The organism is Treponema berlinense, from assembly GCF_052273165.1.
GTDB lineage: Bacteria > Spirochaetota > Spirochaetia > Treponematales > Treponemataceae > Treponema_D > Treponema_D berlinense_A.
In genome coordinates this window covers 115343-173013 of record NZ_DAVZIU010000002.1, presented here as the reverse complement: position 1 = coordinate 173013, position 57671 = coordinate 115343, and the positions used below count along the sequence as shown (strand labels likewise).

Sequence of the window (57671 nt, the reverse complement as noted above, 5' to 3'; positions counted from 1 at the left end):
GATAACGAATCTTCAAACGATAAGGCTGTTTCTGCCGCTTCTGAGCTTATTTCTAAAGGGGTTTCTGTGGTTTTGGGATCTTATGGTTCTGGCGTTTCTATTGCTGCTTCTGACACTTTTGCTTCGGCTGGTGTTCCTGCAATCGGTGTAACCTGTACAAATCCTCAGGTTACCGCTGGAAATGACCATTATTTTCGTATCTGCTTTCTCGACCCGTTCCAGGGCTCTGTTCACGCTTATCTTGCAAAGTCTGTTTTTAATGCTAAAAAAGCCTATGCTCTTGCAAAACTTGGCGATGACTATTCTGTAGGATTGTGCAACTACTTTATCGAAGCTGCAAAAAAACTCGGAATTGAAGTTGTTTACGAAACTTTCCCTGACGGCACAAGCGACTTTGCAGCCTATGTTGCAAATGCAAAAAACTGTGGCGCAGATGTAGTATTTGCTCCAACTTCTATCGAAGCTGCGGCTCTTATTATTGAACAGGCAAATACACAGGGACTTTCAATTCCGCTTCTTGCAAGCGATACCTGGGATTCTAACGTTATTTTGGCTTCTGCAAAAGGAACTAATATCGGCATTTATGTAACGACTTTCTTTGTTGAAGGCTCTGACGATCCTCAGGTTGTTGATTTTGTAAACGGATTCCGTAACTATATCAACACAAATGCTACTGCAAAAACAAATAACGGTGGTGATGATGAAATTGCCGCTGTTTCTGCAATGGGTTTTGACGCTTATTACACAGCTCTTGAAGCAATTAAAAATGCTGGTTCTGTAAAATCAGACGCTGTAAAAGTTGCTTTGCCAAAAACTTCATATAAGGGAGTTTCTGGAAGCATTGCTTTTGATGCAACTGGAGATGCAGTGCGCGATGTTGCCTATATTAAAAAGGTAAACACACAGACTGGAAAATGGGATTTTGTTGCTCAACAGAGCGTAAAATAATTTAATAAAACAAAAAAAACATCTGCAAGAGTTTGTCATAAATTGATAAAACCGCAGATGTTTTTTTTATGATAAAATATTGGTATGGCTGAAAAATGCTTTTGTAAGTTCAGCCTGGCTGAGGGATGGTAAGGGCGCGGAGCGTTCTAAAAAAATCAATTCGCCTGCGGATTGATTTTTTTAGAATGAAACCCTGGACAGCCCGTTTTCTGTGCTTGCACAGAAACAGCTCCAAAAATTTAAAAACAATGGAAAAATAAATGGATTTTTTACAGAGTAATTTGCCGTATCTTCTTGCAGGAGTTTCGACTGGCGGTCAATATGCGCTTATTGCCATTGGCTACACGATGGTTTATGGAATTTTAAGGCTGATCAACTTTGCGCACGGAGATGTCTTTATGGCTGCTGGGCTCATAATGGTTTACAGTTATACGATCTTGCCGTTGTGGCTTGCTATCATTTTTACTGTTGTGCTTACCGTTTTTCTTGGTTTTTCAGTTGAAAGAATTGCATACAAACCTTTGAGAAATGCGCCTCGTATGTCGATTATGATTTCGGCAATCGGAATGTCCTATCTTTTGCAGAATATTGCCCTTTATATTACTGGTGGTCTTTTAAAAAAGTATCCGACTATTCCGTGGATTTCTGATTCAATTACGATTGCTGGTGCAATTACAAAGCGTGTTACTGTTATTACTCCCTTTTTGACGATTTTTCTTGTTCTTGCCCTTGTCCTTTTGATTAAAAAAACAAAAATTGGAATGGCAATGCGTGCTGTTTCGAGAGATTTTGAAACTGCCCAGCTTATGGGAATTAAAATCGACTCTGTTATAAGTACGACTTTTGTAATCGGTTCTTTTTTGGCAGCCGTTGGTTCAATCCTGTTTTTTTCTAATTATCCTGGAGTTACGCCTACTGTTGGAGGTATGCCTGGTTTAAAGGCCTTTGTCGCGGCTGTTTTTGGAGGAATTGGTTCTGTTCCTGGAGCTGTAATTGGTGCATTTATAATTGGTATTTGTGAAAATATTATAAAGGGAATTGGCTGGACGACTTTTAGCGACGCTTTTACTTTTGTCCTTTTAATTATTGTCCTTATGTTTATGCCGACCGGCATTTTTGGCGAAAAGAAAACTGATAAAGTTTAGTGCGGGAATGAAAATGCAAAATAAATTGTTAAAATTAAATGATTTAAAAAATAAAAAGGATTTGATTGCCGGTTTTTGTCTGCTTGGCATTCTTTTTGTTGCGCTTGCTGTTCTTGAAGCTGTTTTGCCTCGAACTTCAATTTTATTTACTGTGCTTAAAAAAGGCGCAATTTATTCTCTTGTTGCCGTAAGCATGAATCTTCTTAACGGTTTTACAGGACTTTTTAGTCTTGGTCAGGCCGGATTTATGCTTCTTGGAGCGTATACTTATGGAATTTTTACAATTCCTGTTGCTGCAAGGGCTCAGGTTTATCAGTATTTTGACGGCGGTTTGATTCAGTTTTCTTTGCCGGTTTTTGTTGCTTTGATTCTGGCTGGAATTGTCGCCGCTCTTTTTGCCTTTTTAATTGGTCTTCCTGTTCTTCACTTAAAATCCGATTATCTTGCTATTGCAACACTTGGTTTTGCCGAAATCGTGAGGGCGCTTTTCCAGTGGGACAAAATTGGCGCGGTTACTAACGGTTCTAATCTTTTGAGAAAATATCCGGTTTTTCAGAGCTGCTTGTTTTATTTTTTTGTCTCCGGAATATGTATTGCAATCATAATGCTTTTAATCAATTCAACTTATGGACGCGCTTTTAAGGCTGTTCGAGACGACGAAATTGCGGCCGAAGCGATGGGAATAAATCTTGCCCAGACAAAACAGTTGAGTTTCGTTGTAAGTTCATTTTTTGCAGGAATTTCAGGCGCGCTTTTGGCAATGTTTCAGACGACGATTCAGGCAAGTCAGTTTAAATCTGCCATGACTTACGAGATTTTGCTGATTGTAGTTATCGGCGGAATGGGGTCGATTACAGGAAGTTGCATTTCTTCATTTCTGTTTATTGCCTGCTCTGAATGGTGGCTTCGCTTTTTGGACAGAACTGTTACGATTGGTTCGTTTACTGTTCCTCTTTTGAGGCCTGGATTTAGAAAAGTAGTATTCTCAATTGCGATTATGGCGATTGTTCTTTTTTATCAAAAAGGAATTATGGGCGAGAATGAATTTAGCATAAGTGGAATCCTGAAATTCCTTAAAAAATTAAAATCGAAGTTTTTTAACAAAAAAATTGACGAACAAAAAGAAACTGAGGAGGCGAAGTAATGGCTCAGAACGTTTTAAAACTTGAAAACATTACGATGCAGTTTGGCGGTGTTGTTGCCGTAAAATCTCTCAGTCTTGAAGTAAATAAAGGCGAAATCGTTTCTTTGATTGGACCGAATGGTGCTGGAAAAACAACGGCATTCAATGTTATTACGGGTGTTTATTCTCCTACAAACGGAGCGGTTTATTTTAACGAAAAAAAAATCGTTGAAAATCATCCGCGCGGGAAAATGAAAAAACTTTACGCAGGAAGCGAAAAAGACCAGTATCACGGTCATCTCGAACCGACCCCGGACAAAATTACAAAACTCGGAATTGCGCGCACTTTTCAGAACATTCGCCTTTGGAAAAGCCAGAGCGTTTTTAACAATGTCTTGATTGCAATGCATTTGCGCCGTACAAGCAATATTTTTACGGCGACTTTCCGTCTGAACTTAAAAGAAGAGAAAAAACAGAGGTCAGAAGTTGAAAGGCTTTTAAAAATTCTCGGTTTGTATGGAGTTAAAGACGAAATGTGTACATCTCTTCCTTACGGTTTACAACGCCGTCTTGAAATTGCGCGTGCTCTTGCAACAAAACCTCAGTTGCTCTTGCTTGATGAGCCTGCCGCCGGAATGAATCCTCAGGAAACGGCCGAACTTACAGAATTTATCCGCAGAATTCGCGACGAATTTAATTTGACTGTTTTTATGATTGAACATCATATGGATCTTGTAATGGATATTTCTGACAGAATCTACGTTTTGAATTTTGGTGCGCTGATTGCCAGCGGAATTCCTGAAGAAATTCAAAATAACCCGGAAGTTATAAGCGCATATCTTGGAGAATCGGAGGACTCAAATGCTTAGCATAAAGGATTTACATGTTTCTTACGGTGGAATAAAAGCCCTTCGCGGTGTTGATGTTCAGGTTCCTGACGGAAAAATTGTTACACTGATTGGTGCAAACGGTGCCGGAAAGTCAACTTTATTGCGTACAATCAGCGGTCTTGTTAAGGCAGAAAGCGGTTCAGTTGAGTTTTGTGGAACTGAACTTACTGGAATGAAAATCGATAAAATCTGTTCGCAGGGAATTGCCCTTAGTCCAGAAGGAAGACATGTTTTTGCAGATTTGACCGTAAAGGAAAATTTAAGTATAGGAGCTTATTTGCGAAAAGATAAGACCGAAATCGAAAAAGACTTGCAATGGGTTTATTCTCTTTTTCCGCGCCTAAAAGAAAGAAACTGGCAGTATGCAGGCACACTTTCTGGCGGAGAACAGCAGATGCTTGCTGTTGGACGCGCTCTTATGAGCCGGCCTAAACTTTTGATGATGGATGAGCCTTCTTTGGGGCTGGCCCCTCTTATCGTTCAGCAAATTTTTGATATAATAAAAGAAATCAACAAGGCCGGAGTGACGATTCTTCTGATTGAGCAGAACGCGAATATGGCTCTAAAAATTGCAGACAAGGCTTATGTTCTTGAAACTGGTTCAATTGTTTTAGAGGGCAGCGGTGAAGAACTTTTACAGAATGAATCTGTACGGGAGGCCTATCTCGGAAAAAAGAAATAAATGAAACTTTCAGATTTTGAACTTAACGCTTATTTAAAAAATTCTGCTGGAAATTCCGGTTCTGAAAAATCAGTTGCGGATATGGTGCTTTCCGACCGCTTAAAAGATGAAAAAAAAACGGTAAAGCCTTTTAATCCAAAACGAATATATTCAAATCCTGTAGTTCAAAAATCTGAAACCGATAAAGCCAGAAAAACTTTTGATGGTGAAAATTTTTCGACGGCTGGATTTCAAAAATCTTTTGAACCAGCTTCCGGAAAAAACTCAGTTTCGGACTTTGCTTCGGAAAATGCGATAAAAAACGGCGGACTTTTAAAAGTTCCTGTACAACAGCCTTCTCCAGACGGAAAAGACAATGTTTACAGGCGGGTTGCAAAGTTTTTAATGCTTATTGGAATTGACGAGGCGGCAAAAATCCTTCCGCACCTTTCGTCAGCCCAAATTGAAAAAATAATTCCTGAACTTGCGACAATTCGTTCAGTCGAAAAAGACGAAGCTATTTTAATCCTTAAAGAGTTTAAATCTTTAACGGAACGTGCCCGCGAAGACGGCGGAGTGAACACTGCCAGAAATATTCTTGAAAAAGCATTTGGCACTAAAAAAGCAGGCGAAGTTTTAGAAAAAGCAGTTCCTTTTAAAAACGGAAAGCCGTTCAATTATCTGAGCGAAGCGGACAGCGAAAAAATTGCCGCGCTTTTAAAAGATGAAAGTGCAAATGTTCGCGCCCTTGTCTGTTCTAACCTTCCGCCAAAAAAAGCTGCCCAGTTTATAAATTCACTTCCTGAAAAGGAAAAAACGGAATTGATTTTACATCTGGCAAAACTAAAGAAAATGAATCCGGATATTGTTGCAAGAATCGACGAGGCGTTGCTCAAAAAAATGAATTCGCTTGTAACCGAAAAATCTGATTCAATTGACGGAAAGAACGTGCTTGCCCAGATTTTAAAACAGATGGACAGCGCAAACGAAGAAAAACTTCTCGATAAAATTTCTTCTTCAGATCCTCTCTTGAGCGAAGAACTGAGGGAAAGGCTTTTTACAATTGATGATATTGTTAATGCTGACGATAAATTTATTCAAAAAAAGTTACAGCAGATGCAGAATGAAGAAATTGCATTTGTAATTCATTGCAAAAAAGAAGATTTTAGAAATAAAATTTTATTCAACGTGTCAGAAAACCGTCGAAAAATGATTCTTGACGAAGAAGAAAGGCGCAGCCCAATGCGAAAAACAGATGTTGAAAAAGCAACTTCTTTGTTTTTTGCTTATATGAGACGCGCCTGGGAAGAGGGAAAATTGATTATAAAAGGAAGGGATGACGAAATTTATGTCTGATATAAAGATTTTTGAAAAGGGAAGCGAGTATAACGGTTTTTGTGTTTTAAATGTTTTTGAACTAAACGATTATCATTCAACGGCAATATATCTACGGCACAAAAAAACAGGGCTTGAAGTTTTGCACCTTGTGAACGATGAAACCGAAAATCTTTTTTCTTTTACTTTTCGAACTCCAAATCCTGAGGGAAACGGCGCTGCCCATATAATGGAACATTCCGTTTTGTGCGGGTCTGAGCGTTATCCTCTAAAAGATCCTTTTACACAGCTTTCAAATCAGAGTGTAAAAACTTATTTGAATGCCGCAACTTATGCAGATAAAACGGTTTATCCTGCGAGTTCGACTGTAGAGACCGATTATTTTAATTTGATGAGCGTTTACGCCGACGCAGTTTTTTTTCCACGGCTTTCGCCTGAAATTTTTGCACAGGAAGCCCATCGTCTGGAAATTGACGGAGACGGAAAACCTTCTATTCAAGGAGTTGTCTACAACGAGATGAAAGGCGTTTATTCGTCTTTTGAATCGGTTGCAATGGACGTGCCTGTAAGAAATCTTTTAAAAAATTCAATTTATGGAGAAGATTCTGGTGGCGATCCTTTAAAAATTCCTTTTTTAACTTACGAAGAATACAGAAATTTTCATAAAAAATGGTATAGACCAGAAAACTGTTTTGTTTTTTTATACGGAAATATTCCGACAGAAAAACAACTGGATTTTTTGCAAACAAATTTTTTGACCAGGCTTGAAGAAAAAAATCCTGACTTTGAATGGACAGATAATGTAAAAAATTCAATTTTAAAAACTCATCTTGAATATGTAACTCCAAAAAAACTTGAAACTGAGCTTTTTGTAAAGACAACCGGACCTTCTGGCGAAGAAAACGAAAAGAAAAGCACGGTTTACGTTACCTGGAATTTGGGAGAATCAAAAGATGCCGAACAAAATATGGAAAAAATATTTTTGACCGGCGTTCTCCTAAATCATGACGGTTCTCCGCTTCAAAAGGCTCTTGTCGAAAGTGAACTTGGCGAAGATACCGCTCCTGGAATGGGACTTGACGGACTTTTTCATACTCTTTTTACAGTCGGATTGCGTGGTGTTAAGAAAAACAGCGCCGAAAAAGTAAAGGAACTCGTTTTTGCAACCTTGAATAAAATCGTAGAAAACGGAATTAATAAAGACGATATTGATTCAACTTTGATGGGGCTTGAGATTTCTCATCGCGAAATTGAACGTCATAACGGACCTTTTGCAAAATCTCTGATGATGGCACCGATAAACGCTTGGCTTTACGGAAATAAAATCGAAGACAGTTTTCGCTTGAGAAGTGTCCTTGAAAAAGTAAGACAGAAAATTCAAAACAAAAAAGGCTATCTTGAAGAGCTGATAAAAAAATTCTTCCTGGAAAACAAAAAATTTGCCGTTTGCGAAATCGTTCCTTCAAAAAAATATACGACAGAAAGGACAAAACAGGAAAATGCGCTTGTAAAAGAATTAGTTCAAAAAACTTCTTTGGAAGCCATTAAAAAAGAAAATGCTGAACTTCATGCTTTTCAATGTAAAAAAGACGATACTTCCTGCTTGCCACACCTTCGTCCTTGCGATTTTATTATTGAAGGAAAGAGAATTTCTGACAGCTATTCGCTTAAAATCAAAACACTCGAAGGAAAAGACAATTCTTCTGTAGATTATTTTGAAAGTAGCGAAAATACCAACGGTGTTACTTATGTTGATGTTGGTTTTCCCGCCGACGTTTTAAGTTCGAACAAATATAAATATCTCTCTCTTTTTGCAGAAACAGTATGTGATTGTGGCTGGGGAAAACTTGACTGGAGCGAAGCTGCCGCCGAAACAGCCCTTTATACAGGTGGAATTACCTGTTCTATTTTGACGAGTGAGACTCCACTTACAAAAAACAATGCTGATTTTAGAAAAAAACACAAATTTACGGCACGTGACTGGGTTATTTTTAAACTTAAGGTAATTGATGAAAAACTTAAGGAAGGACTTGGACTTTTTGCGGACAACATAAACAATGTTGATTTTAGCGATTATAAACGTTTAAAAGATATTGCTGTTGAAACGAGAAATGATTTTGATTCAAGCGTTGTGCCTGCTGGTCATCAGTATGCAATGCTTAGAAGTTTGAGAAAAACTTCTAAGGTTTCTGCGGTTGATGAAATTTTAAACGGTTTAACACAGATTTTTTGTCTGCATGAACTTGCTGAGACTGACCCTAAAAATAATTCCGCCGTCTTTAATGAAATTTTACGGCAAATCAAAGCTGGTGGCGGTTTTATTCACGTGACTGCCGAACCAGAAACCATTGAAAAAAATAAGGAACTTATTGCTAGTTTTGTAAAATCAATTGGACTATGTTCTCTAAAATCTCCAAAAGAAAATAGCCTTGAAGATTTTGTAAAATTAACAGAATTAGATGATAAACAGAGTTTAGAAAATTCTGACGATGAAAAAATTGTAATTCCGAGTCTTGTTGGTTTTGCAGGAGAATCGTTCAAAACGATTGCTTACGGTCAAAAAGGAAATGCGATTCTTGAAATCTGCTGTCATTGGCTTTCTAATATTCTTCTTTGGGAAAAAGTCAGGACAATTGGTGGCGCCTATGGCGCTTTTTGTGACATTGATTCTACTACTGGAAACGTTTTGTTTGCTTCTTATCGAGATCCGACACCGCAAAAAACAGCAGATGTTTTTGAAAACTGCTTAAAAGAGGCAGCACTTATGGATTTTACTCAAGACGAAACAGAAAAAGCTGTAATGGGAACTTATTCTCATTTTGTTGTGCCAAAAACACCTCGCGCACGCGGAAACATAGAACTTTTGCGGACTTTGTATGCAATTGACGATGATGATCGGGAAAATAAGCTTCTTGAACTTTTGAACTGTACTCCAGAAGAATTAAAAAAAGGTTTTAATGAACTTTTAGAGTTTTCAAAAAAAATAAAATATCGTGTTATAATCGGACCTGAGAATGATGATTTAGGTGGCGAAAAGATATTTTTGCCATTATAATAAACTATACGGGAGATTTATAATGAATCATAAATATGAAACTTGTATAAAAATGTTAAGACAACTCGTATCAGATATTCAGGGAGCGCCGTATCCAAGTGAGAATTTTGAACCTGAATTATATAAAATTTGGTATGAACATGTTCAAAATGCTGCCGTAAATTGTTTTGAATATCTTGATGATAATTTTCCTCAGGAAAAGGAAGATTTTGATAAAACTTTGAATAAAATCTTTAAATAAATCTAAATCAATAATCCGTTTTTGCCGAAATTTAATTTATATAAAAGAAGAGAAAAAATTCTTTTTTGGCAAGGCGGGTGCAATGGCGGCATCAAAAAAGTACAATCGTTTTGATAATTATTTACTGAAAGGAAAACTGCGCCGTAAAGGTTTTGAATGGTGGCGTTATGTTTTTACAGGAATCAACAGGGCAACAGGAGCGCAAAAGACCTTTTTTGTTGAATTGTATTATGTAAATCCGTTGATTTCGCCCAAAAAAGCGATAATAGCACAAAAATCCCAATTAAAAATTTCTGATTCTGATTTACAGTATGCGCTTGCAGGGACTTTTGCCGCAAGTAAAGCTAACGAAGAAGAAAATTTTATTCCAAGTTATGCTCTTTTGAAAGCTGGATTTTATGGAGAAAACGGCAGACAGTTCAACTGTTTTTATCCAGCGGAAAAACTTAGTTATATAAAAGCTGATCAGTCTTTTAAATTGGAGAATTGTATTTTTGGAAAAGACTTGATTTCTGGCAATATCGAAGTTACGGAAGAAAATTTGTCCGAAACGCCAGAACTTTTGTGTTCGATGGGAACGATGAAATGGAACCTGCACTTTGAAAAAACTATTGAATCAGGTCCTTTGTATAAAAAGAAAAACGATTTATGGATTCCGCTTGGCGCAAAAACAGTATTCGCTGGAATTGTTGAATTAAACGGAACGGAATACACAGTTGTTCCTAGAAGTTCTGCCGGCTATATTTCTAAATCTTGGGGCGAAAAGCCGATTGAAAATTATTTTCATCTTTCATCGACAAATTTTACGAGTTCAATTTCTGGAAAAAATTTGGGAAAATCCTGCTTTTGTATTGAAGGCGAATTTGAAAAAAAAATGAACGCCTTTGTCGAACTCGAAGGACGAAAAATTTCTCTGGATGGAAAAGGAATTTTTAACAAGTACTCTGAAATTCATTCCTGTTCTCAAATGCCAGTAGATGCCGATGGCGAAAAACTGCACTGGAGCGTAAGCGTTCATTGGAAAAAATATGTAATCGATGTTGATGTTTACTGCAGGACTTCGCAAATGCTCATAAAAAATTATGAACTTTTGGAAGGCGAAAGGGATTTAATCGAAATATGCAGTGGCGGAACAGGCTTTGGAGAAATAAAAATTTTTAAAAAAATCAGAAAGAATCTTGAGCTTTTGGAGCACGCAACTATATTCGACGTAATCTGCGACTTTGGTTCGGTTGATTCAGCGGAAGACTAAAAGCGCACGACCGGGCTTATAGCCCGGATATGAGTCCTGGAGTTGCTGGAAATTCTGGAATATGTCTTTTAGGAACAAAAAATGATTTTTTTTGCAGCAATTGTGCTGCTTTTTTTTTGCCTTTTTTTTATTTTATGAGTATTTTGAAATTATAAGAACAAAAAATTCTCTTAAAAAATTTTAGAGATGTAAATAAAAAATTTTGGAGGCGAAAAATGAATTTTGATCAGTTTACGTTAAAAGCACAGGACGCTCTCCAGGAAGCCAGTGCTCTTGCTCAGCAAAATGACCATGCGGAAATAGGACTTGAACATCTTTTGATTGCACTTCTTGAACAAAAAGATGGGCTTGTTAAACCGATTGTCGAAAGAATCGGGGTTAGTGCTAGAGATTTGGACAGTGCGGCAAAAAATCTTTTGGCTTCGTATCCGAAGGTTACTGGAAATGTTCAGATTGGTCTTTCCTCTTCGGCGCAGAAAGTGCTTGCGAAGGCTGAAAAGGAAATGACTTCTCTTAAGGATCAGTATCTTTCGGTTGAGCATATTTTGCTTGCTATGAGCGAAAGTGAAGACCGGACTGGGGAACTTTTGCGGAAATACGGAGTTACGAGGGAAGCGATTCTTGAGAGTTTAAAGTCGGTTCGTGGAAATCAGACAGTTGATAGCCAAGACCCGGAAAGCAAAATGCAGTCGCTTGAAAAATACTGTACGGATTTAACGGCTCGTGCCAGACAGGACAAAATTGATCCAGTTATTGGGCGAGATGAAGAAATTCGTCGTGTAATGCAGGTTTTGATACGCCGGACTAAGAATAATCCTGTTCTGATTGGTGAACCTGGTGTCGGAAAAACTGCAATCGTCGAAGGGCTTGCGCGCCGTATTGCTAGTGGCGATGTTCCTGAAAGTTTGAAAAACAAAAGGCTTTTAAGCCTTGATATGGGAAGCCTGGTTGCTGGTGCAAAATTCCGCGGTGAGTTTGAAGAAAGACTTAAGGCTGTAATTACGGAAGTTTCAAAGAGTGAAGGCCAGATAATTATGTTTATCGATGAACTTCACACTATTGTTGGTGCTGGTGCGAGCGAAGGAAGTATGGACGCTTCTAATCTTCTAAAACCAGCACTTGCTCGCGGAGAACTTCATGTAATTGGTGCTACTACTTTGAACGAGTATCGCAAGTACATTGAAAAAGATAGCGCGCTTGAAAGAAGGTTTCAGCAGGTTTATTGCGCTGAGCCGACAGTTGAAGATACAATTGCGATTTTGCGTGGTTTGAGAGATAAGTATGAAATTCATCATGGTGTTAAAATCAACGATGAAGCTCTTGTTGCTGCTGCAGAACTTTCCAACCGTTATATAACAAACAGATTTTTGCCAGACAAGGCAATCGACCTTGTTGATGAGGCTGCAAGCCGTTTAAAAATGGAAATAGAAAGTGAACCGACGGCTCTTGATCAGCTTGAGCGAAAAATTTTGCAGTTACAGATTGAAAAACAGTCGCTTTCAAAGGAAGATGATAAGGCGAGTCTTGAGCGTCTTGAAAAACTTGAAAAGGAACTTGCGGACGTTACGAACAAACGCGATTCAATGAAACTGGAATGGCAGAACGAAAAAGCTCAGATTGATAAATCGCGCAACCTTAAAGAAAAACTGGAAAATGCCCGGTTTGAAGAGGAAAAGTTTACACGCGAAGGAAATCTTGCAAAGGCTGCTGAATACAAATATTCGATAATTCCTGATTTGCAAAAACAACTGGCAGAAAGTCAGGCTGCGGACGAAAAAAGAGTGAATTCTGCTGATGAGTCGCTTTTGCGTCAGGAAGTTACAGAAGAAGATATTGCCTCAGTTGTAAGCGTTTGGACAGGAATTCCTGTAAGCAAGATGATGACGAGCGAAAAACAAAAATATGTTCAGCTCGAAAGTGTTTTGCATAAACGCGTTATTGGTCAGAACGAAGCGGTAAAAGTTGTAAGCGATGCAATCAGACGAAACAAGGCTGGTCTTAACGATCCAAACAGACCTCTCGGCAGTTTTATGTTTATTGGTCCGACTGGTGTAGGTAAGACTGAACTTGCAAAAACTTTGGCTGATTTTTTGTTCAACGATGAAAAAGCCCTTACCCGAATCGATATGTCCGAGTATATGGAAAAATTTAGTGTGAGCCGTCTTATCGGTGCACCTCCAGGATATGTAGGTTACGACGAAGGCGGACAGTTGACAGAAGCAGTTCGTCGCCGACCGTATAGCGTAATTTTGTTCGATGAAGTCGAAAAAGCTCATCCAGATGTATTCAACGTTCTTCTTCAGGTTCTTGATGATGGACGACTTACAGATGGACAGGGACGCGTAGTAGATTTTAAAAATACGATAATCATTATGACTTCAAACCTTGGAAGTAATTTGATTCTTGAGGCTGGAGAAAATAACGAAACGGACAGTTCAAAACTGAAAGGCGAAATTGATTCACTGTTAAAATCAACCTTTAGACCAGAATTTTTGAACCGTATTGATGAAATCGTAATGTTTAACCGTCTTGACAGAAGTTGTATTGGCGATATCGTAAAAATTCAGCTTGAAAGAGTTACAAAACGCCTTGAAGACAGAAGAATTTCGATTAAGTTTGATGATTCTGCTGTGAACTTTATTGCAGAAAAAGGTTATGATCCATCCTTTGGTGCCCGTCCAATAAAAAGAGCCGTGCAGACCTGGGTTGAAAACCCTCTTTCAAAAGAACTGCTCGAAGGTAAGTTTGGCGAAGGTAGCGTGATAAATGTTTCTTCTGACGGAAAAGAGCTTTTTTTTAAGTAATTTGAACTTAAAGAATCAGTTTTTCAGAAGAAAATTTAAAAACGAAAAAGCGGTCTGATATTTCGATCAGACCGCTTTTCATTTTTTATTTATAAAAGTTTACAAAATTTCGTTAGTTTCGATTACTTTCTCTTCAGGTATTTGATTGAATCAAGTGCAACTGCTGCAATAATAATCAATCCTTTAAATACAAACTGAAGGTTTGTATCGATATGAAGGAAGGTAAGGCAGTAGGTAAGACTTGTAAAGATTACAACACCGATTGCGGCTCCTCCAATTTTTCCTATACCGCCGTTAAACGAAATTCCACCGACTACGCAGGCTGCAATCGCATCCATTTCGTATCCCTGACCAGTTCCTGCACTTGCGTTTGCACGGAATGCTTCCAAAAATGCTCCGCAGCCGTAGAAAATTCCTGCCATAATGAATACGCCCATCGTAACCCAGAAAACCGAAATTCCAGAAACGCTTGCAGCTTCCGAGTTTCCGCCTACTGCGTACATGTTTTTTCCAAAAGTTGTTTTGTTCCATATAAACCAGGCTACTATAATTGCAATTATTGCAGGAATAATCAGTTTAGGGAATGTAACAAGTTCACCGTTTATAATTCCCAAAACCCAACGACCACCGATTAAATCTTTTACAGAAGCGTCGATTGAACCGACCGGAGTTCCAGTTGTTCCGAAGAATAAAAGTCCGTAAATTATAAGCTGAGAGGCTAGAGTAGAAATAAACGGATGAATCTTTAGTTTTGCCGTAAATATGCCTGCAAATGCACAGAATGCCGTACAAAGCAGAATAGAAAGCAATAGAGCAAAAATAAGGCGAACTCCCATTGGAAGCGCTGTAAAGTTCCAGGGCCCCATATTAAAGAATTTTACAATGTTCGTGCCAGGATGCAGAATAAGTCCAGTCACAACAGACCCCATAGCAACCATTCGTCCGACGCTCAAATCAGTTCCAGCGAGCAAAATCAAACCAGCAACTCCGAGGGCGTAGAACATTCTTGTCGATGACTGCTCAAGAATTGTAAAGATATTTGGCAAAGTCAAAAGGTTTCCAGCTCCGATTGCAGGGGCGATTATAATGCAGACAACAAAGAAAATTGCAATTGCAATGTAAAGTCCGTTGTCCAAAAAGAATTTTGAAAGCTTAAAACTGTTTTTGTAGTTAATAAAGCCGAGCTGAGCATCTTCAATAAAATTTGATTTTTCGTTGCGAAGTCCACGGTTAATTGTGACATGATCCGTAAAAGCCTGTTTTTTTGCATCTCGACAACGCTCAATTATCGTCTGGCTTCTGTTTTTTTCGTCAAAAAGCGAAGTTTTGAGTTCGTAGCGTGCGGTTTCCTTTTCTGACGGCGTCTTTGCGTTTTCAATTCGGGTTTTTCCTTCCGCTTTTATTTTTCGAATTTCCTGAACAAAATTTGCTTTTTCAGTTTTTATTTTTTCGTTTTCGGTTGCATTTATGTTTTTTATGTAGTCTTTTGCAGCCAAATTCGCATAGGCAACAGCTTCTTTTGTAAGAAGTTTGTCCTGTGCTTCGTTTTTCTTTGCGACAGATTTAGCCTCTTCAAGCTGTTTTTTGTAGTCAGCCAAAATTTGAGGTTTTTTGTCGTATTCAATCATCGGATTTTTTTTGACTTTCGCAATAGACTGCTTTACTTCTGTAATTTTATTTACACCGTCTGAGCGCAAGCCGTGGAGTTTTTCCTGATATTCTTTAATTTTTGGATTTTCTTGAAGTGTAACAAATTCTGCCATAATTTTCTCCCTTAAAAATCTTTTAGTCGGGCGTTCCCCTCTCTTTCGTTCGGGTCGCTATGTTCGGAGTTCCGCTTTCGCTCCATTGCTTCGTTTCGCTATTCTCCACTTCGCAATAAGCCTTCGGCTTACTCCTACCAGCGCTAACGCTTTTTTATAGGTATTTATCCGAAAGTCTTAAAAGTGCTTCCTGATCCGTTTCGTTTGTTTTTACGATTCCTGCAAGCCTGTGGTTTGACATTACAGCAATTCTGTTTGTAATTCCTAAAATCTCAGGCATTTCGCTGGAAACTACAATAATTGTCTTTCCTTCTTTTGCCATCTGGATTATCAACTGGTAAATTTCGTATTTTGCTCCAACGTCAATACCACGAGTTGGCTCGTCAAGCAGAAGAATATCTGGTTCTCGTTCAAGCCATTTTCCGATGATTACTTTTTGCTGGTTTCCACCAGAAAGAGAAGTAATGAGTTCGTCTGCTGAAACGCATTTTGTGTGCATTTTTTTTATTTCTCGGTTTGCAGCATCGCGCATCTTTCTTGACGACAGAATTCCGAATTTTTTGTACTGTTCAAGGTTTGTTATGCAGGTGTTAAATTCTATTGTGTCTTTTCCGAACATTCCATTGAGTTTTCGTTCTTCTGTAACCATTGCAAAATTATAGGCCATTGCATCTTTTGGGCTCGAAAAACGAACAGAGCGACCGTTCAGAATGATTTCTCCTTTTGAAATTGTTCTTACACCAAAGATTGATTCCAAAAGTTCGCTTCTTCCTGCGCCGACAAGTCCGTAAAGACCAAAAATCTCGCCTTTTTTTACCGTAAACGAAATATCTTCGAGTTGCGGTGAATATTTTGTCGAAAGATTTTTAATTTCCAGATAATCTTCTCCTGGAGTATTGTCTACGTCTGGAAAACGTTTGTCCAGCGAACGGCCGACCATCGCAGATATCAGTTCGTCCATCTTTGCGTCGAGCGTTGTTTTTTGATAAACCATATTTCCGTCGCGCAAGACTGAAACTTCATCACAAATCTGGAAAATTTCGTCCATTTTGTGCGAAATATAAACAAAAGAAACGCCTTTTGCCCTTAAGTCGCGGACGATTGCAAATAATTTATTTATTTCTGGTTCTGTCAGCGAAGATGTAGGTTCGTCAAGAACGATGACTTTTGCATTGTAAGACACAGCTTTTGCAATTTCTACCATCTGTCGCTGAGAAACAGACATTGTTCTCATTATTACATTCGGGTTTACGTTCATTTTTAAAGAACTGAAAAGACGGCTTGACTCCCGGAACATCCGTTTTTCATCTACTACGCCGAATTTTTTTGGATACCTTCCTAAAAAGAGATTGTCCATTACAGTTCTGTCAAGACACTGATTTAATTCCTGATGAACCATCGAAACTCCATTTTCGAGAGCTTCTTTTGGACTCTTAAAATCGATAGGTTTTCCGTCTAAAAAAAACTGACCTTCGTCCTGTTCGTATATGCCAAAAAGGCACTTCATCATTGTAGATTTTCCAGCGCCATTTTCGCCCATAAGACCTAAAACTGAGCCTTTTTTGAGCGTAATGTTGATTCCGCTAAGAACCTTATTTTTTCCAAATGATTTTGAAAGATTTTTAATTTCAAGCAGATTATCATTCATTTAGATGTCTCCCTAAAAAGGAATTTGAAAAACTGCTCGTAAAAAACGAGACTTTAAAAAGAAACTGTCCGCTTTTGTTTTATATGAAGCTTTGAACTTTGTCAAAACAACAAAATTGATTTTTGACAGATTCAAACGCCACTTTTTTATTATAGAACTTTTTGGACAGTTTCTTGGCAAACTTTTAATAATTAGTATTTAAGTTTATCCGTATAGTCTCGTCCTGAGTTTGTTTTTACCATGTTGATTGCATAAGCATCAAAACTGTTGAGGTTTGTAAACTTATCAAGACAAGAAGCTTCGTTCTGACCGTCACCCTGAACTACTGTAAGGTCAAGGTTTAAAAGTGGAGCATAGTAGTTTAATGCAGGAAGGTAAGAAGAAGACAGGAAGTTGTCTGCCGCATTATAGATTGTAAGGAGAACCTTTTTCTTTGCAGCATTTGTCTGTTTAATTCCTTTGTCTCTGTTTCCTGCTGTGTACTGTTTCCAGTTGTCAGAATTAACGCCTGCGTTCAAAGCGAGCACAGCCTTTGTTTCTGGAATATAAGTGATTTCTGCTGAAATTTTATTTCCGTTGCTGTCTGCTTCAAAAATACCTTTCTTATAAACATCTTCGCCTTCAAGACCGTCGAGAAGGTTTCTGATAACCTGCAATGTTGCTGTAGCCTGTGCATCTACGTTCTGAGAAACTGTTCCTGTAAGTTTTCCAGAACCGATTGCTTCGATTGCATCTGCGTTTGCATCGTATCCAAAAATTGGAACTCCTGCAGGGTAGTTAGAAGCCTGGAGACAGCCCATTGCCATTCCATCGTTGTTTGAAACAACCATATCAAGCTGTGTGCCGTATTTTGTTGCCCATCCGCCCATTGCATCTGTAGCGGCATTTGCATTCCAGGTTGAACCGTCAGTTCCAGTCATAGCTTTTCCTTCAAGTTCTACTACTTTGAGTGTTTTTCCGCCAATTTTTACAGAACCGATTTTTGAATCTGTCGGATCTGTTGTTCCGTTCCATGTTCCAAGCGCCTTTCGGATTCCTTCAGTTCTTGCTTTAGAGTCGTTGTGTCCTACGTCACCTACGCAAAGAACGTATCCGATTGTTCCGTCTCCATTGCGGTCAATTTTAGAAGCGTCCTGTTTTGCAAGCCAGTCTGTGATAAGTTTTCCCTGAACTGCACCGCCACCTGCTGCGTCGAATCCAACGTAATAAGTTTTGCTGTTCCAGTTCATAGTATCTTTTTCAATCTGGCCTGTTGTCGGGTCCGATGGCTGTCTGTTAAAGAATACAAGCGGTTTGTCTTTGTTTAATACCACAGAAGAATTTCCGCTCTTCTGGCAGCCCATAAATCCTGCGGCAGTCATCACGAGTGCCGAAACTGTTACTAATGCTTTTTTCACAAAAAACCTCCTTTTTGTAACTTGCAGTGTAAAAATTTTAAAGCCTCTAAAAAATTACAAATGTCGATTTTTTAGAACTGCTTCGTACATATTCAGTCTAAAGCCGAATTTTAGTGCCGTCAAACAATTCTTTTTAAATCCAAGAAAAGCTGACAGATTCAGGAAAATTTATTTGAAAAGTTGCAGTTTTTTAACAGGAATTTTTCAAAATCCTTATTTTTTGAGGTTTTTGTTTTGTCAAAATTATCGAAGAGCTTTTTCGATGAGAGGAATTGCTTCTGCTATTTTTTCGTTTATTCCATAAGGCGGATTTACGGCGAGCATTCCGCTTCCGTACATTTTTGCAAGACCTGTCATTTCTTCTTCTTTTTTGATATTGATTTCGTAAAAGAGAGCCTTTTTGTCTTCCGTATTGTTTGTTTTTTCGACGGTGGCGATTACGGTTTGCTTTAGGTATTCAATTTCGTGCTGGCGATGAGAAAGAAGAGGATACCAGATTAAATAAGTTCCTGTTGACCATTTTTTGTAAGCCGAAACAAACATTTGAGCCGTCTGTTCATAATCATTTGCGTCTTCGTAGCTTGGATCGATTATTACGCAGCCTCGTTTAATTTTTGGGGGAACATTTGCATTGAGCATAGTTTTTGCGTCTTTTTGGTTTAAGACGATTGAGGGAGAATTTGTTTTTGCATTTTGCGTTAAAACTGGACTTTTTATGTTAAGTTTTAGTTCTTCAAAAATTTTGGGATGAAGTTCGTTTAAAATCAATTGGTCTTTTTCGCGGAGAAAAGTCCGCGCAATTTCCGGGCTTCCAGGATAAAGTCCTTTTTTTACGTATAGTTCGAGGATTGAAAGAAAATCTTTTCCAAAAATTTTTTCCAAATCGGAATACGGCGCCTTCAAAAGTTTTTGAATTCCACACTGGGCTTCGCCAGTTTTTAAAAGGCGTTCGTCGGTCAAGGCGTATTTTCCTGAGCCAGAATGTGTGTCAATTACGCAGAATGGTTTTTCTTTTTTGAGAAGATGTTGGAGTGTAAAGGCAAAAACTGCGTGTTTTAAAATATCGCCGTAATTTCCGGCATGAAAAGCGTGGATGTAACTTAGCATGACAGAATATTATCTCAAAAAATGCTCTGATTGAATAGAGATAATTTTTTTATTAAAATGAGAGAATGAAAAAAAGAGATTTAAATCCTCTTAACTTGCAGGATTTTTTCAGAAAAATTTATAATTTTAAAGATTGAATTTAGTTTTTTCGATTGATTTAACGCGGCAGGGGCTGGAGTGGCGGCAAAGCCGTTCCAAAATTTATTTTGGAATAAAACCACGCAAGACCCGTTTTTTGCGAATGCAAAAAGCCGCCCGATAAAATTTTCTGAAATTTGGGAGATATAAAATGAATAAAGCACTTGAAACTTTAAAAGAACGTGGTTTTTTTGCTCAGTGTACGGACGAGAAGGGACTTTCAGATTTGATGGATAAAGGACCAGTTACTTTTTATGTGGGGTGTGATCCGACTGGACCTTCTTTGCATATTGGACATATGGTTCCTTTTTTTGCCTTAAGACATTTGCGCGCTGCTGGACACAACGGAATTGCTCTTATTGGTGGCGGAACTGCAAGAATCGGTGATCCGTCTGGAAAAACAGAAATGCGTAAGATGATTTCTTATGAGCAGATTGATTCGAATGTTGAGCACATTAAGGCTCAGCTTGATAGGTTTATTGGTTTTGATGGAAAAACAGCTCTCAGCGAAAATAACAAAAATTGGCTTGCTGACTTGAACTACATTGATTTTTTGCGAGATATTGGTTCTTGTTTTTCTGTAAATAAAATGCTTACTTTTGAAGCTTATAAGCAGCGTCTTGAGCGCGGACTTTCTTTTATTGAATTTAACTATCAGCTTTTGCAGGCTTATGACTTTTACTGTTTGCATCAGCGGCACAATGTTGTTTTGCAGATTGGTGGCGATGATCAATGGGGAAATATTACTGCTGGAGTTGATTTAATTCGCCGTAAACTTGGTGGAACTACAGAGCTAAATGCTCAGCATCAGGCTTATGGTCTTACATTCCCATTGATTACACGTTCTGACGGTAAAAAAATGGGCAAGACAGAAAAAGGAGCAATCTTCCTCGATCCTGCCCTTACTCCTGTTTTTGACTTTTTCCAGTATTGGCGCAATGTTGCTGATCCTGATGTTGAAAAATTCTTTAAATTGTTTACATTTCTTTCGCTTGATGAAATTTCCAGTATTTGTTCAGGCAATATCAACGAGGCTAAGGAACGTCTTGCTTACGAAGTTACTTCTCTTATTCACGGAAAAGAGGAGGCAGACAAGGCTCTTGCAGGTGCAAAGGCTGCTTTTAGCGGAGAAGGAGACAAGTCGCATATGCCGACAGTTGAACTTTTGAAGGCGGATCTGGAAAAGGGGCTTGGACTTCTAAATCTTTTTACTACGACAAAACTTACTGCGTCTAATGGAGATGCACGCCGCCTTGTTCAGCAGAATGGAGCCGCTGTTAACGGAAATGTAATTACTGACGTAAAATACAGCGTAACTTCAAAAGATTTGGATTCTGACGGAGAACTTGTGCTTCGCGCGGGAAAGAAAAAGTTCTGCCGCGTTGTATTTAATTAGAATTTTTTGACAGAACTTTTTGAAACAGCTTGAATAAAAAAATCCGGTTTTAGGACATTTTGTCTAAGACCGGATTTTTTTTGTTTTATGTAGTTATTTTTGTGCGGAAACTTTCTGTAGTTTTTTTTAGTCCATGAGATAGTTGTAATTTGGCGCTGCTCCATTTTCGTCAAGTTCCTGACTGTCTGTTGGACTGAGTTTTGTGTCAAATACGCCAAAATCTCCGCTTTGAAGTGGCTTGTCGAGGTTGAATGAAAGAGTAGAATTGTCGCGAATTATGAGTTCGCTTGCAAAGCCTGCCTTGTAAAGTTCTTTTTCCAGACGGTAAATTCCGATCGTTCGGCTTGAATTTGCTGTTGAATGAACCGAGCAGACTTGTGTTGGCTGCGTTCCTTCAAGATACCAAGCTGTAACTTTGTGGTTGCCACATTCTGGAGTGAGAATTCCACCGCTTACAGAGCAGACTGTTGCTTCGATTACGCCAGTTGCTGGTTTTGAAAAGTCTTTCATAGGAAGACCGTTGTGGACTTTTTTCATGTAATCGGCCCAGGCATAGCCAGAAAGAGTTGAACCTGTGAGCTGAAGTCCGAGCGACTGGCCTGGTTTGTCGAATCCAAACCAGAATACAGAAGTGTAATATGGCGTAAAGCCGACAGCCCAAGCATCTGCCCAGTTTTGGGTTGTACCTGTTTTTCCTGCGGCAGGAATTTTGTATAGGCGTCCGTTTGAATCTCTGTAGCGGAGTTTGTCTCCGTTTGAAGAAGGACCTGCAAGAGTTCCAGAACGTACGGTGTTCTGTAGCAATTCTGTCATGACAAAAGCTGTCTGTGGCGAAATCACCTGTGCTGCCGAACCCTTTGCCTGTAATGCGGTTCGAACTTCTTTTTCTGGATTTAAGATAACGTTTCCATTTTTGTCTTCTACCGAACGTATCGCAATTGGAGTTACTTCTTTTCCGCTACTTGCAAATACAGAATATGCTCTTGCAAGTTCTATCGGTCTTACAGAGCAAACTCCAAGTCCAATCGGATAACCAGGAACAAAACCTCGGTATGGAACTTCTTCTTTAGGAATTCCCAAAAGCTCGATTGAACGGTTGATTCCAGCTTCAAAACCGATTCCATCAAGAACTTTGAGCGAAGGAACGTTCATTGAGTGGGCGAGCGCATACCAAAGTTCAACATCGCCCTTCCATTCGCCACGGAAGTTTTGAGGAATATATGGTTTTCCGTCAGCCGTGTGGAATACGACTGGCGTGTCTGAAATTATCGAAGTAGGAGTAAAATTTCTGCTGTCGATTGCGGCAGAATAATAAAGTGGCTTAAAAGCAGAACCTGGCTGAAGTTTTGCCTGTACGGCACGTATAAATTGGTTTTCGCTGTCGAATTTGCTTCCTCCAACAAGTGACGTAATGTAGCCTGTGTCGTTTTCGAGGGCAATCATCGTGCCTTCGATTGTAGTTTTGCTTACCTTAACTTTTGCCTGCTGATTAGCCTTGTTTACGATTCCGAGTTTTAGAGAATCGACTCCAAACATGAGCGACATGACGTCCATAACAGGATTTATCTGGCTTGTATAAGTTGCCTTTGAAATGGCTTCGTTGCGCTGTTCGCTTACTTTTAAGCTGTTTAGGTTAAATGTAAGGGCAAGCAGTTCTGTCATTGGCGTATAAACAGAAAAAGCTTGGTTTGTCCGTTCTCCAGTTGAGCGCTGGTAAGTGCGGTTTGCGTAGCGGATATATCTGTCCATTACATCCTGCGCAACTGCCTGATTTTTTAGGTTGAGGGTCGTGTTTACTGTAAAGCCGGAAGAATAAATATCTTCAGTTCCGTAGATGAGGTTTCCAAGTTCACGCCTTACATATTCCGAAAACCATGGCGCGTTGTCGTCGTGGTTGAATACAGCCGCCGTAGCAGTTCTTGTGTAGTCAAAACCTGCCCAATAGTCGTCAAAACTTTCATCTGCCTGTTCTTTTGAAATATATCCTGCGCTGACCATTGTGTTTAAAACATCTTTCTGACGATCCATTGCGCGGTTTGGATATTCAAACGGATTGTAAAAGGCTGGGTTTGAAAGTTGAATTACGAGAATGGCTGCTTCTGCTGGAGTAATTTCTGTTGCATCGTGACCAAAATAGTATTTTGACGCAGCACTTACGCCATACGTTCCACCACCAAAATAAATTTTATTCAGATAGAGTTCTAGAATTTCGTCTTTTGTGTAGCGCCTTTCCATTTGAATTGCCCACCACAATTCCTTTAATTTTCGGCGTATAGACATGTCTGTTCTGTCGCAAAAAAGAGTTCCTGCAATCTGCTGTGTTAAAGTTGAACCGCCTCCAAGCGACATTCCTGTGAGTTTTCCGAAAACTGCACGAAAGAGAGCTTTTACTGAATATCCGTGGTGGCTGTAAAAAAGTCTGTCTTCGCGCGTTATAAGGGCATCGAGCATACACTGTGGCAAATCCCTTATGCTGATTATTTCGCGTTTTTCTTCCGAAGCGAGTTCAGTTATAAGTTCTCCATTTATGTCTAAAAGTTTTGTTGGAAGCGAAGTTGAAAATTCCGTGAACTGTTCATTATCTTTTATAAATTTTGTATTGCTCAGTGCAAGTCCAAGACCTGCTCCAAAAAAAATGGCGCAGAAAAAAAGGCCGAAGACAAACACGTATGTTGACTTTTTAATTTTCATATTCTTATAGAATAAGAAATTACGGCTCTTTAGTCAATGTAATGGATTTGTTACCTTTGAATTTATAAAAAAAGACCGGCGTTAGATAGCCGGTCCATGCCCATCAGGCAGTCGGGCTCAATGGGTGGGAGGGGATAATTGACGCCCGACAATATATATATCGTCACTTTATTTAAAAATCTTTAACTGTTTTTTATTTTTTTGTGAGGAAAATAAGAAAATCTAAAACAATTTTATTCTTCTTCGGTTACAGAAGCGTCAATGTTTAGGTTTACAGAGTACGAGCGACCGTTTATTGCATCAAATGTTTTTGTAATTTCGTAGTCGCCGATTGTAAATCTTACAGTGTGAGGTCCTTGTGTAATTGCAAAAGACTTTTTTGGAGAAGAGATTTCTTCACCGTCAAAATAAATAGAAGCGTTTTCTGGCGATAGAATTTTTACTTCAGGCTCAATTCCACGAAGAGCAATCTTTAACGAAGTGAGTTTTGCCTGTTCTACAATAAAAGTGCGGACTTCGTTTCTGAAAGTTTCTCCAGTTACGAAAAGGTGATGTTCGCCTTCTCGTAAAAGCATTTTTCTGGGAACTGACGGAATAAAACTGTCGTCAATGTAGATGCTGAAATTTTCGTTTTTTTCTTCTGGTTTTGAAATTTCAAGACTGAAATAACCTTCGTTGCTCAAAACAGGTCTTGCCGTAACCTGAATATGTGCATTTTCGAGTTCTTCGGGAGCGCCCTTCATTGCAAGCATATAGCGCAGAAAAATTATTCCGTTTTCCGCAGAAATTTTTTCTTCAAGAATTTTTGCATAAGGATTATTTTTAATGTTGAATTTTTCGTTTAGTGGAATGTAAATCGTATTGACGATTTTTCCAGGAATTGTCGATATGCTTGTCCTGCTTCCTGCATAATCTATGATCTTTTCTGTTGGAAGCGGAGAAATTCCGTCATAAAAGCTATATGCAACGCTGTCCCGCCACGTTGTCATTATTTGAGGAACTTTCATTGTAAGTTCAAGTCCTGTAACAAAGGTTTTGTCTTTTGGAAGTTTTATTGCAAGCGCGTCAAAAATTCCAAGGCTTGCAGAAACTTCGCTGTAATTCTGCGGAATTGAGATTACATGTGTTTTTGCAACGCGAAAATTTTCCGCATAAAGCGCAAAAAAATTTGCCGTAATCAGCAACAGAGAAAATAGAATTATTTTGCATGGCTTTTTACAGTTTTTCATAAATCTTTCCAAAAGTAAAAAAAATAACATTTATTTTATAACTATAAATATTTTACAGTATACTATTTTTTATGTATATAAAACATAATGCAAAAAAAATAAAAAATCTAAAAAAAATCTAAAAAATGGAGATATTATAAATTTTTAGTTAAAATTGATGATTTTTCCGGGATCTGTCGGACTTCCGTCTTTTCTAAGTTCAAAATGAAGATGGGGGCCTGTGCTTGCGCCGCTCGATCCTGATTTTGCTATGAGTTCGCCGGTTTTGACTTTTTGACCTTTTTTTACAAGAATTTCGGAAAGATGAGCATATACGCTTGTTAAATTGTTGTAATGTTGCAAAATAACGAAGTTTCCATAAGTTGAGTTAAATCCGCTCTGACTGACTTCTCCGCTGCAGCAGGCAAAAACGCTACTTTTTAATGGTGCTGCCAGATCTATTCCCGAATGAAATTTCCATTTTCCAGAAATCGGGCTTACTCGGTAACCGAAACTGCTTGTTAAAACATTTGTTGAAAGCGGACTTACAAGTTTTGTATCAAGAAAAAAAAGCGCTGTTGTCGGATCGAACCTTTCATTTTTAAAAAAATAGAAAATTTTTTCGTCAATTTTAAAAATTTTTGCGGTTTTGATTTTTTCTTCAGTCATATATTTTTTGAAAAGAAGCTGTTCCCAGGCTGAATCGGGATTTTCTGGAATAAAAATTCCGTTAAAGGTGGAAGCGAGGATTATTTTTCCAGAAATTCTTGAATCTGCCGAAGAAAATCTGTTTAACGTAGCGAGCGTGTCTTTGTAAACTGGGCTGAGCCTTGAGGAAAGCCAAATAAAATCCATATTTTGAGGTACGAGGATTTTATAAAAACTAAAAACTTGGTTTTGAGAGGAAGTTTTTGTGGAAACTGAATATTTTGAATTAAAGACTGCTTCTTCTAAAAATTGCCTGAAAATCAAATCTTTTGAAGCGTCTGGAACTTTTATAAACGGAAGTTTTTCTGAATTGATTTCAAAAATCTCAGTTGAAAGCTGTTCTTCGTTTGAAAAAGCATAAAAAGTCAAAAAAAAGAGCAGAGCTGGTAAGAAAAAGAATTTTTTGATTTTTTCAGAGTGAATCATTTTCTGAAAAGTCTTTTGTTTTTTGCGAAGGCTTAAATATGAACGAAACAAAGCCGTAAAGAAAAAATGCAAAGATGATTTCAAAGATTGTAAAAAGCCTTTTACCTGCAAAGACTAGAAAAACAAAGCCTAAAACTGTAGATGAGATTATCAGGAATTTTGTAAAGAAAATTAGGGAATTTTTAAGTCCAGCAGAGCGGATTTTTAAAATAAGCCAAATAAAAAATAAAAAGCAAGCGATTGCTGTAACACAGAGGGTGTAGGTCTGCGGAAGTTTAGTTGCAAAATACCATAAAGGATAGACGAGCGCTATTCCGACGAGTGCGCAAATTGCAAGAAGTGCCAGAACCTTTAAAATTGAATTGAGAATCTGGCTGTAGCCTTTTAAAATTTGTCTGAACATACATACAAATATAAACAGACAAAAAAAAATCTGCAAGAGTAATTCTTACAGATTTTTAGAATGTAAAACTATTCTTCTGAAATTGCTGTTGCTGGACAAACGCTTGCGCAGGTTCCGCAACTTACGCATTTAGAAGAATCGATTTCGCGATGACCGTCGTTTTCGCTGATTGCTCCAACTGGACAGTCTGGTTCGCAGGTTCCGCAGTTTACGCATGCTGAAGGATCAATTTTATAAGCCATAATGTACCTCTTTTTAAGGGAAGTTTCCCAAATTCGATTGAAAAGCCAAAACAGTTTGATTCAATCTGTTTATAATTTAGCATATAAAATTTTCCTAAACAAGAAAAATAAAGGCAGATTTGAACGAATTAGACTGTGCTAACAAAAATCGCAATGAAATCGAGTTAGCGATTGTAGCGGCAGTCTTGTTGCGTAGTGAAACGGAGCAATGGAGGCGAAAGCCGGAACCGCGGAAAGCGCGGCGACAACTTTGTTGGCGAAACTCCAATAAAAATTTTAAGAATTATGTTATAATAAACGCTGTTTTTTTTATAAACGGGAGAAAATATGGAAAGAAAAGAAATTGCGAAATTTATTGATCATACTCAACTTTCTGCTTGTGCTACAGAAAGCGACATTAAAAAACTTTGCGAGGAGGCTGTAAAATACGGATTTGCGAGTTGCTGCGTTAATCCTGTTTATGTTCCTTTTGCGGCGGAAATTTTGCGCGGAAGCGGAGTTAAGGTCTGTACTGTGATCGGTTTTCCTCTTGGGGCGAATTCTGTTGATGACAAGGCGAGTCAGGCTGCTATGTGCGTGAGCGAAGGTGCGGACGAAGTTGACATGGTTGTAAATCTAGGTGCTGTAAAAGACAGGCGCTGGGAAGAGGTTTTTGAAGAGATTTATGCGGTTCGCTGTGCAATTGATGATGTTGATTGCGGTGAAAATAAAAAAATCGTCGAAAAAGTGATTCTTGAAACATGCTATCTTAATGATGAAGAAATTGTAACGGTTTGCGAAAAAGCAAAAGAAGCTGGCGCTGATTTTGTAAAGACTTCAACTGGATTTGGAACTGGCGGTGCGAGCGTTCATGCCGTTGAATTGATGAGAAAAACTGTCGGAAAAGACATGGGAGTAAAGGCGAGTGGCGGAATCCGGACTTTTGAAGACGCTGTGGCAATGCTAGACGCTGGTGCAAACAGACTTGGTTGTTCTGCCGGTGTAAAAATTGTTGAAGGCTGAGTTTTTTGCGGAAATCAGGCGAGAGACCAGTACATCAAGTTGTCTTTGATTTCGTACTTGATTTTTCCGCAGTCGCTTAGGGAACTTAAATATGAGCGCAAGGTACAACCTATAAGGACGTATTGGCTTAGTTTGAGAGAAATTCCATTTCGGGTGCTTACATTTTGGAGAAGTTGTTCTGCCGTTTTTGGAGTTTTTAATTCGTCCAAAATCATATTTTCTGTTTCGAGAAGGGCAATGAGGTTTAGTTCGACCAGTCCTTCAATTTCTTCGACGCCATGACCGTGCCCTGGAACATAAAAATCGGCTTGGATTTTTGAGAGGGTCAAAAGGCTTTTTTTTGATTCTTCTTCGTTAAAAAGATATTGAATCCAGTATTTTTTTATTGCATCGCGTCCGCTCAGGCAGTCGCCTGCAAAAAAGATTTTTTTCCCGTCTGTATCGGTGATTAAAAATCCTGTCTGGTCGATGTAATGACCTTTGAGCGGAACTGTCTGTACGTGAATTTTATCTTCAATGTAAAAATCTGAGCCGCTTTTAAATGTTTTGTCGGCAATGCAGGGAGAAGCCGTAAAATACTTTGTTTCGAGTTCTTTTACTGGCATTCCTCCCCAGATTAAGCCTGTTTCGAGAACAGGACACTCCATGATTGCGGCTTCGCCAGTGCTTGCAATAATCTGGCATCCGGTTTTTGAGCGTAAATATTCGTTTCCGCCGCAATGGTCTGCATGCGAGTGCGTGTTTATTACGGATTTTATTTTGGGAGAATTGAAAGAACTGTTTACTGTTTCGAGTATTGCCTTTGCATAGCGTTCATCGTTTCCGCTGTCGATTAAATAAATATTTGTAGAGGAATCTGACTGCTTTAGGGCTATAATTCCGATATTTGTTGGCAACGCAAGAAGATAAATGTTTTTTGAAAGTTCAGTAAATTCAGTTTTTTCGTTCATTTATTATTCTCCCGTAAAAAATTTATCTAATACAAATCTCAATTTTTATATTATAGAACAGTTTTAGTTATTTTCCAAAACTAAATCGCCGTCTTTTATCCAATCGAGTTTTCTGAAAAAAATTCCAAAAAGCCAGGTTAAAATTCCTGGTAAAACAAAGCATACGAGGATAAGTCCAAGCCAGTCGAATCCTGAAGGCGTAATTGCTGACGCCCCGTGAGAAAGCGCTGCCTGAGATGGATTGAACCATCCAGAAATGACGCCGATTTGACCTACTAAACCGCAGGTTCCCATTCCAGAGCTTACAGCTGCTCCGTTCATTTCCATTTTGAAAATGCAGGTTGCAACAGGACCTGTGATGAGAGAAGAAAGGCAGGCGGGAATCCATATTTTTGGATTTTTGATGATATTTGGCATTTGGAGCATGCTTGTTCCAAGTCCCTGGCTCAAAAGTCCTGACCAGCGGTTTTCCTTAAAGCTTAGTACTGCAAAACCGACCATTTGCGCGCAACAACCAGCAACTGCGGCTCCTCCAGCAAGACCTGTAAGACCGAGTGCTGCGCAAATTGCAGCTGAACTTACTGGCAAAGTGAGCAAAACTCCTACAAGAAGCGAAATTATCATTCCCATTAGGAAAGGGCGGAGCGTTGTTGCCCAGACAATTATGTTTCCAAAGGCGCTTGCTGCTTTTCCAATATATTTTGCTGTAAGAACGGTTAACAAGGCTCCTGTTAAAAGCGTGACAAGCGGAGTAACGATAATATCAACCTTTGTTTTTTTGCTTACGAGGCAACCTGCTTCTGCTGAAAGAATTGCGATAAAAAGAACTGCAAGAGGTCCTCCAGCTCCACCACTTACATTTGCTGCGCTTCCTGTTGCTGCAAGCGTAAAAAGAACAAGGGCAGGGACTTGCATTGCAAAACCGATTCCTACGGCCATAGCCGCTCCGACAACATGAGCATCTGAAGCGAAAGAGCCTGCATCAACTAAAAAAGTAAAAATTGGATTTGAACCAAGCCGCAAAAGCTGCTGACCGAGAGTTTTTACAATTGTTCCGATTAAGAGCGAAGCGAAAAGACCTTGAGCCATTCCACCCAAAGCATCAATAAGATACCGTTTGACGTACTTGTTCATAACGTCCTCCTGTAAACACCGCGTTAGCGGGAGAAAATATGGTGAGTGTCATTGATATACTTGCTGATGCCGAAAAATAATGGTCATCCCAAACGTAACATCTGAATTTCCTGTCTAATTTAGCAAAAAATCAATTAAAATTCAATTTATGCCTTGTTTTATCTTTGAGAGATTTAAATAAAATGATATAATAGTTCTGTTATGTTTTTTCATGGTGGAACTAATTCAAGAAGACTGAATGATTATTTGGACTTTTCTGCTAACACAAGTCCTTTAGGAGTTCACAAGGCTGCTTCGCGGGCATTGCTTGCGCTCTCGTTAAATCCTGACATTATTGCGGCTTATCCGGATCCAAATTGTACGGAACTGAAAGAATCTCTTGCTAAATACTGGAAATTTGACGGACCTATTCTGTGTGGTTCTGGCGCTGCTGATATTACCCAGCTGATTTCGATGGTTTTTGGAAAAAATGTTCAGGGAACCGCTTTTAACCTGATTGTGGAACCTGCCTTTTCTGAATACGAAAATGCGCTTTTGATGGCGTGTAGTGAAGAAAAAATTCTTCACCTTACCCTCGAAAAGAAAAACGACTTTGTTTTTACGGAAGATGATTTTCAACATCTTGAAAAAATTCTTTCTGGCGGAGTTCCGCTTATGTTTATGGCAAGTCCTTCAAACCCAGCTGGCAACGTAATGCCTTTGGATATGATTGTAAGAATTGCCAGGCTTTGCGAAAAATCGGATACTGTCCTCGTTTTGGATTCCTGTTTCTGCCAATTTAGCGAAACTGCCGAAAAAAATGTTCGCGCGCTTATAGAACGTGCTACTGAATTCCCTCATCTTATAATCCTCAACGCATTTACAAAATTTTACGGAATGGCCGGGCTTCGTTTGGGATACGCACTTTGCTTTAGTTCCAGCGTTTATAATCCTCTTGTAAATGCAATGCGTCCGTGGACAATCAGTACAGACGCCCAGGTGACTGGTTCTGCGGTAATGCAGGCAGAAATTGAAAGCAACAGTTGGCACCGTCAAATGCTTAAACTTGTAGCCGAAGAACGAAAATATTTGTCGGATTATTTTGAGTCAATCGGAGCAAAAGTTTTGCGTGGTGAAGGAAATTATATTCTCGTTCAGCTTGATGAAAACTTACAGAAAACTGCATTGGATTATGCTTCTGGTGCAGAGCATGCAAAAGATAAAAAAGGTCATAACGGACCTAAAAAGCAGTCTTTGGTCAACGAAGAAGATTCTGCGCCGAATCCGTTTAAGGCGCCTTTGTGTCAGGCTCTGGCAATGTCAAAAATCGTAATTCGCGGTTGTTCGGATTTTTATGGAATGGATTTAAGCTGGTACAGAATTTCGATAAAAGCCCACGAGGAAAATGTTCAGCTTGTAAAGGCTTTGAATAAGATTTTTAAAAAATAAGACTTTAGAATTGCGGGCAGAATTTATTATTAAGTTCTGCTCTTTTTATTTATTCATTTTTTTTGCAAAAAAAAGGCTGTCTTCAAAGTTTTCAAACTTCCAAGACAGCCTTTTTTTATATTTTATTTTGCAAGTTTAATTGATTTTACAGTGTAGTCATTTTCATGTTCGTTGATTGTAAATTCAAGTTTTTCGCCGACTTTTGAATCGAGAATGGCATTACCAAATGGCGACATGTAAGAAATGATTCCTGCATCAGGATCTGATTCCCATGGTCCCATGATAATGTATTTTTCGTCTTTTCCTGTAGCGTTGTTTGTAAGAACGACTTCTGTTCCAAAAGAAACCATCGAAGTTGTAGCAGTTGTCGGATCGAAGATAACTGCACGTGCAAGTTCGCCCTGAAGACGGTTCAAGTCGTTGTTGAGCTTGTGCTGTGCTTCTTTTGCTGCGATATATTCGGCGTTTTCTTTCAAGTCACCTTTTTCCTTTGCATCTGCAACTTCTTTTGCAATTGCTGGAATATCAACAGTTGTCATTTTTGCTTCGAGAGCCTTTTTCTCGTCGAGTTTTGCCTTTGTAACGAGCATTCCTTTTGGAGCGTTTGTCTTTTCTTCTTTTGCGCGGAATTTGTAATCTGGATACTTAGAAAGAATTCTGTTACGCAAAGCCTGCTTGTAAATGCCTTCAAGGTTAACAATGTCATCAACAAGAGTGTAAAGGTGAGTCATTGTGTCCATGTCGCATGAAAGCATGTAGTTTGCATAAGCGTTTTTGCCATCAAAAATCAATTTGATTGCGTTTTTAATGATTTTTTTGTTTTCTGTAGTATCAACGTGATTTTCAATTTCGCGGTAAGCCTGATCGATAAGGTTTACGATTGTAATCAACTGTTTCTGATAAGAAATTCCAGACTGTTTGAACCATGCGTCGTCCTGACATTCTTCAAAGAAGAAGAGAACTGCATTGCGGTAGTCGCGGAAACTTTCGAATACTTTTACTGCGAGTTTCTGAACTTTTTCTGTATCGCCGTTTTCAATAACTTCGTTGAGCATTTTTTTGCTCAGAACTGTCGGGAAAAGTTCGATGTACTGGTCAACCCAATCAGGCAAAAGTTTTATCTGGTTGAGGAAGTCTGCCTGGAAACTTGTATTTTTTGTGTCTTTAAGAAGATTGTACATTTCGCGAGGGTTGTCAATATCGCGGTAGAGCTGTTCAAAAGTGTAGTTGAGCTGAACTGCCAGAGAAGGCATGATAGCACCTACTTTCTGAACAATAAGGTAAGAAGCTACAACCTGCTCGTTTGCCTGATGCGCGCCTTTTACAAATCCTTTGAAATAGTTGTACATATCCATGAAGAATTCGCTGTCTCTATCAGCTTCTTCGTTTTTGAAAAATCTCATGAAAACGTCTGCACGTGGAGTGAACTGCTTTTCAGCCTTGAATTCGTTGCTGAGTTTTTCTTCGGTAGAAATTTTAGCATCACGAACAATGTATTCGTTGATGTTGTTTGGATTTACACCAAAAATCGGGTTTGTTTCGAGAGTTTTCTTTGCGGCTGTGTTCCATGAAGTCCATTCTCCAGGAGTCAAAATTGAAGGAACGAGTTCCGATTTGATTCTCTTGAAGTCGCAACTGTTTCCGAAAGACCTGATTATGATTTTGAGAGCCTGTGTTTTGTCGCGGTTGTTCTTGAAAATTTTCTGTAAATCGTCCTTTGATTTTGTTGCCTTGAGAACCCAGATGTGGTCGCGGGCAAGAGGTTGGAGGGCGCTTACTGCCATTTTGAGAGACATCTGTTTAACGCCGTTTTTTCTTCCAAAGTTGATGAAAAGGTTATCGTTTTCTACCTTTGTAATGATTCCAACGCCCCAGGTTCTGTGGTAAACGAAGTTTTTTGCACCGAAAGCAATGTGCTTTTCAAAATCGTTGATTGCTTCAAATACGTTGCGGAAATTCTGCGTAAGGTTTGATGAAGCGATAAAGTCGTTGACATTTGGATTTTTAGCGTATTTTCCCTGGAAGCAGGCTGCAATTTCGTTTCTTGCCCAATAATCTTTTGGATCGATTCTGAGGATGATTTTGAGGATTTGAATTGCAATATCCCATTTTTTAGGATCTGAAGGTGCATTGTCTTTGTAGTACGGATAAAGGTCATGAAGAAGAAGAGCGCTTTTTTCTGCGCTGATCGATTTTTCTACCTTGCGTTGTACGAGAAGGAAAAAGTCAATTTCATCAGGAATCATAGAAACGAGTTTTGCCCAAGTCTCTTTTAAAGCAGTCATGTTGTTTGCATAAACAAAGCGTAGAAGGGCTTTTTTGCAATAAGCAACGGCATTTTTTACATCGCCCTCTGCTTCGTAATGTTCTGAGAGAATTTTTGCGATCTCTGCTTCTTCAACGTCAATTTTTACAATTTTTTCGTAAAGAGCCCAGGCTTTTGGATCGTTTGCCGCGCGGTAAATATCTGCAAGTGTGCGGAGGGCAAATTTGTTATTAGGATCAATGTCGAGAATTGTTTCGCAAAGATAGGTTACAACCGGTTCTTTGTAATTTTTCTGGAAAATGTCTACAAGAGTTACCAAATTTGAATTGTCAAGATTTCCCTGTTTTAAATCGAGAATTCCCGAAATATAAAGCGCAATGATGCTGTCTTTTGTGTGAGAAAGCTGTTCATCACAGATTGCTTTTATTTCCGCAGTGCAATCTTCTGCTTTTGCTTTTTCGATGATTTCAGACAACTCAATAAGGTTGTTCTTTGTGTAGTTGCCGATTGCTGCTCTTGTCCAGGTTGCTTCTTTGAGCATGTCCTGTACTTTTGTAACGATTTCTGCAGACATTTTATACTCCTGTAAAAAAAATATTCCAAAACTTATTATTTTATATACAAGTCGTAGACATTTCTGTCTAAAATCTTGATTTTTAGTAAAAGGTCACTAACTTCGCTTCCAGTCTGGTTTTTCTGAATGTAGTGATCGACTAACCAGAAATACATGTAAATCAATTTTGGTTTTAATTGGTTTACATTGTTGGCAGGATTTTTAATTTCGTTTTCTGTTTCATAAATATCCTGCTTTAATTTTAAAACCTCTACGCTCCGAAGCTCACGCTTTATATTAAAAACTCCATAAAGAACCGCATAAACTGGAATCCAGTATTGAAGTTCTGATCCGCTATATCCGTGGTCGTCTTTTATTTTCTGAACAAGACATTTTATAAGTTCTGAATCCAGCATGCTTATATCGATTTTTTTTGCATCGATAAAAAATGCTTCCCGAAAAAGAACTTTTGACTCGTTTTCCAATCCACACAGTGCACAACAGTCTGCCATTTCGGCAATTATCTGCGCCGAACCAGGAAGAAACTTATTTGCTTCCATAAGGTTAGAACGCGCAATGTCGTACTTTCCGAGCTTTTTGTTGCAGATTCCAATTTTTAAAAGTAAATCTGCTTTTTGAGCTGGAAGCCTTGTACTTTCTTGCGAAACAGAACTAAAACTGTCCAATGCAAGCGAAAATATTCCTGTCTGAACTGAAAAAATTGTTCTTGCAAAAATTTCTTTTTTTTTGCCGAACGCTTCCTCAAAAGTTTTCCATTGAAAGAGAAGGCTTTCTCCGCGTTCGTAAAAGTCGAATTTTGCCAGTTTTTTTATAAAATCAATCCAATAAGAACAGCACCAGACTGCAAAATCAATCTCTTTGTTGTCGAGGTTGAATTCCAGAATATCCGCAAGAAGTTTTTTTGCCTCTGCCGGCTCTCCTTGAGAAAGCATTTTGTAAGCCTGTTTTAATCCTTCTTCAGATTGAATACTCATAACGACTATATTAAATTTATAGCAAAATGGGGGTGTTAGTCAATAAATCATAAAAAAAAGTAAAAATGGGGCATAATTTATACTTTACTTGAATAAATAAGTCAATGGTTTTTTCTGTTAATTTTTTTTAATTTAGTTACACGTAAAAATAACAGAAAATTTTTAAGAAAAAAACACTGAATTTTAAATATTAGTTATGATTTTTGGACGGCGAAACATTATACAGTCTGCTTTTTTCTGTTTTTTTTTGAGAAAAATTAAGAATAAAGTTTAAAATTAGAAAAATAAGATGACGAGCTTAAGAAAAAATTGTGTTTGTTATGGGAAAAAAAAGAAGTTTGCGAGAGAAGGGACTTGAACCCTTACGCCGAAGCACTAGATCCTAAGTCTAGCGTGTATGCCAATTTCACCACTCTCGCAGATTACGGCAAGGACAGAAGTCGCAATTCCGATTTTTTATTTCGTAAAACCGAAATATGAGCGACCGGGGGCTCGAACCCCGGACCCACAGATTAAGAGTCTGTTGCTCTACCAACTGAGCTAGTCGCCCGAAAAATTTATCAGTTTTTATACAGATATGCGTCTGACACGGCTCGAACGTGCAACCTACGGATTCGAAGTCCGTTGCTCTATCCAGTTGAGCTACAAACGCGTTGTATTTAACCAGCGAGCTTCAACACATAAAAATGCATTTGAATGTGGGTGCCTAGTGGGGTTCGAACCCACGACAGCCAGATCCACAATCTGGAACTCTACCGCTGAGCTATAGGCACCGTGTAACTGATGAGAATAATCTTATCAAAAAACGAAGATTAGTGTCAAGATGAAACCTTGTGATTTTTTGATTTTTCCAAAAAATTGAATAAAAAACTGTTAAAAACTGAGAAAATTGTTTTTTTACGGAAAAATTTACGCCGGGGTGGAGTTGCGCGAAGCGTTCGCAGACTGAAAGTCTGCGAATGAGCGTTTAGCGGAACAACGGAACACCGGAGGAGACAAAAAAAATTCGTCCAAAATAAAAAAAAAGGTTCTAATAAGAAAATAAATTAAAGGCGGGCTTTTGTTTTTCCGAAAATAAATTGAGGAAATTTATGGAACAGGCTTTAAAAATGCAGCTTTTGGAAATTTTGAAAAAACAGTCTTCTTTACTGGATGAAATTCTTGTTGCTCAGAAAAATGTTCACGAATGCGTTGTAAAGAGAGTTTGGCTCGAACTTGAAAACGCTCTACAAAAAATGCGCGGCTTGAGCGATGAATTTGCGGAACTTGACGGATACCGCGAAAAACTTTCTTCGAAAGTTAATTTTAATTCGGAGACGGAAATTGCCAGGCTTGTCCGCGAAGTGAAGGCTAAGCTTTTAAAGTCGAAAATCGAAAACAAAATTTTGAATGAATATATCTTTAATACACGAAAATTTTTGAAGGGAATTTTTGAAGAGGTTTTGCCTGAGCGCAGAAATACTGTTTATTCGCACTATGGAAAAATCGTAAAGCCAGAACTTCACAATGTTGTAATAGATCAGATTGTTTAGGCTGGGACGGAGGAAAAAACTATGGCTAACGCTTTTGCAGGAATTGAACTTGGAAAAAGAAGCATAATGGCTCATTCGCAGCAGATTCAGACTGCTGGTCATAATATTTCAAACGCTGATACTGAAGGTTACAGCAGGCAGCGTGTTCAGGTTAAAACTTTTGATCCTCTTTACAGACCTGACCTTACTCGCGCAGAAACTCCGGGACAGATTGGTCAGGGAACTACGATTGAAAGCATAACCCGCCTCAGGGACGAAATGCTTGACCAAAGAATTGTTGCGCAGTCGAACAACGAATCTTACTGGGCTACGCGCGAACAGTATTACACTATGATTGAGCAGGTTTACAATGAACCGAACGATATTTCTGTCCGCACAAATATGGATAAATTCTGGCAGTCATGGCAGGAACTTTCTGTTTATCCAGAAAGCAAGGCTGCTCGTCAAGCTGTAGTTACTCGTGCTGACAGTTTAACTCAGTCTATTTCTGGTCGCTATAATTCTCTGTCTGGAATCGGAACTCTTTTGAACGGTGATATTGAAGCTACTGTAAAACAGGTAAATGATTATGCAAAACAGATTGCTGATTTGAATGGCGAAATTGTGCGTTCTAAGGCGATGGGCGATAATCCGAACGATCTTATGGACAGAAGGGATTTGCTTGTTGAAAAGCTTTCTGGCCTTGTGGAAATAACGAGTGACAGACGCGATAGCGACGAATTTATGGTTCATGTTGGCGGACAGGTTTTGGTTCAGGGAAGTATTGCCCGCGGTTTTGATCTTGTTGCCCAGACTGACAACAATGGTTATGACAAGGTTGTTTGGAAAGACACTTCTCTTAATGCTGACATAAAATCTGGAAAACTTGGCGCTTTGATTGAACTGCGTGACAGCGACATAAGAAACGAAATTCAGTCATTGAATACTATGGCTATAAATTTTGCTGATTTGGTAAACGATGTTCATCGCGCTGGAATCGGTGCAAACAATGAGACAGGACTTGATTTTTTTGTTCAGCATCCTTTTGTTACAGATACCAAGGGAAATTATGACCGCAACGGTGACGGTGAAGTTGATACGTCTTATATTTTCCGCTTTTCTGGCAAAAATGCTTTAAATCCTCAGGAAAAAGTCGGGCTTGATGGTGTTATGACTTTGTCAGGCCATTCTGGAAATATTACTGTTGCGTATTTTGCAAATGACACTGTCGAAGCTGTAATTGCAAGGATAAATGATTCTCAGGGCGAGGTTAAGGCTTATCTTGACCGAGAGAATAAGCTCGTTTTAAAAGCGAGCGCTTCTGAATCAATGGAAAATCCGGACTTTGTGCTTCGCCATGTCGAAGACTCAGGTCTTTTTCTTGCTGGTTATTCTGGTATTTTGAACGGAAGTGGTGCAGAAAACGCTTATGATTTTGCTCGCGCCGATGCAGTTGATTCTCTGGCTGGAGAATATTCTGTTGCTCCTGTTATGAATCCTAGCGGATATATTGCCGTTAGTGAAAAAATAAAAAACGACCCGAATTCAGTGGCGACAGGTTTTCCTAACGGACAGGGACGGTCTTCGATTGGAGATGCCCGTGCTGCCGTAGAAATTGCTTCAATCCGCAATACTGACGTGATGATTGGAACGAGTCGCACTTTTGACGATTACTTTGCGGAAACTGTCACAAATGCCGGCCTTAAAGGCGAACAGGCGGAAAATATGCTTTTGAGCCAGAATGCGATTATGAACGATTTAAGAAATTTCAGGGATTCTATCAGTGGTGTAAATATCGATGAAGAGCTTGCCGACATCATAAAATTTCAGCATGGATACAACGCTGCTGCAAAATATGTTTCTGTAATCGACCAGATGCTTGATACGATAATCAATCGTCTTGGCGTTTAGTTTTTTACGTTTAGCGAGATAATGTATTAGGAGGTAAGATAAAAACAGCCGAAAATGGCGTCTGTTTTTATATTTACAAAAAACTGAAGTTTTAATCTTGACTTTTTATGGGAGAAATAAGGCTATGAGAAGAATCAGCAGTCAGATGAATAACAACAACACTCAGAACAATCTTCGCATTCAGGAACGTCGTTTAAATAAAATAAACAATCAGATTGGAAGCCAGCAGAAAATTCAGTCTTTGCGCGACGATCCTGTTGCTGCTGGCCATCTTGTAAAATATCAGTCTTATCTTAACCGCGTAAACAATTTTGAAAAAAATGGACAGACTTTAAGCGACCAGTTTGTGTATCGCGAAGGTTATATGCAAAATTCTCTTGATATTATGCAGCGTGTGCGTGAACTGGCTGTTACTGGAGCAAACGGAATTTATAATCAGGACGATTTGCGGAATATGGCTGTTGAAGTTGATGAGCTTTTACAGGAGCTTGTTCAAAATGCGAATGCCACTGGTCCTGACGGAAATTCAATTTTTGCAGGCACAAACACAAATGCGCCTGCCTTTGAAGTTGATTTAGGTCATGTTGATGGTGCGGTTCAGCCTTTGATTTCTTCTGTTCGCTATAACGGAACGATTGATAAGAATAAAGTTGAAGTTGATGAAAATAAATATGTTACTGTGGATAATGTTGGTTCAAAGACATTTTGGGCGGAACCTCAGCGCCTGTTCAGCGGGCGAGACCTTTCTTCATGGCAGGCAAAGGAAAGTGGCGTAATAAATGTTGATGGTCAAAAAATTCAGATGGAAAGCGGAGATACTGTATATTCTCTTGTTGCAAAAATCAACAGTTCTGGAGCTGCTGTAAAGGCTGCTGTCGATCCTGTTACAAGCGGCTTGAACCTTACGACGACGGATTCTCATCAATTGTGGCTGGAAGATGTTTCGGGAACAGTTTTGAATGATCTCGGAATAATTAAAGATTCAAGTCAAAAGCCTCCTTATAATATGGCAGATAATGTCCGCGTTTCTGGAGGTTCTCTTTTTGACAGTGTAATTTTACTCAGAAATTCCCTTTTGAAAGGCGATGGGGATACAATCGGAACCCGCGTTCTTGCCAGCATTGACTCGGGAATAAATAATCTTACTACCCGCGTTGCAAAGTCTGGAAGTGAATACGAAAGGCTTCAAAACGACATTGTGCGGAATTCTGCGACAGCTCTGAACGTAACTTCTCAAATTTCGAGGGAAGGCGATCTTGACATAACACAGGCCATTACCGATCAGAAAATGCTTGAATATACTCAGCAGGCAACTTTAAGCAATGCTGGAAAAATGTACAGTTCTTCTCTTTTAAACTACATGAAGTAAAGTTTTAGTTTTGAGATAAAAATTGGATAGAATAAAAAATAATTGGGAGGAAACTTTTTAACAATGGAAGTAAAAACAAAAACAATGGGAACTGTCAATGTTGATGAAAGTCAAATCGTCAGTTTTCCAAACGGTCTTTATGGTTTTGAAGAATATCATAAATACGCGATTATAGAGGCGGAATACAAACCTTTTTATTGGCTTCAGTCGCTCGATGAACAGAACCTTGCCTTTATAATCGTTGATCCGTTTTTGATTGTAAATGATTATGAACTTGATATTGACGACAGAACTCTCTGTGAAATCGGCATTGATTCACCAGGTGATGTGATTTTGTTCGCAATAATTACAGTTCCTTCAGATGGAAGTGCCGTGACTGCAAATCTTCAGGGACCGATTGTTATAAACCGCAAAAATCGGACAGCTCTTCAGGTTATACTTTCTGATTCAAAATGGACCACAAAGCATAATATCATCAAAACTTTAAACGATAAGGAAAAAAAGTAATGCTGATATTATCAAGAAAAGTAGATGAAAAAATAAAAATTGGCGACAATATTACAATTACTTTGATTGAAGTCCGCGGAGATCAGGTTAAAATCGGGGTTGAAGCGCCAAAAAATGTAAAGGTTTTCCGTCAGGAAGTTTTTAATGCAATTCAGACAGAAAACAGGGAAGCTGCCGCAAATTCGCAGACTCTCGAAGCTCTTTCAAAATTCTTAGGCGGAAAATAATTTTTTTGAAAAAATATTCCCACTTTAAAAATAAACAATCGGCTTAAAAACTACTTGTTTTCCAAGGCGATTTCTGCTTCGCTTTTGCGCAGATATTCTGGCCCTTCAAAATCCTTGAGGGGCTCTTTTTTTTCTTTAATCATTTTTTCGGCAATATTGAAAAGATTTATGCAGGTGTTTATTTGCGCGTCAAAATGAATAACGTCCAGAGACGGGCTGTTTTGTTTGAGTTCTTCTGCGAAGAGTTTTGCATCTGGTCCAACGCAAAGAATTTTTTTTGTTTTGTCGATTGCGGAAATTACTTTTTCTATCGTCGTGTCTTCCGGCTCAAGAATTATCTTTTTGTTTTCGTAAATTCCTGCAAAAAACTGGTCTTTTTTTGCATCGACTGTCGAAATTACAAGTCCTTCAAAATTTTCAAATGGCGAAGCATAACATTCGAGTGTAGAAACCCCATAGACAGGCTTGTTAAATGCCAGTTCGATTGATTTTAAAGCTGCGAATGCAAGCCTCAAACCTGTAAAAGTTCCTGGTCCTTTGCATAAAACCGTGTAATCGAGTTCTTCTGGTTTTAAATCGACTTTTTTTAAGACAAAATCAATGGCAGGCAAGAGTTCCTGGCTTTGTTTTGGTCCTATATCCAATGCCAGTGAAGTCGTAATATCATCATTTTTTGCGCTGACTGTCATGCAACCAGACGCACTATCTATTGCTAAAGCTTTCATTTTTTTTCCTCATTAAAAGTCACCGTAAGGCCAGTTTTCGAGCGTAATTTTTCTTCGGCAGCCGTCGGCGCTTTTTTGCGGTTCAAGTCGAATTATTATTGTTTTTTTTGGAAGCGAATCCATGATTTTTTCTGACCATTCGATTATGCTCACGCCGTTTCCGTAAATCAATTCTTCTGCGCCAAGATTTATAAAATCGTCAGTTCCGTTAAGGCGGTAAACGTCCATGTGGTAAAGAGGAATTTTTCCTTCGTATTCGCTTATGAGGCAGAATGTCGGGCTTGTAATCGTATCTTCAACTCCGAGAGCGAGTGCAATTCCCTTTGTGATTGTCGTTTTTCCTGCCGCAAGAGTTCCCTGCATTGCAAGAATATCGCCTTTTTTTAATTTTGAACCTATTTTTTTTCCAAATTCAATTGTCTGCTCTGCTGAATCTGTATAAAAAGTCATATTGGTAATAATCCTTCGCTGTCCATTGAAAGAATTTTTTCTTTTATCGATTTTGTCACAGGCAAAACTGGATAATCAAAATTTGTGCCGTACGGATAATTTAACGTGATTGTTTTTCGTCCGAACGGATCAACTTCTATTGTAAAAGAAATCTCTACATCTTCCTGCTTTGAGAGAAAATCGATTTTTGCAATTGCTGTATAATTTCGGCGGTAATAAATCAAATTATCTTCAACGCCAATAGAACTGATTTCTAAAACTTTCATGTTTTTATAGAATAATCCAATCTAATTTTACCGTCAATAACAGTATTGTTATTAAAAAATCTTATGAATTTTTTTTGCATTTTAAAATGTTTCATAACCGCAAGCAAGAGCATTTATTCTGTTTACGATATTTTTTTCGATTTTTACAAATTTTATGTGAAGAATATATTCGTTATTTTTTGTTTTTGTGGTTCGGATTATAAAGCCGATTGCACTGTCTTTTGTTTTTCCGTCAAGAGGCGCTGTTACTTTTAAATATTGCTCTGCCTTGATGGCAAGTTTTGTTGTTATCCTGCATCCTCCAGCAGAAATGTCTAAAAGTTGACCTTCGTGTATTTTTTCGCTTGCCTTATATTCTGTTTTGTCGCCTTCAATTTCTGTTTTTACAGAAGAAAATGTGCAATCCTGAAAAAGGTCAATTCGCGGAAAAGCGCGTTTTGTTCTGGAAAAAATTTTATCGCTGTGGGTGCAGACAAGAAGGTCTGTGTCTCTTTTTCCTTTTTGATAGCGCACAACCCGAACTTCTATTTCGTAGGGCATAGAATCTTTGTACACAAAAATCAATTTTATTTTTGAAAGAATTGCTGGTCTGTCCTGGGCAGGTAAATCTTCTGGAAGTTGAAAATGAAGTTCTGACTGATTTGAATCGACAAGGACTGTCAAAAAGTGAATTCCCTGAGAAGGAGTGTAATTAAAACTTGTTCCGATGGGAATTACGTGAGAAGTTTTTATAACGGTGGAAGATTCAAACGTTTTTACAAGTTTTGCCCTGAGCGAAAAGAGAACTGATTTTGCATTTTCGTCTTTTGTATTTTTCAATGAATTGAATTCAGTTTTTAAGTATGAATTAAATGTATTTGTTTTGTTGAGAATGTAATTTATATTTGGAAGCGGATGTTCTGTGCAGAGTTTAGAGAAAAGTTCTTTTTCGTCAGTTGAAAGTTTTGCGCGTTTTGAAATTTCATTTATACTTTTTTTAGAAGTAGGGCTGTTTTTGCTTTTTTCTGCGTATGAATCGGAAATTTTATATTTTTCAAGAATTTTTGAGATGCCCCAAAGAATTACAAGTATTGTTGCAACAATAAGAACAATGAGCAGAACTGAAAGAACATTTATGGAAAGCCTTGCTGCAATCGGTGAGCCAGAATTCATTTATGCCTCCAGAGCGTCTGCTAGGCTGTCGAGTCGCGGGCTGATTTCGTATTCTGCCAAATCGCCCAAAAGAACTGTGTCTTTTGATTCAATAGCCTGTTCAAAGTCCTTTAGAACTGGAGACAAATCTGCGAAAAATTCAACAAAAGTTTTGTCTTCGATTTTTATTTTTCCAAATTTCTGAGGAAACAAGGCGGAAAGACTTGCTGTGTGGCAAATGCTGTCGATTAAATCGGCAAGCGAAGTGATTATTGAATTTGCTTCTTTGTCTTTTCCTGCCTGAAATTTTACAGGAAGTTGTTTTAATTCTTCTGAAAGTTTGCGGCAGCTTTCTTTTTCTTCGTTGAAAGAATTTTCGATTGCTTGCTGGCTTATAATTTCAAGTTCAATTTTTGTGTCCGGACACAATGGCTTTTCAGCAGTTTTGTCAAAATCTTCTGCTCTGATATTTTTTCCGTCAACGATAATGCTTACTGTCGTTGCATTTGATTTCGCGCATTCTTCTTCAAAACTTTTGAGGACATCACCAATTGTTTTTTCGTCTTCGAGCTCAACATCAATTTTCGTGCCGTTTACATAAAATTCCATAAAATATTCCTGTTCCTGTAAGTTGTAAAAACTCAAATTTTAACTTAGTTATATTTTACTATTGTTTTCCATTATTTGCAAAGTTTGAGATTGTGTTTGACTGCGAGTTCAGACTGTTCAATGTTCCTTCCATCTGTCCGTATTTCGACCTCAATTGCGCTTCTTTGCTGTCTATCTGACGTTCAAGGGTTGCAATTTTTGTTTCTGACGATTGAATTCTTGTTTTGAGGGTTGCATTTTTATTTGCGATTATTCCTCCGCTTTGAACCCAGGAGCCGAGCTGCCTGTCGAGTTGATATGCAATTCCCGTATCAACGATTAAATCGCCGTCAGAATCGTATCCAAAAATATTTTTTATTTGATCGAGGTCGTTTTCCAGAGCCTTGTCCAGTTGTTTTTCGTTTATTTCAAGGTAACCGCGGAGCTGGCTTGCCGAATATCCTCCTGAAGAACCTGTTGCCCTTGTTGAAATTCCAAGTTGATTGAGCATTGTGATTGTCGCATTTTCTGACCAGCGGTAACTTCCCGAGACTATTGATTGCAATGAACTTTTTCCAGAACGCAGAGAACTGTCTCCAAAAAACATTCCGAGTCTTTTTTGCGCGTTTTCCTGTTCATCGCTTGAAAGATAGTCTAATTCAGAAATAATTTCAGGTTTGTTTTCGCTCAAAATGTTCATTTCTGCTAAAACCTGATTGTAAGTTCCTACAAATTGAATTAGCGCGTCTTTTGCAGATTCTTTGTCTGGTTTTATGTCGATTGTTGCAGTTTTTTCAGTTGAATTAAATACATTCAGCGTTACATGAGGAATTACGTCGTCTATTTTGTTTGTCGGACGGTTTACAGTAATTCCTTCGTATTTGATTATTGCATCTCCTGCTGTTGAAACTGGATGCACGGCTTCGTACCCTAAATCTTTTTTAGAGTCATAAACTGAAAATTTTGAAACCGCAGCCGCTTCTCCCGTATTTCTGTTTCGTATAACAATGCTCTGAATCTTCGGATAATTTTTTAAATCAACCTGAACTGTTTTTTCGCCAGTTTCTTCGTCAACAGCAAGGCTTGCGGTCTTAATCTGAGTTTCCTTTCCGTCGGCAGTGCGTGCATAAAAATCTGTTTCGCCGGTAATTGGCGTAAGCAGGGTAGGAGGCACTGGCGGAAGTTCAACTTGTGTCTTGTCGTTAAAAACAGTCACGTCTTCGTAAGTGACTTTGCCTGCATCTTGAAGTTCCGGTCGGGTAGTTCGGATAAGGTTCAATTCGTCTGTTATATCCTGGGTTTCGAAGGTTGAATACGTGAATTCAATTCTATTGTTCGGGTTTTCAAGAATTTCGTCATTAAGCTGAATTTCAAGCCCGGAGCGCGGAGGAAGAATGTAGCGGTTTTCTTCAGAATCCCATTCAACTTCTTTGCTTGTAATTTCTGGCATTCCTGACTGTTCTACCGCAGGAAGGGGAAATTCGTCTTGAGGCGAATAAAAATCTTCCAAAGCCGTTCCTATTTCCTGAAAGTCAGCCTTTGTTTTTGCAATGATTCCGTGTTTTAGTGCGAATGAAAGTGCATCATCCTTAAAAACTAAAGTATTTTCGTCACCAGTTTTTAATGACTCAAGTAAAAGCGACTGTTTGTTGTTTGAAACTCCGACAATGCTTGCTTTTATTGTGTTTGCTCCGCGTTTGTTGAGAGAATTTACAAATTCCGAAACTTTTCCGCCTTTCCAGTTAAAAGAAATCGTTTTGTCTGCGACTTGAAAACTGTATTTTCCTTTTGGAATTGAAAAATCTTTGTCTAGTTCTTCCGAAAGAAACCTGTCTGCTGTAGCTGGTTTTACAACGTCAATTTTAATTTGGCCGTATGCAGCTTCTCGTCCAGGAGTTGCTGTGATAGCGTTTTCGTCAGTCGAAGTTGAAATTTTATTGTTGAAAGGATTATCAAATGAGTAAAGAGTTTTTGTATTTGTGCGAAGAGCCGTCATTTTCTGGCTCATTCCGTTCCAGGCTTTTTGCTGTTCTTTGTACCTGTCGAGCGACTCCTGCTCCCTTGTAAGCGGAAGCCGCTCCTTTTTTATCAATGCTTCAATAAAATCGTTAGTCTTATATTTGTCACTGACTCCAGGTATTGATATATCAGCCATGTTGTAATCCCGTAAATTATGTTAATGCAAGAAAATGAATTAAATCATTTCGTCAAACAATACTCCGATTGCTTTCCGTATTCTTACTTTTAACTTTTGAATGTCTTCGGAAGGAATTTGTTTTATGATTTTATCGGTTTTTGAGTCAACGACGGTTACAACGACTTGATTTAGTTCCTTGTTTACCGAAAATTGAACTTTTCTACCCGAAACAACATCCGATAGTTTTTGTAATTGACGGACATCTTCCTGTAATTGGGCATTTTTGTCGGAAATATTTTGAACCACTTGTGCAGCATCTGCCATAGGCATCTTTACTTCCGGTCTTTGCGGAGTTTTAGATGCAGAAGCATTTGCGGAGTTTGCTGATATGCGGCCATCCATTGCCGGCTGCCCTATTGAACTTATTGTCATGGGGCTTTCCTCCTGAAAAATGAAAGAAGAAGGAGGGCGCACCCCTTCTTCTTTACGCTTTTATTCTAAAAAAGATAACATCCAGGAATCTCTTAAATAATAAAAGCGATTTTGCTATCTGAGCAATGCAAGTACGTTCTGTGACTGGCTGTTTGCCTGTGCGAGCATCGCTGTACCAGCCTGTGAAAGAATCTGGTTTTTTGTATACTCAACCATTTCAGAAGCCATGTCTGTATCACGGATGCGAGATTCAGCAGCCTGAAGGTTTTCAGCAGCTACGCCAATACCGTTAGAAGCCATTTCAAAGCGGTTCTGGTATGCACCGAGATCTGCACGCTGTTTTGAAACTGTCAAAAGCGCGTTGTCGATTGATGCGATAGCCATGTTAGCCTTGTCTGGTGAATCAATTCCAATTTGTTCATCAGATCCCTGAGCTCCTTTAAGTCCAAGAGCTTCGGCTGTCATAGTGCCGATGTATACACGAGCGTTCTGGTCAACATTTGCACCGATCTGGAACTGCATAACGCGTCCTGATACTGAATCTGAAGCGAATGCACCTGTAAGAGTATTCATTCCGTTGAACTGAGCCTGAGAAGCGATACGATCTACTTCTGCAACGAGCTGAGAAACTTCAACCTGAATCTGCATACGGTCTTCATCGCTGTAGATGCCGTTTGATGACTGAACTGCGAGTTCACGAATTCTCTGAAGAATGTCTGTAGTTTCCTGCAAATATCCTTCTGTAGACTGAATAAAAGAAACTCCATTCTGAATGTTTCTGTTAGCCTGATTCAATCCACGAATCTGACTGCGCATCTTTTCAGATACTGCAAGTCCTGAAGCGTCATCGCCAGCTTTGTTAATGCGCTGACCTGAACTGAGTTTTTCGATGTTTGCCTGCAACTGTTCGTTAGAAACTCCCAATGTGCGATTTGAGTACATCGAACTCATATTGTGATTAATAACCATAATTTGTGCCCTCCATGCAAAAAAAACATACGACTTCATGCCGTAAGTCCTGCCATCGTGTGGTTTACAGTCGGTTTTGCGCCCCCTTCTGTAATTTTAGTCCATCAGCAGGAACTGTTATTCGTATTCTGAATAAAAATACTAATAACCGTCCATGCTGTCACAATGTCATGGAAAGCTGTTTTCAAAGATCAGTGGCATCCTAAAAAAATGCCCAATTTTTCAGAAAAAACTGCAATAAAATTACAGTTTTTAACTCTGTCAAACTCTATGAATAAGATTATAGCAAAAAAATCTGTTAAATCAAATTCTAAAGTTAGATTTTTAGTGTTTTTTGTGGAAAAATAAAAAGAGTAGAGCAAAAACACCGCAAAATTTGCCAGAAATTCAAAAATGATTTTAAAATCATAAATGGATTTCTGACAAATTACTATACAGCACTATCTAAGCAAAGACAATACGTTCTGTGATTGTGAGTTTGCCTGAGCAAGCATTGCAGTTCCAGCCTGTGTGAGTACCTGGTTCTTGGTGAATTCAACCATCTGCGAAGCCATGTCTGTGTCACGGATGCGTGATTCAGAAGCTTGCATGTTTTCGGCTGAAATATCAAGTCCGCGAACTGCATATTCCATGCGGTTCTGGTAACCACCGAGATCGGCACGCTGCTTGTTAATCTTTTTAAGAGCTTCGTCGATAGTTCCGATTGCGCGGTTGGCCATATCAGGAGATGCCAAACTCATTGGAGTTTCAGTACCGATTTCGCGGATACCGAGAGCTTCCGATGTCATTGTTCCGATGAATACCTGCATACGCTGATCCATGTTTGCTCCAATATGGAACCACATAGAACCTGTAACAGTGTTTTCACCTGTAGACTGAGCAAAACGTCCTGTGAGCATGTTCATACCGTTGAACTGTGCTGTAGATGCAATGCGGTCTACTTCTGCAACGAGCTGAGAAACTTCAACCTGGATCTGCATGCGATCTTCGTCGCTGTAGATACCGTTTGATGACTGAACTGCGAGTTCGCGGATACGCTGCATGATGTCTGTTGTTTCCTGCAGATAACCTTCTGTAACCTGAATGAAACTGATACCATTCTGTGCGTTCTGAGAAGCCTGGTTCAATCCACGGATCTGGCTGCGCATTTTTTCAGATACTGCAAGTCCAGAAGCGTCATCACCAGCGCGATTGATTCTTTCGCCTGATGAAAGCTTTTCCATGTCTTTTTGAAGACCCTGGTTAGTTACTCCTAACTGTCTGTTTGAATACAGAGCTGACATGTTGTGGTTAATGACCATAATTTTTTCCTCCATGGAAAATTGTCAATCCAAAATCCTTTTTGGACTGTTTGTAAAAGGAAACTTCTGCATTTACAAGGCTACATCCATTTCCTTTTACATTGACTTGTTTGTACAGTTGTTTCATCGAAACATTACTGCCCATAACTTGTCTTTATTCTTATCGGCATTGGAAATAAATATCTTTAATAAAAATTTGAGTTTTTTTTGAACTTTTTTGAAAAAAAATAGTTGAGTGGGGAATTGAAATTTTTCGTGCATTCAGACTGCAAAATTTTCTGAAATAAAAGTGTCAGTTATACTGTATACACAAAAAACGGTCTGCCATTTTTTTGCGACAGACCGTACACTGTAGTGTAATTCAAAATGCAATAAAAAATGAATTTTAGCCTTGTTTATTCAGATTTTTTAAGATGTCCGAAATTGCCCGTGCCGCTTTTCCGCGGTGAGAAATCCTATTTTTTTCTTCGGCTGAAATTTCTGCGACAGTTTTTTTATATTGCGGAAGATAGACTATAGGATCGTAGCCAAATCCCCCGTTTCCTGCCTGTTTTTTTATGTCGTCAATGAGTTCACCTTCAAAGGTTTCCTGGGCGATAAAAAAGCGTTCACAGTTTATTAGCAAAACCATTGCACAGACGTAAAAACATCTTCGGTTTTTTGAACCTGTTGCGTTAAGCTGAAGAATAAGGTTTTCATTCTGCTCGTTTTGCGGCATTTTGTGACCGTCTGGATAGCCATGCATAAATTCTGGACCTGCATAGCGTGAAGTGTAGATTCCTGGTGCGTTTCCGAGACTTTCTACGCAGATTCCTGAATCGTCTGCAATTACAGGTTCATGGACAAGTTCGTAAAGGGCCCGCGCTTTTATGAGAGAATTTTCGTAAAAACTAGCACCTGTTTCTTCTGGATTAAAGTCTATTCCAACGTCTGCAGGAATTAAAATTTCGCAATCAGAGAGAATTTCCTGCATTTCTTTCTGTTTGTGCCGATTACCGGAAGCTAAAAATAATTTCATAAACTAAATATACTCCAAAAAAAAAGTGGTTACAACAAACATATTATTTCATTCATCGTCGTTTTTGCCGTTTTGTTCTTTGTAATTTTGGGCGTTTTCGATAAATGGCATAAAATTGAGTGTTTTTTGACGGTGGGTTAAAAAAAATGAAACGCGTCGTTCTTTTATTCCTGTAACCTTTGAAATTTCTGCAACTGTCGGAGAGACGACAAACCTGTGTTTTAGAAGGCTGTTGATATTTTTCCAGCTGTTGGTTTGGTTTTCGTATTTTTCCGAAACAGTGTTGTAATAAGATGAAGATGGATCGATTTTTGAAAGTTCAAAAAGACTTCTCTTATGAAAGAAAAATGCGCGGTTTCTCCGTTCAAGCATAAAATTTCTTTTTGATCTTTTACAGGCTGTCCTTAATTTTAGTTCTTCAATTTCTCGGCAAAAATGCTCATGGTTTATTTTTAAAAAATCCGATATGGTTTTGAGCATCGAAGGATCTATTTCGTTGCAGGCTTTGCAGGCGCAGATGTGAATAAATTCCTTAATAATTTCCTGCTTTTTTTTGCTCATGTTGTCCAGTGTTTTTGAAAAATTTCGCTTTGTCTGAAAAATATGATTTTTTTCGATGTAGTCTTCATTCATTTTTTCCTGCCTGTATTCGAAGTCAAAAATGGACTGATCTTGCAGACATTGTTCGCCAGCCTTTGCTTTTACCTGTTTTTTTAGCCAGTTTTTGTAAGTGTGCTTTATGCATGCTCTTAGAAAAATAGTAAAGTTGATGGAGTTGTTTGTGTAATTTTTTACGTATTGAATAAAGACTGAAGAGCCGAAAAGTAAAAATTCGCTCAGCTGGTCTTCTGTAAGCGTATAAAGTCCATATTTTTTTGGATTGTTAAAGATTTCTTCCCAGATGAAGTTTCTAGCCGTTTGTTCCGTAATTTTTTTTGTTTTTAATAACTGCGGAATCTGAGTGATTTGAATTTGCTGCATTTGCTGCCTCCTGTTTTAGAAACAGCAATTTTTATGCCAATTTTTTTTATGCTAAAAATGATGAAATTTTCGTGTTTTCTTGCAGATTCTTGCAAAATCATCCAAAAAACTTGCAAAAAAATTTATTTTCTTGCAAAAAATTGCAGTTTTCTTGCAAAGTCATGCAAAATTTTGCAAGAACTTGTAAGTTTTCTGCAAAATTTTGCAAATTCTTGCAAAATCTCTCAGCTTGCTTGCAAAATCATGCAAAAACTTGCAAAAACTTGCAGTTTTCTTGCGAAATCTTGCAGAAAAATTTTATAAAATTTTTGAAAATTCTTTTTTTATTTCAGGAATAAGGTTTTCCAGCTTTCCCTGAATGCTAAAACCTGCTGCATTTTTATGCCCGCCACCGCCAAAATGAGAGGCAATTGCACTTACGTCACAGTCGTCTCTTGAGCGAAGTCCTCCAGTGCAACTGAATTCCGTATCTTGTCGCAAGAAGGCAACAGCTTCGATTCCTGTCGTTGCAAGAAGAAGCGAATAAAGCGCGTCGCTGTCACGTCCTTCCTGACCGTATTTTTTGGTGTCTTCCAAAGTTTCGTATGTAATTGCAAGTTTATCGTTGCAAAATCTTTCTGTTCTGCCTAAAAGAACTCCGAGAAGTTTTCGTGTTGAATAAGGACGCCCGCCAGTTATCTGGTCGTAAACTTTTCTAGGATTTACGCCTGCCTGAACGAGCCTTGCTGTTTGTAAAAATACTTCTGTTGAATCTGAATTAAGGAATTTAAAATATCCTGTGTCCGTGCTTTGTCCCAGAAAAAGATAATTTGCAACTTCTGAATCTACAGGTCCGATTAGTTTTTCGTAAATCTGCTGAACAAGGCAGCAGGCGGCAGGAGAGGAGGAATCTATTATGCAGTTGTCAGATACATCGGCAGTGAGGTGATGGTCTACGATAAAAGTGTCTAGTCCTGTCAAATCTCCGTCAATATCTCCAAGTCTTTTTAATTCTGAGCAGTCAAGAATTATAAGTCCTGTTTCTTTTCGTTCCAGTTCTGTTAAAAATTGGGGCGTGTTTGTAAAAAATTGTGCTTTTGAAGCTATTTCGTTGCGTTTGAACGGACCTGCGCTTAAAAGCTGGTATTCAAGATTTAGCTTTTTTAGAATACAAGCCATTGCAAGGCAACTGTAAATGCAGTCCCCGTCTGGTTCTTTGTGTCCGATTACAAAAAAGAAATTGTGCGAATTTAAAAATGTTTTAAATGAATCGATTTGTTTTTCAGTTATGATTTTCATAAATTTTCCTGTCAAAAAAAAGAGCCATCGCAGAAAAGACGGCTCTTTTTTTGAGATTCTAAAAAAAATGTGAATCTTTAGAGATGTTTTTAATAAACTATGTCGAATGTATCTTTGTCAGCATTTACCTGAACGTTGCTGTCCGCAACTCCCCAGGCAGAATCTGCACGGCTTATCGGCATTGTAAGAATTACCTGTTCAAATTCTCCCTTGCGATAGAGAACTGTCATATAAGGAGACATTCCTGTAGAAAGCTTGCGGAATGCGAGTTTTCTTGGTGAAGATTTGTACCATTTTTTTGGAACTACAACATTGCCAACTTCGCGATGCCCTTTTGCATACATTACGATGTAAGCATCTTTTTGGTCGAGGACTTTGTAAACTGTTACATTTTTGTAACTCATTTCAGATTCATGAAATTCTTTTTTGTAAGAAGGTTCTTTTTTGTCTGCGCTTTCTTGTGCAGTTGCGCTAAAAATGAATCCAGCAGAAAGAACTGCAGAAATAAGTCCAACAATGAGAGTTTTTTTCATCTTGAATCTCCTGGTTATGGCTAGATAAGTGCCAGCATGATTGCCTTAATCGTATGCTTGCGGTTTTCTGCTTCGTCCCAGACTTTGCTTGAGGAACTTTCGAAAACCTCTTCGGTAACTTCCTGACCTAAGACTGCTGGAAGACAGTGCATGAAAATTGTATTTTTTTTGCCTGTTGCAGTCATAAGCTCTTTGTTTACCTGATACGGTTTAAGCAAACGGGTTCTTTCTTCTTTGAGCGCTTCTTCACCCATCGAAACCCATACGTCAGTATAAAGGCAATCTGCTCCTTTTACAACTGAAATATCATCTGAAATTTCAATTTTTGCTCCGCTTTCTTTTGCAAACGGTGCGCATAAATCTTGAATGTCTTTTGGGGGGAAGAGTTCTTTAGGAGCGAATATTGCAAAGTCGATTCCCAGTTTTGCAGAAATAATCATAAGTGAGCGGGCTACGTTATTGCGTCCGTCTCCGCAGAAAACCCATTTCAAGCCCTTTAGTTTTCCAAAATTTTCCTGAAGTGTAAGAATATCGGCAAGTGCTTGCGTAGGATGAAATTCGTCTGTAAGTCCATTTATTACTGGAATTCCTGAAAATTCTGCGAGTTGCTGTACATGTTCCTGCTTAAATCCACGGAATTCGATTGCGCTGAACATTCTTCCGAGAACTCTTGCTGTGTCTTTTACGCTTTCTTTTCCGCCAAGTTGAATGTCCTGTGTTGACATGAATACTGGGTGGCCGCCTTCTTCACCAAATGCAGTTTCAAAAGACGAACGTGTACGTGTAGAGCGTTTTTCAAAGATAAGGGCTATTGTTTTTCCTAAAAATCTCTGGTGAATTTCTTTATTGTGCGCTTGCTTTTTTGCGAGGATTGCGTAGTCGAGAAACTGTAAAATTTCTTCTGGAGAATAGTCTGCCCAGGTTAAGAGTGAACGTCCTTTAAAAGGCGAGTCAAATTTTTCTGCTTCCATTTTTTTATCATGCCTCCTTTAAGACATTATAGCTGAAAATAACAAGGGCTAGTCAATTTGACTAGCCCTTGAAAAAAAGTAGGGGCAATAGGACTTGAACCTATGACATACGGAATATGAGTCCGGTGTTCTACCAGCTGGACTATGCCCCCAAGTGATTGTTCAAATATATCAAAGCCTAAAAAAAAGGTCAAGTCCTAAAATGAAAAAAAATATAAAAATTTTGAAAAAAATCAAAAATAATTGTTTTTTCAGTAAAAAAAATTATTTTTATAAAACTATCTCAGACAGGAATTTGGAATAAATGTCTTTGCGTAGTTTATAAGTTCTGAGATTTGAGATTCGCTATAAGATGGAAGTGCATTATAGAGAGGTTCAAGGCAGTTTCCAGCGGAAAAACGTGCAAACTGCCATGAGGCGTCTTTTGGAAGAATGGCGGCGATATTTTCTATATCTTCTTTTTGTACGAGTGTCGGAACTAAAACCGTTCGAAATTCTCGGCTACTGGAAGGATATTCTTTTAATATTTTTATCGATTTTTTTAAGGCCTGTTCATAATCTGTTTTATCGGAAATGTTAGAAGAATTTAAAAGCCTGCGATATTTTTGTGGGCTTGTTTTTATGTCCATTGCGATAAAATCCGGTCGTGTCTGTGGGGCTTCTGTAATTTGCTGTAAAAGTTCTGGCAGTGTGCCGTTTGTGTCCAGCTTGACTTTGTAGTTTAATTTTTTTGCAAAAAGAATGAGTTCCTTTGTGTGATGATTTAAAAGCGCTTCTCCTCCGGAAATTGCTAATCCGTCGAGGACGTTTTTGCGTTTTTCAAGGTGGTTTTTAATTTCGTCTAAGGTAAAAAGCCCTGTATCATCTTGAGTTTTTGTTACTAGTTGAGCATTGTAGCAGTACGGACATCGCAGGTTGCAGTGCTTTAGAAAAACTGCGACGCACACGGTTCCTGGAAAATCAACGAGAGAAGTTTTTACGAGTGCACCGATTTTTTCATTCATATAATCTGTTCAATTCATTTTGTTGTCAGCAATAAAATTGTTGTGTTAGACTGCCTGTGCCAGATTCATTTCTGGAATTGATGTTTTTATGTCTTCTACGTTGTGTGCCCGTGCGATTTCAGTTCCGTTTTTGTCATAGAAAATTACTGTTGGAGCGGAAAATACGCCTTTTGCGGCTGCTATTCTCAGTCCTTCGTCTGTGTCAACATCGATTAACTTTCCTCTAAGGTTAAGTTCTTCCATGAAAGCTTTTACTGGAGGACAATTTGGACAGGTTTTTCTCATAAAAAACTCATAGTCTGCCGGTGCTGACAATTCTTTCATGCCTGTATTTTCGTTTTCTGAACTGAGAGTTTCGTTAAAAAGCGTAGCCTGAAGTTCTTGCTGACAATCTGGCTGGTCTGAAAAAGTTTCGTCTACTGTAAAAAGTTTGCGATGATTGTACTCGTCGCGCTTTCCTTTGTTCCAGTTTTTTACGGCACGGTAATATCCTACGATTCTTGCATAGACTTCAGTTTCTGTTCCGTGCACGTTTTTGAGTTCTTCTTTTAAAGATTCAATCTGCGCGTCGAGTTCTTCGATTGTTTTTGTCTGTTCTGTCATTTTTATCTTCTCCCATTTATGTTTATGCTAATTTTTTTTGTTTAAAAGTGAATTTCGTTCAGTTTCAAGCTCTGCAAGTTTTTTTCTTAATTCTGCTTCTTTTTCTGCCTTGCATTTTGGACATTCAAAATGTTCTCCAGCAATGTAGCCGTGCACTGGACAAATTGAATATGTCGGGCTGATTGTAAAATACGGAATTCTGTAATTTGTAAAGACTTTTTTTACAAGATCACGGCAGGCGCGCCAGTCTTTTATCTGTTCTCCCAAGAACATATGGAAAACTGTTCCGCCTGTGTATTTTGTCTGCAATTTTTCCTGCTGGTCGAGGGCTTCAAAAACATCCGAAGTGTAATCGACTGGAAGCTGAGAACTGTTGGTGTAGTAAGGCTCGTCTTTTCCGCTTGTGATTATGCCTGGATAGTTTGTCTTGTCATGCCGTGCCAGACGGTAAGATGTGCTTTCGGCAGGAGTTGCCTCGAGGTTGAAGAGCTCGCCGGTTTTTTCCTGATAATCCTGCATTTTTGAGCGCATGTGGTCGAGCACTTCGCAGGCAAACTGACAACCTTTTTTGTCGGTTATATTTACGCCCAGAAAGTTCAGACAGCATTCGTTCATGCCACAGAGACCGATTGTGTTAAAGTGGTTGTCCAGTGTTTTTAGGTAGCGCTTTGTGTATGGAAAAAGTCCATTATCCAGAAGCTTTTGAATTACCTTTCGCTTTATGCAGAGACTTTGCTTTGCCAAATCCATAAGGTAGTCAAGCCGAGCATAAAATTCTTCCTCTGTTTTTGCAAGATAGCCGATTTGTGGAAGGTTGATTGTGACAACTCCGAGGGAACCGGTAAATTCGTCTGATCCGAAAAGTCCGCCACCTCGTTTTCTTAATTCGCGTTTATCGAGTCTGAGTCGGCAGCACATTGAACGGACATCGTTGGGATTTAAATCCGAATTGATGAAATTCTGGAAGTAAGGTGTTCCGTATGCGCTTGTTATTTCAAACAGAAGTTTTGCATTTTCGCTGTCCCAGCTGAAATCTTTTGTAATATTGTACGTTGGAATCGGATAGGCAAATCCTCGCCCGACCGCATCGCCTTCCAAAAGAAGTTCAAGAAATGCCTTGTTTATCATGTCCATTTCTTTTTGACAGTCGCCATATTTAAAATTTTGTTCTTTTCCACCTACGATTGCTTTTTTATTCTTTAAGTCGTCTGGGCAGATCCAATCGAGCGTTATGTTTGTAAACGGTGCCTGGGAACCCCATCGGCTTGGCGTGTTTACTCCGAATATGTAACTTTGAATACTCTGCTTTACGCTTTTGTAGTCAAGATTATCTGCTTTTACAAAAGGAGCAAGATATGTATCGAAGGATGAAAGTGCCTGAGCGCCAGCCCATTCGTTTTGCATTATTCCCAAAAAATTGACAATCTGGTTTACCAAAGTTGAAAGGTGAGAGGCTGGCTTTGAGGTAATTTTATCTGGAACTCCACCCAGTCCTTCCTGAATAAGTTGTCTTAAAGACCATCCGGCGCAATAACCAGAAAACATCGACAAGTCGTGAATATGAAAAGCGCAGTTTTTGTGCGCTTCTGCAATTTCTGGAGTGTAAATGTTCTTTAACCAGTAGTTTGCCGTTACTGTTCCAGAGTTGTGAAGGATAAGACCGCCAAGTGAAAAATTCACGTTTGCGTTTTCTTTTACGCGCCAATCGGACTGTGCAAGATAACCGTCCATTGTTGCGTTTATGTCGAGCATTAAAGATTTTGAATCGCGGATGGCTTCGTGTTTTGCACGGTAAAGGATGTATGCTTTTGCAACTTCAACTTCCTTTGCTTCTATCAGTACGTTTTCAACAATATCTTGAATTTCTTCGATTGCAGGAATTGAATGTGCGCGACGACCAGCCAAAAGAACTCTCAGTTTTTCTTCAACCTTGTCTGTAATTTCTTTTGCCTTTTCTGTGTCTGGAATTTTTGAAACAGCTTCAATTGCCCGGTTTACAGCTGATTCTATCTTTGATCGGTCGTATTTTTCTATTGAGCCGTTGCGTTTTACAACCTGCCTTAAAAATCCTTTCGTTTCTTCATCTCTGGATGAGCCTAAAAAACTTCTCCATTGCGGAAAAATTGACAAGTCGTCGCTGTTTGTTTTTTTGAAAGATTCCACCTTATTCTCCCTCTGCTGTTGTTTCTGGTTTGTTTTTCTTTTTACGGTTTTTCTTGGAAAGGTTGTTTACTTCTGTGACAAATTCCTCGAGATTTTCAAAGTGCTTATATACGGAAGCAAAACGGATATATGCAACCTTATCTATGTCGTACAGACGTTCAAGGACGAATTCTCCCAACTCAGCCGTTGAAATTTCTCGGTTTGCCTTTCCTGCGATTATTGCACGGTCTTCAATGTCATTTATGATGTTTTCTATCATACTTGTCGCAACTGGGCGTTTTTCGAGGGCACGGTCGATTCCTTTCTCGAGTTTTGTTCTGTCAAAAGGCTGTCGGCGTCCGTCTCTTTTTATTACCATAAATGGTTTTTCTTCGATTCTTTCGTAACTTGTAAATCTGTATCCGCAACTTACACATTCACGGCGACGGCGGAGCGATTCTCCGTTTGCCATCGTGCGTGATTCAATGACTTTATCGTCTAGGCTTCCGCAGTAAGGACAGCGCATAAAAAATTATCCCCTCTAGCAATAGTGTTATTTTTATAACTAATTCATCATAAAACACTAAATCTAGACTGGCAATAGAATTTTTTTGATTTTGCGCAAAAAAATAAAAAAGTGGCAATCAGAAATATGAGAACATGTGGAAGCCAGTCCCCGAACTGAGAAGCGATTGTAACCTGCCGTTC

The 57671-nt window shown here is 38.8% G+C and carries 50 protein-coding genes and 5 tRNA genes (2 of these 55 running past the window's edge); 18 read left to right on the top strand and 37 right to left on the bottom strand.

Annotated elements, in window-relative coordinates:
- The 10 genes from ACT6XC_RS01950 to clpB all read left to right on the top strand — a co-directional run.
- Positions 1-948, top strand: partial view of an ABC transporter substrate-binding protein gene (locus ACT6XC_RS01950; RefSeq protein ID WP_443740610.1) — the 3' portion only. The gene continues 225 nt to the left of window position 1, outside the view; the window shows 948 of its 1173 coding nt (coding positions 226-1173); its start codon lies off the left edge, out of view; the stop codon is at positions 946-948.
- A 260-nt stretch (positions 949-1208) separates the two neighbouring features.
- Entirely contained in the window at positions 1209-2093 is an 885-nt protein-coding gene (locus ACT6XC_RS01945) for a branched-chain amino acid ABC transporter permease (protein WP_443737213.1), read from the top strand.
- Positions 2094-2106: 13 nt separating this feature from the next.
- A complete protein-coding gene (locus ACT6XC_RS01940; protein WP_443737212.1) occupies positions 2107-3237 on the top strand; it encodes a branched-chain amino acid ABC transporter permease in 1131 nt (376 codons plus the stop codon).
- Complete coding sequence (locus tag ACT6XC_RS01935) at positions 3237-4085, top strand: ABC transporter ATP-binding protein (RefSeq protein ID WP_443740609.1); 849 nt, start codon at positions 3237-3239, stop codon at positions 4083-4085. The genes ACT6XC_RS01940 and ACT6XC_RS01935 overlap by 1 nt, the downstream gene beginning before the upstream one ends.
- A complete protein-coding gene (locus tag ACT6XC_RS01930; RefSeq protein ID WP_443740608.1) occupies positions 4078-4788 on the top strand; it encodes an ABC transporter ATP-binding protein in 711 nt (236 codons plus the stop codon). Before ACT6XC_RS01935 ends, ACT6XC_RS01930 begins: the two co-directional genes overlap by 8 nt.
- Positions 4789-6123, top strand: coding sequence for a flagellar motor switch protein FliG (locus tag ACT6XC_RS01925; protein WP_443740607.1), 1335 nt, complete (start codon positions 4789-4791; stop codon positions 6121-6123).
- The gene (locus tag ACT6XC_RS01920) at positions 6116-9157 is read left to right on the top strand and encodes an insulinase family protein (RefSeq protein ID WP_443740606.1); all 3042 of its coding nucleotides are present in this window, start codon (positions 6116-6118) and stop codon (positions 9155-9157) included. The genes ACT6XC_RS01925 and ACT6XC_RS01920 overlap by 8 nt, the downstream gene beginning before the upstream one ends.
- A 22-nt stretch (positions 9158-9179) precedes the next feature.
- A complete protein-coding gene (locus tag ACT6XC_RS01915) occupies positions 9180-9398 on the top strand; it encodes a hypothetical protein (protein ID WP_078929716.1) in 219 nt (72 codons plus the stop codon).
- Between the two features lie 82 nt (positions 9399-9480).
- Positions 9481-10650: a hypothetical protein gene (locus ACT6XC_RS01910; RefSeq protein ID WP_443740605.1), complete on the top strand. Its 1170-nt coding sequence runs from the start codon at positions 9481-9483 to the stop codon at positions 10648-10650.
- Between the two features lie 215 nt (positions 10651-10865).
- Entirely contained in the window at positions 10866-13454 is a 2589-nt protein-coding gene (gene clpB / locus ACT6XC_RS01905; protein ID WP_443740604.1) for an ATP-dependent chaperone ClpB, read from the top strand.
- A 122-nt stretch (positions 13455-13576) separates the two neighbouring features.
- On the opposite strand, the gene ACT6XC_RS01900 is transcribed toward clpB, so the two are convergent.
- From ACT6XC_RS01900 to rlmJ, 4 genes are all read right to left on the bottom strand, one after another.
- Complete coding sequence (locus tag ACT6XC_RS01900) at positions 13577-15217, bottom strand: ABC transporter permease subunit (RefSeq protein ID WP_443737204.1); 1641 nt, start codon at positions 15215-15217, stop codon at positions 13577-13579.
- Positions 15218-15371: 154 nt separating this feature from the next.
- Positions 15372-16865, bottom strand: a complete 1494-nt coding sequence (locus ACT6XC_RS01895; protein WP_443737203.1) for a sugar ABC transporter ATP-binding protein — start codon at positions 16863-16865, stop codon at positions 15372-15374.
- Positions 16866-17056: 191 nt separating this feature from the next.
- Entirely contained in the window at positions 17057-18226 is a 1170-nt protein-coding gene (locus ACT6XC_RS01890; protein WP_443737244.1) for a substrate-binding domain-containing protein, read from the bottom strand.
- Positions 18227-18505: 279 nt separating this feature from the next.
- A complete protein-coding gene (rlmJ, locus tag ACT6XC_RS01885; protein WP_443740603.1) occupies positions 18506-19369 on the bottom strand; it encodes a 23S rRNA (adenine(2030)-N(6))-methyltransferase RlmJ in 864 nt (287 codons plus the stop codon).
- Positions 19370-19658: 289 nt separating this feature from the next.
- On the opposite strand from rlmJ, the gene tyrS reads away from it, so the two are divergent.
- Positions 19659-20903 carry a tyrosine--tRNA ligase gene (gene tyrS / locus ACT6XC_RS01880; RefSeq protein WP_443737201.1) on the top strand — a complete coding sequence of 415 codons (1245 nt, stop codon included), beginning with the start codon at positions 19659-19661 and terminating at the stop codon, positions 20901-20903.
- Positions 20904-21029: 126 nt separating this feature from the next.
- Here tyrS and ACT6XC_RS01875 read toward each other — a convergent pair whose 3' ends face one another.
- The 5 genes from ACT6XC_RS01875 to ACT6XC_RS01855 form a co-directional block, all read right to left on the bottom strand.
- The gene (locus ACT6XC_RS01875; protein ID WP_443740602.1) at positions 21030-23594 is read right to left on the bottom strand and encodes a penicillin-binding protein 1A; all 2565 of its coding nucleotides are present in this window, start codon (positions 23592-23594) and stop codon (positions 21030-21032) included.
- A gap of 233 nt (positions 23595-23827) precedes the next feature.
- Positions 23828-24823 (bottom strand): hypothetical protein, encoded by a 996-nt coding sequence (locus tag ACT6XC_RS01870; RefSeq protein WP_443740601.1) that lies wholly within the window; start codon positions 24821-24823, stop codon positions 23828-23830.
- Positions 24824-24967: 144 nt separating this feature from the next.
- Entirely contained in the window at positions 24968-25936 is a 969-nt protein-coding gene (locus ACT6XC_RS01865) for a M23 family metallopeptidase (protein ID WP_443740600.1), read from the bottom strand.
- Positions 25923-26339 (bottom strand): hypothetical protein, encoded by a 417-nt coding sequence (locus ACT6XC_RS01860; RefSeq protein ID WP_443740599.1) that lies wholly within the window; start codon positions 26337-26339, stop codon positions 25923-25925. The genes ACT6XC_RS01865 and ACT6XC_RS01860 overlap by 14 nt, the downstream gene beginning before the upstream one ends.
- A gap of 68 nt (positions 26340-26407) precedes the next feature.
- Positions 26408-26581 carry a 4Fe-4S binding protein gene (locus ACT6XC_RS01855; protein ID WP_078929727.1) on the bottom strand — a complete coding sequence of 58 codons (174 nt, stop codon included), beginning with the start codon at positions 26579-26581 and terminating at the stop codon, positions 26408-26410.
- A 327-nt stretch (positions 26582-26908) separates the two neighbouring features.
- Between ACT6XC_RS01855 and deoC the strand changes: the two genes are divergently transcribed.
- A complete protein-coding gene (deoC, locus tag ACT6XC_RS01850; RefSeq protein WP_443737196.1) occupies positions 26909-27583 on the top strand; it encodes a deoxyribose-phosphate aldolase in 675 nt (224 codons plus the stop codon).
- A gap of 14 nt (positions 27584-27597) precedes the next feature.
- Here deoC and ACT6XC_RS01845 read toward each other — a convergent pair whose 3' ends face one another.
- Together ACT6XC_RS01845 and ACT6XC_RS01840 are read right to left on the bottom strand one after the other, a co-directional pair.
- Positions 27598-28533, bottom strand: a complete 936-nt coding sequence (locus ACT6XC_RS01845; protein WP_443740598.1) for an MBL fold metallo-hydrolase — start codon at positions 28531-28533, stop codon at positions 27598-27600.
- A gap of 63 nt (positions 28534-28596) precedes the next feature.
- On the bottom strand, positions 28597-29667 hold the full coding sequence (locus ACT6XC_RS01840) for a PTS transporter subunit IIC (protein ID WP_443740597.1): 1071 nt from the start codon (positions 29665-29667) through the stop codon (positions 28597-28599).
- Between the two features lie 201 nt (positions 29668-29868).
- Here ACT6XC_RS01840 and ACT6XC_RS01835 point away from each other — a divergent pair, with 201 nt between their 5' ends.
- On the top strand, positions 29869-31095 hold the full coding sequence (locus tag ACT6XC_RS01835) for a pyridoxal phosphate-dependent aminotransferase (protein ID WP_443737193.1): 1227 nt from the start codon (positions 29869-29871) through the stop codon (positions 31093-31095).
- Positions 31096-31217: 122 nt separating this feature from the next.
- On the opposite strand, the gene greA is transcribed toward ACT6XC_RS01835, so the two are convergent.
- The 6 genes from greA to ACT6XC_RS01805 form a co-directional block, all read right to left on the bottom strand.
- Positions 31218-33935 (bottom strand): transcription elongation factor GreA, encoded by a 2718-nt coding sequence (greA, locus tag ACT6XC_RS01830; RefSeq protein ID WP_443737192.1) that lies wholly within the window; start codon positions 33933-33935, stop codon positions 31218-31220.
- Between the two features lie 35 nt (positions 33936-33970).
- A complete protein-coding gene (locus ACT6XC_RS01825; RefSeq protein WP_078929733.1) occupies positions 33971-34909 on the bottom strand; it encodes a hypothetical protein in 939 nt (312 codons plus the stop codon).
- 339 nt (positions 34910-35248) lie between these two features.
- Positions 35249-35328, bottom strand: a tRNA-Leu gene (locus ACT6XC_RS01820).
- A gap of 58 nt (positions 35329-35386) precedes the next feature.
- Positions 35387-35459: transfer RNA gene (locus ACT6XC_RS01815), tRNA-Lys, on the bottom strand.
- Between the two features lie 28 nt (positions 35460-35487).
- A tRNA-Arg gene (locus ACT6XC_RS01810) sits at positions 35488-35561 on the bottom strand.
- A 49-nt stretch (positions 35562-35610) separates the two neighbouring features.
- A tRNA-His gene (locus tag ACT6XC_RS01805) sits at positions 35611-35682 on the bottom strand.
- Positions 35683-36000: 318 nt separating this feature from the next.
- On the opposite strand from ACT6XC_RS01805, the gene ACT6XC_RS01800 reads away from it, so the two are divergent.
- The 5 genes from ACT6XC_RS01800 to csrA all read left to right on the top strand — a co-directional run bounded on the left by ACT6XC_RS01800 (position 36001) and on the right by csrA (position 40434).
- A complete protein-coding gene (locus ACT6XC_RS01800) occupies positions 36001-36441 on the top strand; it encodes a hypothetical protein (RefSeq protein WP_443740596.1) in 441 nt (146 codons plus the stop codon).
- Between the two features lie 21 nt (positions 36442-36462).
- The gene (gene flgK, locus ACT6XC_RS01795; protein ID WP_443740595.1) at positions 36463-38331 is read left to right on the top strand and encodes a flagellar hook-associated protein FlgK; all 1869 of its coding nucleotides are present in this window, start codon (positions 36463-36465) and stop codon (positions 38329-38331) included.
- A 124-nt stretch (positions 38332-38455) separates the two neighbouring features.
- Positions 38456-39700: a flagellar hook-associated protein 3 gene (locus ACT6XC_RS01790; RefSeq protein WP_443737189.1), complete on the top strand. Its 1245-nt coding sequence runs from the start codon at positions 38456-38458 to the stop codon at positions 39698-39700.
- Between the two features lie 63 nt (positions 39701-39763).
- Positions 39764-40207 (top strand): flagellar assembly protein FliW, encoded by a 444-nt coding sequence (gene fliW, locus ACT6XC_RS01785; protein ID WP_443737188.1) that lies wholly within the window; start codon positions 39764-39766, stop codon positions 40205-40207.
- Positions 40207-40434, top strand: coding sequence for a carbon storage regulator CsrA (gene csrA / locus ACT6XC_RS01780; protein ID WP_078929738.1), 228 nt, complete (start codon positions 40207-40209; stop codon positions 40432-40434). Before fliW ends, csrA begins: the two co-directional genes overlap by 1 nt.
- Positions 40435-40484: 50 nt before the next feature.
- Here the strand turns inward: csrA and tsaB are convergent, their stop codons facing one another.
- From tsaB to lnt, 20 genes are all read right to left on the bottom strand, one after another.
- The gene (gene tsaB, locus ACT6XC_RS01775) at positions 40485-41159 is read right to left on the bottom strand and encodes a tRNA (adenosine(37)-N6)-threonylcarbamoyltransferase complex dimerization subunit type 1 TsaB (RefSeq protein WP_443740594.1); all 675 of its coding nucleotides are present in this window, start codon (positions 41157-41159) and stop codon (positions 40485-40487) included.
- Positions 41160-41171: 12 nt separating this feature from the next.
- Positions 41172-41609, bottom strand: a complete 438-nt coding sequence (gene tsaE / locus ACT6XC_RS01770) for a tRNA (adenosine(37)-N6)-threonylcarbamoyltransferase complex ATPase subunit type 1 TsaE (RefSeq protein WP_443737186.1) — start codon at positions 41607-41609, stop codon at positions 41172-41174.
- Positions 41606-41875 carry a hypothetical protein gene (locus ACT6XC_RS01765; RefSeq protein WP_443737185.1) on the bottom strand — a complete coding sequence of 90 codons (270 nt, stop codon included), beginning with the start codon at positions 41873-41875 and terminating at the stop codon, positions 41606-41608. Before ACT6XC_RS01765 ends, tsaE begins: the two co-directional genes overlap by 4 nt.
- A gap of 81 nt (positions 41876-41956) precedes the next feature.
- A complete protein-coding gene (locus ACT6XC_RS01760) occupies positions 41957-43027 on the bottom strand; it encodes a PilZ domain-containing protein (RefSeq protein ID WP_443740593.1) in 1071 nt (356 codons plus the stop codon).
- Entirely contained in the window at positions 43028-43615 is a 588-nt protein-coding gene (locus tag ACT6XC_RS01755; RefSeq protein WP_443740592.1) for a hypothetical protein, read from the bottom strand. It lies immediately after the preceding gene.
- Between the two features lie 58 nt (positions 43616-43673).
- Complete coding sequence (fliD, locus tag ACT6XC_RS01750) at positions 43674-45749, bottom strand: flagellar filament capping protein FliD (protein WP_443740591.1); 2076 nt, start codon at positions 45747-45749, stop codon at positions 43674-43676.
- A gap of 39 nt (positions 45750-45788) precedes the next feature.
- Positions 45789-46163: a flagellar protein FlaG gene (locus ACT6XC_RS01745; RefSeq protein WP_288517177.1), complete on the bottom strand. Its 375-nt coding sequence runs from the start codon at positions 46161-46163 to the stop codon at positions 45789-45791.
- A 114-nt stretch (positions 46164-46277) separates the two neighbouring features.
- The gene (locus ACT6XC_RS01740) at positions 46278-47132 is read right to left on the bottom strand and encodes a flagellin N-terminal helical domain-containing protein (RefSeq protein WP_078930129.1); all 855 of its coding nucleotides are present in this window, start codon (positions 47130-47132) and stop codon (positions 46278-46280) included.
- 440 nt (positions 47133-47572) lie between these two features.
- Positions 47573-48433 (bottom strand): flagellin N-terminal helical domain-containing protein, encoded by an 861-nt coding sequence (locus tag ACT6XC_RS01735; RefSeq protein WP_078929749.1) that lies wholly within the window; start codon positions 48431-48433, stop codon positions 47573-47575.
- Positions 48434-48818: 385 nt separating this feature from the next.
- A complete protein-coding gene (gene rdgB, locus ACT6XC_RS01730) occupies positions 48819-49451 on the bottom strand; it encodes an RdgB/HAM1 family non-canonical purine NTP pyrophosphatase (RefSeq protein ID WP_443740590.1) in 633 nt (210 codons plus the stop codon).
- 48 nt (positions 49452-49499) lie between these two features.
- Positions 49500-50432, bottom strand: coding sequence for a hypothetical protein (locus tag ACT6XC_RS01725; protein ID WP_443740589.1), 933 nt, complete (start codon positions 50430-50432; stop codon positions 49500-49502).
- Between the two features lie 297 nt (positions 50433-50729).
- Positions 50730-51710: a DHH family phosphoesterase gene (locus ACT6XC_RS01720; RefSeq protein ID WP_443737178.1), complete on the bottom strand. Its 981-nt coding sequence runs from the start codon at positions 51708-51710 to the stop codon at positions 50730-50732.
- Between the two features lie 89 nt (positions 51711-51799).
- Positions 51800-52243, bottom strand: a complete 444-nt coding sequence (locus tag ACT6XC_RS01715) for a hypothetical protein (protein WP_443737177.1) — start codon at positions 52241-52243, stop codon at positions 51800-51802.
- A 20-nt stretch (positions 52244-52263) separates the two neighbouring features.
- A complete protein-coding gene (argF, locus tag ACT6XC_RS01710; protein WP_443737176.1) occupies positions 52264-53214 on the bottom strand; it encodes an ornithine carbamoyltransferase in 951 nt (316 codons plus the stop codon).
- Between the two features lie 79 nt (positions 53215-53293).
- A tRNA-Met gene (locus ACT6XC_RS01705) sits at positions 53294-53366 on the bottom strand.
- A 126-nt stretch (positions 53367-53492) separates the two neighbouring features.
- Positions 53493-54218, bottom strand: a complete 726-nt coding sequence (locus ACT6XC_RS01700; protein WP_443737175.1) for an anaerobic ribonucleoside-triphosphate reductase activating protein — start codon at positions 54216-54218, stop codon at positions 53493-53495.
- 45 nt (positions 54219-54263) lie between these two features.
- Positions 54264-54821: an anaerobic ribonucleoside-triphosphate reductase gene (gene nrdD / locus ACT6XC_RS01695; protein WP_443740588.1), complete on the bottom strand. Its 558-nt coding sequence runs from the start codon at positions 54819-54821 to the stop codon at positions 54264-54266.
- A 27-nt stretch (positions 54822-54848) separates the two neighbouring features.
- Entirely contained in the window at positions 54849-56984 is a 2136-nt protein-coding gene (locus ACT6XC_RS01690; RefSeq protein WP_443737173.1) for a ribonucleoside triphosphate reductase, read from the bottom strand.
- Between the two features lies 1 nt (position 56985).
- A complete protein-coding gene (gene nrdR, locus ACT6XC_RS01685) occupies positions 56986-57489 on the bottom strand; it encodes a transcriptional regulator NrdR (protein WP_443737172.1) in 504 nt (167 codons plus the stop codon).
- Positions 57490-57536: 47 nt separating this feature from the next.
- Positions 57537-57671, bottom strand: partial view of an apolipoprotein N-acyltransferase gene (gene lnt, locus ACT6XC_RS01680; protein ID WP_443740587.1) — the final stretch only. The gene runs 1554 nt beyond the window's last position; 135 of the gene's 1689 nt are visible here — the last part of the coding sequence; its start codon lies beyond the right edge, outside the window; the stop codon is at positions 57537-57539.

What these genes read in the sequence shown, in the direction of transcription:
- ACT6XC_RS01945 (WP_443737213.1), top strand. Translation starts at nt 1,209, where the DNA reads ATGGATTTTTTACAGAGTAATTTGCCGTATCTTCTTGCAGGAGTTTCG.
- ACT6XC_RS01940 (WP_443737212.1), top strand. Translation starts at nt 2,107, where the DNA reads ATGCAAAATAAATTGTTAAAATTAAATGATTTAAAAAATAAAAAGGAT.
- ACT6XC_RS01935 (WP_443740609.1), top strand. Translation starts at nt 3,237, where the DNA reads ATGGCTCAGAACGTTTTAAAACTTGAAAACATTACGATGCAGTTTGGC.
- ACT6XC_RS01930 (WP_443740608.1), top strand. Translation starts at nt 4,078, where the DNA reads ATGCTTAGCATAAAGGATTTACATGTTTCTTACGGTGGAATAAAAGCC.
- ACT6XC_RS01925 (WP_443740607.1), top strand. Translation starts at nt 4,789, where the DNA reads ATGAAACTTTCAGATTTTGAACTTAACGCTTATTTAAAAAATTCTGCT.
- ACT6XC_RS01920 (WP_443740606.1), top strand. Translation starts at nt 6,116, where the DNA reads ATGTCTGATATAAAGATTTTTGAAAAGGGAAGCGAGTATAACGGTTTT.
- ACT6XC_RS01915 (WP_078929716.1), top strand. Translation starts at nt 9,180, where the DNA reads ATGAATCATAAATATGAAACTTGTATAAAAATGTTAAGACAACTCGTA.
- ACT6XC_RS01910 (WP_443740605.1), top strand. Translation starts at nt 9,481, where the DNA reads ATGGCGGCATCAAAAAAGTACAATCGTTTTGATAATTATTTACTGAAA.
- clpB (WP_443740604.1), top strand. Translation starts at nt 10,866, where the DNA reads ATGAATTTTGATCAGTTTACGTTAAAAGCACAGGACGCTCTCCAGGAA.
- ACT6XC_RS01900 (WP_443737204.1), bottom strand. Translation starts at nt 15,217, where the DNA reads ATGGCAGAATTTGTTACACTTCAAGAAAATCCAAAAATTAAAGAATAT.
- ACT6XC_RS01895 (WP_443737203.1), bottom strand. Translation starts at nt 16,865, where the DNA reads ATGAATGATAATCTGCTTGAAATTAAAAATCTTTCAAAATCATTTGGA.
- ACT6XC_RS01890 (WP_443737244.1), bottom strand. Translation starts at nt 18,226, where the DNA reads ATGACTGCCGCAGGATTTATGGGCTGCCAGAAGAGCGGAAATTCTTCT.
- rlmJ (WP_443740603.1), bottom strand. Translation starts at nt 19,369, where the DNA reads ATGCTAAGTTACATCCACGCTTTTCATGCCGGAAATTACGGCGATATT.
- tyrS (WP_443737201.1), top strand. Translation starts at nt 19,659, where the DNA reads ATGAATAAAGCACTTGAAACTTTAAAAGAACGTGGTTTTTTTGCTCAG.
- ACT6XC_RS01875 (WP_443740602.1), bottom strand. Translation starts at nt 23,594, where the DNA reads ATGAAAATTAAAAAGTCAACATACGTGTTTGTCTTCGGCCTTTTTTTC.
- ACT6XC_RS01870 (WP_443740601.1), bottom strand. Translation starts at nt 24,823, where the DNA reads ATGAAAAACTGTAAAAAGCCATGCAAAATAATTCTATTTTCTCTGTTG.
- ACT6XC_RS01865 (WP_443740600.1), bottom strand. Translation starts at nt 25,936, where the DNA reads ATGATTCACTCTGAAAAAATCAAAAAATTCTTTTTCTTACCAGCTCTG.
- ACT6XC_RS01860 (WP_443740599.1), bottom strand. Translation starts at nt 26,339, where the DNA reads ATGTTCAGACAAATTTTAAAAGGCTACAGCCAGATTCTCAATTCAATT.
- ACT6XC_RS01855 (WP_078929727.1), bottom strand. Translation starts at nt 26,581, where the DNA reads ATGGCTTATAAAATTGATCCTTCAGCATGCGTAAACTGCGGAACCTGC.
- deoC (WP_443737196.1), top strand. Translation starts at nt 26,909, where the DNA reads ATGGAAAGAAAAGAAATTGCGAAATTTATTGATCATACTCAACTTTCT.
- ACT6XC_RS01845 (WP_443740598.1), bottom strand. Translation starts at nt 28,533, where the DNA reads ATGAACGAAAAAACTGAATTTACTGAACTTTCAAAAAACATTTATCTT.
- ACT6XC_RS01840 (WP_443740597.1), bottom strand. Translation starts at nt 29,667, where the DNA reads ATGAACAAGTACGTCAAACGGTATCTTATTGATGCTTTGGGTGGAATG.
- ACT6XC_RS01835 (WP_443737193.1), top strand. Translation starts at nt 29,869, where the DNA reads ATGTTTTTTCATGGTGGAACTAATTCAAGAAGACTGAATGATTATTTG.
- greA (WP_443737192.1), bottom strand. Translation starts at nt 33,935, where the DNA reads ATGTCTGCAGAAATCGTTACAAAAGTACAGGACATGCTCAAAGAAGCA.
- ACT6XC_RS01825 (WP_078929733.1), bottom strand. Translation starts at nt 34,909, where the DNA reads ATGAGTATTCAATCTGAAGAAGGATTAAAACAGGCTTACAAAATGCTT.
- ACT6XC_RS01800 (WP_443740596.1), top strand. Translation starts at nt 36,001, where the DNA reads ATGGAACAGGCTTTAAAAATGCAGCTTTTGGAAATTTTGAAAAAACAG.
- flgK (WP_443740595.1), top strand. Translation starts at nt 36,463, where the DNA reads ATGGCTAACGCTTTTGCAGGAATTGAACTTGGAAAAAGAAGCATAATG.
- ACT6XC_RS01790 (WP_443737189.1), top strand. Translation starts at nt 38,456, where the DNA reads ATGAGAAGAATCAGCAGTCAGATGAATAACAACAACACTCAGAACAAT.
- fliW (WP_443737188.1), top strand. Translation starts at nt 39,764, where the DNA reads ATGGAAGTAAAAACAAAAACAATGGGAACTGTCAATGTTGATGAAAGT.
- csrA (WP_078929738.1), top strand. Translation starts at nt 40,207, where the DNA reads ATGCTGATATTATCAAGAAAAGTAGATGAAAAAATAAAAATTGGCGAC.
- tsaB (WP_443740594.1), bottom strand. Translation starts at nt 41,159, where the DNA reads ATGAAAGCTTTAGCAATAGATAGTGCGTCTGGTTGCATGACAGTCAGC.
- tsaE (WP_443737186.1), bottom strand. Translation starts at nt 41,609, where the DNA reads ATGACTTTTTATACAGATTCAGCAGAGCAGACAATTGAATTTGGAAAA.
- ACT6XC_RS01765 (WP_443737185.1), bottom strand. Translation starts at nt 41,875, where the DNA reads ATGAAAGTTTTAGAAATCAGTTCTATTGGCGTTGAAGATAATTTGATT.
- ACT6XC_RS01760 (WP_443740593.1), bottom strand. Translation starts at nt 43,027, where the DNA reads ATGAATTCTGGCTCACCGATTGCAGCAAGGCTTTCCATAAATGTTCTT.
- ACT6XC_RS01755 (WP_443740592.1), bottom strand. Translation starts at nt 43,615, where the DNA reads ATGGAATTTTATGTAAACGGCACGAAAATTGATGTTGAGCTCGAAGAC.
- fliD (WP_443740591.1), bottom strand. Translation starts at nt 45,749, where the DNA reads ATGGCTGATATATCAATACCTGGAGTCAGTGACAAATATAAGACTAAC.
- ACT6XC_RS01745 (WP_288517177.1), bottom strand. Translation starts at nt 46,163, where the DNA reads ATGACAATAAGTTCAATAGGGCAGCCGGCAATGGATGGCCGCATATCA.
- ACT6XC_RS01740 (WP_078930129.1), bottom strand. Translation starts at nt 47,132, where the DNA reads ATGGTTATTAATCACAATATGAGTTCGATGTACTCAAATCGCACATTG.
- ACT6XC_RS01735 (WP_078929749.1), bottom strand. Translation starts at nt 48,433, where the DNA reads ATGGTCATTAACCACAACATGTCAGCTCTGTATTCAAACAGACAGTTA.
- rdgB (WP_443740590.1), bottom strand. Translation starts at nt 49,451, where the DNA reads ATGAAATTATTTTTAGCTTCCGGTAATCGGCACAAACAGAAAGAAATG.
- ACT6XC_RS01725 (WP_443740589.1), bottom strand. Translation starts at nt 50,432, where the DNA reads ATGCAGCAAATTCAAATCACTCAGATTCCGCAGTTATTAAAAACAAAA.
- ACT6XC_RS01720 (WP_443737178.1), bottom strand. Translation starts at nt 51,710, where the DNA reads ATGAAAATCATAACTGAAAAACAAATCGATTCATTTAAAACATTTTTA.
- ACT6XC_RS01715 (WP_443737177.1), bottom strand. Translation starts at nt 52,243, where the DNA reads ATGAAAAAAACTCTCATTGTTGGACTTATTTCTGCAGTTCTTTCTGCT.
- argF (WP_443737176.1), bottom strand. Translation starts at nt 53,214, where the DNA reads ATGGAAGCAGAAAAATTTGACTCGCCTTTTAAAGGACGTTCACTCTTA.
- ACT6XC_RS01700 (WP_443737175.1), bottom strand. Translation starts at nt 54,218, where the DNA reads ATGAATGAAAAAATCGGTGCACTCGTAAAAACTTCTCTCGTTGATTTT.
- nrdD (WP_443740588.1), bottom strand. Translation starts at nt 54,821, where the DNA reads ATGACAGAACAGACAAAAACAATCGAAGAACTCGACGCGCAGATTGAA.
- nrdR (WP_443737172.1), bottom strand. Translation starts at nt 57,489, where the DNA reads ATGCGCTGTCCTTACTGCGGAAGCCTAGACGATAAAGTCATTGAATCA.